This is a genomic window from Agarivorans sp. Toyoura001 (genome assembly GCF_005405585.1).
Lineage (GTDB): Bacteria > Pseudomonadota > Gammaproteobacteria > Enterobacterales > Celerinatantimonadaceae > Agarivorans.
In genome coordinates, this window is sequence record NZ_BJEQ01000003.1 from 115,343 (window position 1) to 173,013 (window position 57,671).

Genomic DNA, 57,671 nt, shown 5'->3' on the forward strand with positions numbered 1-57,671 from the left:
TTTCGGTAGCTAGGCCGCGGTCTTTACAGGCACTGACAAAATGTTCGTAAAGATGTTTAGCTTGCTCTGGCGTAGCCCCTTTAGAAAACCCGGGGCGCAAGCCTTTATCGGTATCGGCCACTAAAGTAAATTGCGACACTACCAATAAGCTTCCCCCAGCTTGCTGCACATTCAGGTTAGTTTTACCGTTTTCATCGGCAAAAATGCGGTACTTAATAACCTTTTCACAAAGCTTCACCGCTTTGCTTTGATCATCGGTTTGTTCAACGCCTAGCAAAACTAATAAACCAGGACCAATGCTGCCACTTGTTTCACCACTAATTGTGACACTGGCCTGCTGAACCCGTTGAATTAAAGCAATCATAACGACTCCTCTATGTTGCTATCTATTGCTTGTGCTTGTTGTTGCTGTTGCTGTTGTGAAAACTCGCCAAGAGCGGCGGTGATCTCTGCGCCTATCAATACCACTACCCAACTCACATAAACCCATACAAATAGTATAGGTATACTTGCTAAGGCACCGTAGATCACTTGGTAAGAAGGAAATGAAGCCACATATAAGGCAAAACCACGCTTGCCCAACTCAAATAGCAAGGCGGCGACAACCGCACCGGTTAAACCGTGTTTAAAACGAATTGATTGGTTAGGCACCAATAAGTACAACAAGCAAAACGCGCCAATGGAAAACAACAAAGGCACCATACGTAACAGTTGATTCCATATTCCCAACAATGTTTCATCAGCAAACAACTGCATAGAGAAAATATATGAACTTAAAGCTAAGCTGCCCCCCATTAACAAGGGACCTAAAGTAAGAATCATCCAATACATAGGAAATGCGCTGCTCCAGCGTCGTTTCACTTTTACTCGCCAAATCATGTTCAAACTTTTGTCGATGGTAGAAATCAACATCAGCGCTACCACCGCCAATGCAGCTATTCCCACCGCGGTCATTTTTGAAGCGTTCTCCACAAAACCGCGTAGATTCTCTTTAACCACCTCGCCAGAAGCCGGCACAAAGTTGCTGAAGACAAAATCTTCAATATGAATTTGAAATCCAGCAAACACCGGAAAAGCACTGATAATTGAAAAAGTCACCGCCACCAAAGGCACCAACGACAGCAACGTGACATAAGCAAGTGAGCCGGCAATCATCGTGAGTTTTTCTTGTTTGATACGCTGAATCAGAAAATGGCTAAAGCTTTTTGCGGTGGCAAAATAACCTTGCCAATCAAGCGTTTTTAAACGGCCACTCATGATTAATTTCACTCCTTTGTTTTTTATGGCTAAAGAATGACTCAGATATGCGCTCAACTCAAGTTTAACAAGGGCTTAAGCCTCTTATTTAACAAAAAAAAGCTAAACAAAAGCTGATGTTTTTTTGAACTGAATCACATAAAGTGCTAGACTCCCGCCCCATTTCGTTTTGTTCTTTTTTGGATCCTAAGAACCATGTTTGAATTTCCTAAATTTCGGGGAGCTACGGTTAAAAACGACCTACTCTCTGGTTTAACTGTAGCGCTTGCGCTTGTTCCCGAAGCAGTAGCCTTCGCTTTTGTTGCTGGTGTAGAACCTTTAGTCGGTTTATACGCGGCCTTTATGGTGGGTTTAATTACCGCTGTAATTGGTGGTCGCCCGGGGATGATTTCTGGTGCCACTGGTGCACTTGCGGTAGTAATGGTCGCACTAGTCGCAGACCACGGGGTACAGTATTTATTTGCCACCGTGGTATTAATGGGGATCCTGCAAGTGCTTGCGGGGGTATTCCATCTCGGTAAGTTTATTCGCATGGTACCCCACCCGGTAATGCTAGGCTTTGTTAATGGCTTAGCCATTGTGATTTTCTTAGCGCAATTAGGGCAGTTTCAAGTGCCTAATGCCTTTGGTGAAATGGAATGGATGCAAGGTAGCCAACTATGGATTATGTTAGGCCTAGTGGCGATTACTATGGCAGTAATCCACTTTTTACCGAAGCTTACCAGCGCAGTACCTGCTTCTCTAGTCGCCATTGTGGGGGTAACGGTATCAGTGCATGTGCTTAACTTAGATACCCGCACCGTAGTAGATTTTGTACGCAGTATGACTGGCGATGCTAATGCGACAATTGCCGGTGGTCTGCCGAGCTTCTCTATTCCAAGCGTGCCTTTCAACTTAGAAACCTTAAAAATCATCTTCCCTTATGCTCTAGTATTGGCGGCAATTGGTTTGATTGAGTCTCTACTCACCTTAACGGTAGTTGATGAGATGACAGGCACCCGTGGTCACGGTAACAAAGAATGTATTGGCCAAGGCGTTGCAAACGTTACAACCGGTTTCTTTGGTGGCATGGGCGGTTGTGCCATGATTGGCCAGAGTATGATTAACATTCGCTCAGGCGGCCGTGGCCGTTTATCAGGCATCAGCGCTGCATTAGCCTTGCTTGGCTTTATTTTGTTTGGCTCATCTTTAATCGAAATGATCCCATTAGCAGCACTGGTTGGTGTGATGTTTATGGTAGTACTAGGTACCTTTGAATGGGCCAGTTTACGCATGATTAACAAGGTGCCAAAAGCAGATTTCTTTGTGATTGTATTGGTATCGGTTGTTACGGTATTCACTGACTTGGCAGTAGCCGTAGTGATTGGTGTAATTGTGTCGGCTTTGGTATTTGCTTGGAACCACGCAAAACACATCTACGTGACCACGTCTAGCGATGATGAAGACCACAAGGTGTATCAACTAGATGGTCCATTGTTCTTTGGTTCTGCGGCTAACTTCTTAGATTTATTTAGCCCAGCCAACGACCCAAAAGATGTAGTGATTGATTTTGCTAAATCGAGAGTGAGTGATCACTCTGCGATTGAAGCCATTGATACCTTGGCTGAGCGTTACGAAAAAGCCGGTAAAACTCTACACCTTAAGCACCTTAGCCCTGAATGTCGCAAGCTACTAACTAAAGCAGGCAGCGCGGTTGAAGTGAACTTGATTGAAGATCCTAGCTACAAAGTTGCCAGCGATACGTTAGACAACTAAGCGCGTTAACCTCATCAAGATAAAGCCGTTAACTCCGAGTGAGTTAACGGCTTTTTTTTTGCTCGCATGCTAGATTAAATAGAGGTTGTGCGGCGTTAGGGGCCACAGTGATAGATTCATTTTTGTCTGACTTAGGTTTGCTCATTTATGTATTGCTGATTATTGCAGTGGCCCTACAAGTGATGTTAAAACGCCGTCCAGTAGGCGTAACCCTTACCTGGCTGCTACTGATTTTTGCAATACCTTTACTGGGCATTATTTGCTACCAGCTATTTGGTGAGCGCTATTTGGGCCGCTTGCGCGCTAGGCGAGCGCGAGTAATGGAAACCAAGTACAAACAAAGTGTACACCAGTTTAAGCGTTCTCCTCACGCTGTAGAGCGCTCCTGTTCAGAACAAGCAGAACCCCTAAACAAACTAACCCGGCGTTTGCTTGGCTTGCCAATATTGGGAGGGAATTTATTACAAAACCTTGAAGATTCCCTCTCTACGCTAAGCCAGCTAACCCAAGATATACACCAAGCAAAAACCACCATCTACCTTGAGTTTTACATTGTACAACTCGGTGGATTAGTCGACCCATTGTTAGACGCTTTGGCGCTTGCTGCCCAACGAAAAGTAAGTGTGTACTTACTGGCTGACTCAGTAGGATCAAGAGAGTTTTTAAGCTCTGAGAAAAGACCCCAACTAGAACATGCTGGCGTAAATGTGATTGAAGCATTACACGCCAACCCCATTCGAATGCTACTACAACGCATAGATTTAAGGCTGCATCGAAAAATTGCTGCCATTGACCAACACGTGGCGTATACCGGCTCTATGAATCTCGTAGACCCACGCTTTTTTAATCAGCAGCGCGGCCTTGGCCAATGGGTTGATTTGATGTTGAGGGTGGAAGGTCCCGCTGCAGTAAACCTACAAGCGGTGGTCGCTTACGATATTGAAATGGAAACTGGCTTGGCACTTATCGAGCAATTAGATTTAGTCTCTCCTGCCGCTTCTGCTGGTCAGCAGCTCATGCAGATTATGCCTTCAGGACCAGGCATCTTTGGCGACCATGTTATTCAGTTACTGCTCTCGTCTTTATACTTAGCCAAGCAACAAATTGTATTAACCAGCCCTTACTTTGTGCCTGATGAAAGCCTGCAAATGGCCTTAGTGACTGCCGCTAATCGCGGGGTAGAAGTTAACCTAATTTTACCCGCAAGAAATGATTCCTTTTTGGTACGGTACGCCAGCCATTCCTTTTATCAGCAACTATTAGATGCTGGCGTTAATATCTTCAAATTCAATGGCGGTTTATTACACACCAAAAGCCTGCTAATCGATCAGCAAGTTGCTTTGGTGGGCACCGTAAATTTAGACATGCGCAGTTTATGGCTTAACTTTGAAGTGACATCGATTATTGATGACAAAGATTACGCCAAAGATTTATATAGAATCATGCAACACTACTTACAACAAAGCAGTAAAGTTGATGCTATTGCCTGGCGAAAACGTCCCGTTTATCGACGGTTGATGGAAAATATTATCCATATTTTTAGTCCTTTGCTGTAGCAATCAAACGACCTAAGACCTAGCAAGGCACGTTATTCACCACTGCATAGTTATTCAAGCCCTTTACTCTGAAAGGAAGTAATCATGCTAGGTAAGGGTAGAATACTGCAATCCAAGAACTAGCTAACAATCCTTAAACGTCGCGCCTCCAACTATTATCCAGCGCAATACATTTATAGTATGAATAAGGCTTTCAGCACCTATAAACTGAGCTACCGCACATTTCAATCACAAAAACATCTAAATAAAGTGACTAAATAGCCATTTGGGCATGTAATCAATTCCCCCATAATCATACATTTTCGCTCGTTATGCTTGGCGATTTATAGGATATATCTAGGTTTTCATGTGAGTCATCAACAACCCAGTTCCATTGCTCCGCGTAAGTTGCAACTAAGCGCCTCCTCTGTAAAGCAATTAGCACTTCAGCACCAAGGCGAAGAACTCGCACAACGCTACCAACGTTTTTTTCAAGCGAGTATCGCGAGTAACGATTCTGAAGTGAAGAAGGTCTATCAATTACGCCATCGCGTGTATTGTGAAGAGTTTAAATTTGAACCCAGTAATAAGCTGCAGCAGGAAAAAGACAACTACGATAGCTACTCACAGTATTGCCGAGTGCAACATTTAACCAGCGGGCTTGATGCCGGTTGCTTAAGAATGGTGCACCCAAAAGGTCAACAGAGTCTGCCTATTTTGGATGCCTGCGGTTCGGCCATTACTCATCAAGCATTGCACCCAGATAATTTTGCCAGAGAAAGTATTTGCGAAGTGTCGCGCGTGGCTTTAGATACTCAATTTCGTCGTAGGAAAATTGATAACAAAAGTGGTAATCGGCCTTCAGGCATGACGTTAGCGGAATTTAGCCAAAAAGAGCTGAGAACCTTTCCCTACATCACCATGAGTTTATATTTAGCAGCATCGATTGTTGCTGAACAAAGTGGCATTAAACACGCTTACGTGATGGTTGAACCCAAACTCGCCCGAAGCTTGTCCTTGTTTGGCATTAAGATGACGCGCATTAGCCCAAATATTGATTACCACGGTATTAGAGCGGCTTACCACATCACTCTTGAGCGCTTTCAAGAGCAACTCCCCTTGTTATATCAACCTTTGTTTGAGCTGATTAAACAAAGCGTTAACCCTAAAATAGGCTTACTCGCCAACTCCCCCGCTTAACAAAAATTTTTACAAAAACTAAAAAAGGCAGCCTAAGCTGCCTTTTTCAATCACCTTATAAACGCTTGCTTATGGTGCCTTAGGTGGGCGACCCGCACGCTTACGTTCGTTTTCGGTAAGCAAACGCTTACGAATACGAATGCTTTCAGGCGTCACTTCTACTAACTCGTCATCATCAATAAACTCAAGCGCTTGCTCAAGAGTCATAAGAATCGGTGGCGTTAGTACTTGTGCTTCATCAGTACCTGAAGAACGAACGTTAGTTAGCTGCTTACCTTTCAGACAGTTTACTGTTAAATCGTTATCACGGCTGTGAATACCCACGATTTGACCTTCGTATACTTCGTCGGCATGTTGAGTAAATAAACGACCACGGTCTTGTAGGTTATACAACGAGTAAGTCAGTGCTTTACCGGTAGCATTTGAGATCAATACGCCGTTTTGACGCTGACCAATCGTACCGCCCTTATGTGGACCGTAACGTTCAAAAGTATGGTAAATCAGACCTGAACCTGAAGTTAGCGTCATGAATTCAGTTTGGAAACCCATTAAACCACGGCTTGGCATCAAGAAGTCCATGCGAACACGGCCTTTGCCATCTGGTGCCATATCAGTAAGGTCACCCTTACGTAAGCCCATTTGCTCCATAACACTACCCTGATGCGCTTCTTCAACATCAATGGTTACTGTTTCGTACGGTTCTTCAAGTTTGCCATCTACCGTACGCAGAATTACTTCTGGGCGTGATACCGCAAGCTCAAAACCTTCACGACGCATGTTTTCGATAAGGATACCTAAGTGAAGCTCGCCACGGCCAGATACGCGGAATTTATCCGGATCGTCCATTTCTTCAACACGTAAAGCAACGTTATGAACCATTTCTTTTTGCAAACGCTCAAGAATGTTTCGAGAAGTAACAAATTTACCTTCTTTACCAGCAAACGGAGAGTTGTTTACCTGGAAAGTCATGTTAACCGTAGGTTCATCAACACTCAGTGGCGTTAAGGCTTCAACGTTGTTGGTATCACAAATGGTGTCAGAGATTTTAAGCTCGCCAAGACCCGTAATAGCAATAATGTTACCGGCTTCTGCTTTCTGTGTTTCTTGACGCTCTAGGCCCAAGTAACTTAGCACAAGGCCAACTTTACCATTGCGGGTTTTACCGTCAGCGCCCACTACAGTCACTTGTTGGTTAGGCACAACACTACCGCGAGTAATACGGCCTACACCGATAACACCAACATAAGAGTTGTAATCTAACTGAGAAATTTGCATCTGGAAATCGCCACTTGGGTCAGCAGCTGGAGGAGCAACATTTTCAACAATTGCTTGGAACAATGGTTCCATGTTGTCTGATGGCTCATCTAAGTCCATGGTTGCCCAGCCGTTAATCGCTGATGCATAAACCACTTTAAAGTCTAACTGATCGTCAGTTGCACCAAGGTTATCGAATAAATCAAATACTTGATCCATAACCCAATCAGGGCGAGCACCTGGTTTATCAATCTTGTTAATGACTAAGATTGGCTTAAGGCCTTGAGCAAACGCTTTTTGTGTTACAAAGCGTGTTTGCGGCATTGGGCCTTCTTGGGCATCAACAAGTAGCAACACTGAGTCAGCCATAGACATAACACGCTCTACTTCTCCACCGAAGTCGGCGTGCCCAGGAGTATCAACAATGTTGATATGGTAGTCGTTCCATTCAATAGCAGTATTTTTTGCAAGAATGGTAATACCACGCTCTTTCTCAATGTCGTTAGAGTCCATGACTCGCTCTTCAGCATCACCACGAGTAGTTAGCGTACCGGATTGCTGCAATAACTTGTCAACTAGGGTCGTTTTCCCGTGGTCAACGTGAGCAATAATGGCGATGTTTCTTAACTTATCTAGCACGGCTCTCAGCCCTTTTATAATGAGGTAAAAGTAAAAAGTGCGCTATTGTACATATAAACGACAACTTCTCATAGTTTTAAGTTGATCACGGTTTTTCTCCTACCCACTTAGGGTATGATAAGTGCGGCTAGAAACTTAACGCACCAAAATGGACAAGAACAGCACCACAAAAGTGCACCGCATTGCACTAAATTGATGCCCCTTCCCATAACAACCATATATATCAATATCTTATGTGTTGGCACAGTTTTAGCTTCAAGCAACACAACAGCGTTAATTCGTTATAAATACTATTAAATCGATTGAACCATCAATTTTGATGACACCGGAGGTTAAAAACATGTCTGCAGAAGTTTTAGCTTTGCTTAAAGAGCAAGAGGTTAAATTTGTTGACTTACGCTTTACCGATACTAAAGGTAAAGAGCAACACGTATCTATTCCATCTCACCAGGTTGACGAAGATTTCTTCACCGACGGCAAAATGTTTGATGGTTCTTCTATTTCAGGCTGGAAAGGCATTAACGAATCAGACATGGTATTAATGCCTGATCCTGCTACTGCAGTACTAGACCCGTTCACAGAAGAAAACACTCTAAACCTTCGTTGTGACATTCTTGAGCCAGCAACTATGCAAGGTTACGACCGTGACCCACGCTCTGTAGCTAAGCGCGCTGAAGAATACATGCGTTCTACCGGTATTGCAGATTCTGCATACTTCGGTCCTGAGCCAGAGTTCTTCTTGTTTGATGACGTTAAGTACAAAACTGACATGTCAGGTTCTATGTACAAAATTGATGCTGATGAAGCGTCTTGGAACTCAGACAAGCATTTTGAAGACGGTAACACTGGTCACCGTCCTGGCGTTAAAGGCGGTTACTTCCCAGTAGCACCAGTTGATTCTTCACAAGACCTACGCTCAGCAATGTGTTTAGTACTTGAAGAAATGGGTCAAACTGTTGAAGCGCACCACCACGAAGTAGCAACAGCAGGTCAGAACGAAATCGCCACTTTATTCAACTCAATCGTTGAAAAAGCTGATGAAACTCAAGTTCTTAAGTATGTTGTTCACAACGTAGCTCACGCTTACGGTAAAACAGCGACTTTCATGCCTAAGCCAGTTGTTGGTGATAACGGTAGCGGTATGCACGTTCACCAATCAATTTGGAAAGACGGCGAAAACTTGTTTGCTGGTGACCTATATGGTGGCCTATCTGAAACTGCATTGTTCTACATTGGCGGTATCATCAAACATGCTAAAGCGATTAACGCTTTTGCTAACGCATCTACCAACTCTTACAAGCGTTTGGTACCAGGTTTTGAAGCGCCAGTTATGCTAGCTTACTCAGCACGTAACCGTTCTGCTTCTATCCGTATTCCAGTAGTACCTTCGCCTAAAGCTCGTCGTATCGAAGTACGTTTCCCTGACCCAACAGCTAACCCATACTTAGCATTCTCTGCAATGTTGATGGCTGGCCTTGACGGGATCAAAAACAAAATCCACCCTGGCGATGCTATGGACAAGGATTTATACGACTTACCTGCAGAAGAAGCAGCTGAAATTCCACAAGTGGCAACCTCACTTGAAAATGCACTAGCTTGCCTAGATGCAGACCGTGAATTCTTAACTGCTGGCGGCGTATTCAGCAACGATTACATCGATTCTTACATCGCATTGAAATCAGCTGACGTTGAGCGCATCAACATGACAACTCACCCAGTTGAGTTCGAATTGTACTACAGCGTATAAACAAAACGTTACACAGCTTAAAAAACCCGCTTTAAAGCGGGTTTTTTTATTGCTTTTCAATAGGTTTTTGCCCACCGTTAGCAGGTTGAATGGAGGAATTATCAATGAGCAAATGGTTTGCTATCATTTTTTTTATCAGTTTCGGACTAGTAAGTGTTCAAGCCGCCGACACTATTTACCAATGGGTAGATGAGAATGGCATCACCCACTTTTCAGATCGCCCCCAAGTTGGCGCTACCGAACTACAGGTAGACGTCGCTCCGCCAGCCACCGATGGCCCCTTGGCAACTCCGCGTCCCCCCCTGAAAAAGAAACAAAAACCAATTAAGTATCAAGTACAAATTACCAGCCCAAGTCATGAACAAACCATTCGCGACAACGAAGGCAAAATTTCGATTACAGCAACCACTACGCCACTGCCGTTAAATAGCATGGGCTACAAGTTGGTGCTTGATGGTGTACCCCAAGGGCAAATCACTAAAATGGGGAGCTTTAACCTCACCAATATTGATCGTGGTGCCCATACTATTCATGTGCAGTTGGTTGATGAATCGGGCAAGGAAATTGCATCGTCTAAACCCATTACCGTATTTTTGCACCGCGCTAACGCATTTGGCGCTGGAGCAGCTGCAGCAGGGGGAGGCTAACTAGCAACTCTCTGCCTTTTGAGGTTAAACTCAGTGCAGAAGCACCAACTTGGTGCGCCCATTCAGGAGAGAGTAGTGTTAGAGATCTCTGGCTTAGAACGTTTAGTATTGGAAAATCAAGTTACCGCCATTGTGCTGCTTGATGCTGAGTTAAAAATTCAATATGTAAACGCTTCTGCCGAACAGTTACTCGGGCAAAGTGCCAAGCGGCTTATTGACGAGCCGCTTGCCATGCAGGTTAAACACAGTTCTCTAGACCTAAGCAAGCTTGGCAGTGTATGTAGCTCAGGGCAGAGCTTTACCGATAACGAAGTGACCTTAGTATTTGATAGCCACCATGCTTTAGTCGAGCTCTCGGCCACGCGCATTAATAGTCAACAATACAACTTGTTGATGTTAGAAATGCGCGCCATTGGTCAACAGAAGAAAATTTCCCAAGAGTTATACCAACACGCCCAGCAACAAGCCGCAAAAGAATTAGTTCGCGGCTTAGCTCATGAAATCAAAAACCCATTAGGCGGACTGCGCGGCGCTGCACAGTTGCTTGAGAAAGAGCTAGTGAATCCAGAACTCAAAGAATTCACCGGCATTATTATTGAGCAAGCCGATCGGCTGCGAAAACTGGTCGATCGCTTGTTAGGGCCACAGCGCCCAGGCTTACATGAGCTACACAACGTGCACTCGGTACTCGAAAAAGTCCGCCAGTTGGTCAAACTTGATTTGCCTTCAGGGATAAGCGTTGAGCGAGACTACGATCCAAGCATTCCAGATTTTGAAATGGATCACGAGCAACTCTTACAAGCCTTTCTCAATATTGTACAAAACGCTGTGCAAGCACTGGGCGAAAGTGGTGGCAAGATAGACATAGTTACCCGCACCGCCCATCAAGCGACCATTGCCGGGCAGCGTTTTAAGCTGGCCGCAGAAATCAAAATTATAGATAACGGCCCGGGGATACCTACTGAGCTACTCGATACTCTGTTTTACCCAATGGTAACCGGGCGTGAAGGCGGTACAGGTTTAGGTTTATCAATCGCGCAGAATTTAATAAATCAGCATAAAGGGAAGATTGAATGCGCCAGCTGGCCCGGACATACCGAGTTCACCATTCACCTTCCACTACGACGTTAAGGATGTACTAACATGGCAGCAACTATATGGGTCGTTGACGACGACAGCTCTATTCGGTGGGTGTTAGAAAAAGCGTTAAAAACGGCAGGCTATGATTGCCTAAGCTTTGCTGACGGCGAAATGATGCTGCAGCAATTAGACTATGAACAACCTGACGTAGTCATTTCAGATATTCGTATGCCAGGCATGGACGGATTGAGCCTATTGGAGAAAATCCAAAGCCACTTCCCAGAAATGCCAGTGATTATCATGACCGCCCATTCGGATTTGGATAGCGCGGTAAATGCCTACCAACGTGGTGCATTTGAATACTTGCCAAAACCCTTTGATATTGACGAAGCGGTTTCGTTAACCGAGCGTGCGGTGACGGTTTCCAGAGAACAAAAAGGCAGCAAAGCAAATAACAAACCTAGCTCTCCAGCGCCCGAAATTATTGGTGAAGCACCCGCTATGCAAGAGGTATTTCGAGCGATTGGTCGTTTATCGCGTTCCAGTATCTCAGTGCTTATTAATGGCCAATCGGGTACTGGTAAAGAACTTGTTGCGCATGCCCTGCATAAACATAGCCCACGCGCCAGCGGCAGCTTTATTGCGCTTAACATGGCAGCCATTCCAAAGGACTTGATTGAATCTGAGTTGTTTGGCCACGAGAAAGGTGCATTTACCGGCGCCAACAATATTCGCCACGGTCGCTTTGAACAAGCTAACGGCGGAACCCTATTTCTTGATGAAATTGGTGACATGCCCTTAGACATTCAAACCCGTTTATTACGGGTATTAGCAGACGGGCAGTTTTACCGCGTTGGCGGTCATTCTCCAGTACAGGTGGATGTAAGAATCATTGCAGCTACTCACCAGAACTTAGAGAAAAAAGTGGCTGAAGGTGATTTCCGAGAAGATTTATTTCACCGCTTAAACGTGATTCGTATTCATTTACCTTCATTGTGTGAGCGCCGTGAAGACATTCCCGCATTAGGCAAACACTTTTTAGAAATTGCCGCCAAAGAGCTGAATGTAGAAAGTAAACTGCTACACAAAGACACTCAGCGCTTTATGATGCAACTGGCTTGGCCAGGTAATGTAAGGCAGCTAGAAAACGTTTGTCGCTGGTTAACCGTAATGGCTAGTGGTCAGGAAGTATTACCAGCAGACTTACCGCCAGAGTTAAGCCAACCAGTTATTACCGAGCAAGGGGAAAGTGCCGATACTAACTGGCGCTCACTACTTAAAAGTTGGGTGTCTCAGCAATTGGTATCTGGGCAAATAGATATATTAGGTGAAGCCATGCCAGACTTTGAACGCATTATGCTTACCACAGCACTTGAGCATACTCATGGCCACAAGCAAGAAGCCGCTCGATTATTAGGCTGGGGCCGAAACACCCTAACTCGCAAGTTAAAAGAGCTAGATGTAGAAGCTTAAGTAGCAGCATGCCGAATAAAGCTTAACCGCCTTGGTTAAGCTTTACTCAAAAATAAGCGAATAGAAAAAATCATAAGTGACTTTGCCACCACTTAGGCAACGATTGTGGCTTGCCCTACCGTAAAGCCATTTTCAGCTAAAAACTCAAAACCTTCTGCTGCTGATGAAAAATTGCGATTAATATGATCTTCTGGCTGCTGCCCTATCATCCTTTGCAGTTGATAGTCTTTTAAAGTGTTTTTTTTGTAGATACGTACCGAATGAGTCATATTTCGCATTATCGCCCATTCCAGCATCTCATGGATTAATGGTTCAACTTCTGGAACGGCCAAGGTCCATTCATCAAAGTAAACGAAGTGAGCCCAATTGTCATGGCACAAGCCATTAGCGTAGGATTTATAGTCCTTAATAAATGCCTCAGCAGTCTTCACGTCCCAAGAGCCAATAATACTGATAATCATCACTTGTTGGTCTGTTCGTAAAGTATAAAAGTTATCTATTATCACTTTAGTTTTCTACCTGCTCAATCGAAGCTTCTTCGATTATAGGCAACTTATCTCTATTTAGAGCTATTTCCTAAAGTTCAGAACACTAAAACTTATAACTCAACTAGAGGTGCGCTTTTGTAAGAACAAGACTTTTGCGGGCACACTTCCCGTTTTCCTGCTGCAGTTTTCTTCAGTACTAATAACTTCCAACCACAATCAGGGCAAGGCTTAGCGATGGGCTGATCATTTACTGCATATGAACATTTGGGATAGGCGTTACAGGCATAAAAGGTTTTACCAAAACGTGATTGGCGAGAAGCTAACTTACCTTTGTTGCAAGAGGGACAAGTAATCTCGGGGGCGCTTTCTGCTTGCGGTTGTGCTGACTCAATGTGCTGACAACTTGGAAACGCGCTACAACCAATAAACATACCGTAACGCCCTTGGCGTAGCATCAGCTCCTCACCACATTTAGGGCATTCAGTTCCAGGCAGTATTTTCTCTAGCGAATGATCTTGTTGGTGCAACGCTCGACTGTAGTCACAACTTGGATATTGGCTACACCCTAGGAAGGGGCCCGATTTGCTATTGCGATGTTGCAGCTCGCCACCACATTTGGGGCAAACATCGTATTCTTTTTCTAAGGCGTGTTCGTGTGCGGAAAATAATTTAGGGTCAATCTTAGACATGCTTACACCTCGTTGAACTTTGCTAAGCATAACAAAATAGCGCCAATAGGCTATTGATTCGACGCAAGCAAAGCTCTATCGAGATGATAAGTTGGCGTAACACCGCTTGGCAGCGGTGTACTTAAGCCCTAATGCAGTGGACCATCACCCAAATCGAATAATAGTTCTTCCATTTGTTGATAAGCCGATTCACTACCTGGAACATTAAACAGCACCATTAAAATGATCCATTTTAAATCTTCCAGTTCAAGTTCTGGCCCATCTAGCTCCATCACTCGGTCAATTACCATTTCACGTGTTTCTGCATTGAGTACTTTCATTTGTTCAAGGAACAACAAAAAGCCTCGGCAAGACACGTCTAATTTAGCAATTTCAGGTGTGGTATACACCCTTAATGAGGGAATCTCAGAAGGATTTAAATAAGGCTGCTTATCGCTATCTTGCAGGGCTGCAAGTTGCTCCAACCAATCCAATGCCTTATAGATTTCTTCTTTATGAAACCCTGCGCGACTGAGCTCTTCTGTGAGCTCATCGTGATCCATCAACAGCTCTACATCACTATGAATGTAAGTTTCGAATAGATACATGAGGATATCAAACATAGTTAGTTCCTCCTCAGCTTGACGTAACCACCTGGCACAACGGCCACAACACCCAATATCTCAAGCTCAGTTAACTGAGCGAGTACAGCATCAACAGGTTGTTGAGTGCTTAAGACGAGTTCATCAATTGACGTCGTCTCATAAGATACGTTATCCAACAATTGACGATAAGGCAAATCTTGTTCCTGCATATTTTGCTCCACCGCGGGTAAAGCCAAGGAGCTTTGACCGCCAAATCCGTCTAGCTCTTCCATTATATCGACCGGAGAAGTGACCAATTTAGCTCCTTGCTGAATCAAATGGTGGCAGCCTGCGTGTAAAGGGTCGTCTATTGAACCCGGTACCGCGAACACATCGCGGCCCTGCTCCGCCGCGTAATTAGCCGTTAACAGCGAACCACTCGGCAAGCCAGCTTGCACCACCAACACGGCTTGGCTTAAACCGCTAATAATTCGATTACGACGAGGGAAGTGATTGGCTTTAGCCGCTGTACCAGGCCAAAACTCGCTCACTATAGCGCCTTGCTGCACAATCTCGTGAGCTAGCTGCTGGTGTCGCTTAGGGTAAACCCTGTCTAGTCCTGTAGCCACCACGGCAATGGTAGCGTCTGCCCTAGCCAATAGCGCACCTTTATGCGCGGCAGCATCAATGCCTAAGGCCATTCCACTGGTAATAGTTAATCCTTGCTGAGCCAACTGCTGGGCAAAATCTTTTGCATGATTAAGCCCCGATATACCTGCATGACGGCTTCCCACCATCGCCAATTGAGGTTTAGCTAAAAGCGCTGGATTACCACGCACAAACAGTAAAAGCGGTGGGCGCTGAATATTGCGTAAACACTCTGGATATAAGGCATCAAAACAGCCAATAAGGTGGCAATCGCTTTGTTCTAACCACGCTAGCGCTAAGTTAATACGAGCTTGATTGGGTTGACGGAGGGCAGAAATTTGTTGCGGGCTAAATTGCCAAGCTTGTAACTGAGTTTCATCAGCACTCAGCAGTTGGTCAACGGAGCAATGAGATAAAGCTGCTTGCAGGCGCTGCACCGAAAACCTCGGCACACCTGCAAGCAGTAGATATTGAACTACCGATAAACTCGGTAGCAACTATAGGTTCTCCACCAAATAATTAGGACGAAGAATCACTTTGCTATCAGTAATAATGGCATAACTTAGTTTTTCATAAGACTTAAATACCATCAGCTCGCCGACTTTTTCGTTTGGTAAGCTAACGCGCTGATCGTCATTATTAAATACTCGGTCAAAATGATTGGCCGTATCTTCATAAGATTTACGCTTCACCTTATCAATCATTACCTTACCCGGTTGAGCCACGGCAAACATATCGCCCGGCGCCACGTTGTCACGAGTCCCTTTGTTAATAATCACTACGTCGTAGCGACTCATTACAGAGGTATCGGTTGCCGCAGAAATAATATAACCACTCTCTTCTATCTGCTTGTTGTTAGGAACAAAGTAAGCAGGTAGGCGATCTTGGTCAGGCAGCTCCAACATGATGTCGCCTTGGTTAATCTCTTTTAGTACTTGAGTGACTTTAAACTGAGTAATGTTATCTTCATGTTTGCGTTCAGATACACCAATACCGATAAAGGTAAGAATCTGGCCTAACTCTTCTTTCGTTTCCGGATCGCGGTATTTGTTACCAATACGGTAAATACCGTAATACTGACCAGGCTTAGTTTCTCCACGCGCATACATGGCACGGCCAATAGCAATACGTGATTGCGCATCATTGTCGCCGAGTACGTAAGGAGCACCTTTCAAGGTATCTTCATCAACAATATGATCATGTGTCAAAAAGGCACTAATTGAAGCCAGTGGTACCGTTGGAATCGGTGGGGCTTTTTCTTCGATACGCGCTTTTGGCGTAACTTTAACAATGCGTTTGCGCACTAAACGTGGCTCGCCATTTTCATATACCAGCGATAAACGATCACCAGGATAGATTAAATGCGGGTTTTCTACCTGCGGGTTAAATTGCCATAAACGTGGCCACAACCAAGGAGAGTGTAGATACAAAGCAGAAATGTCCCACAAAGTATCACCTTTTTTTACAACGTAAACTTCGGGAAAATCCTCCTTTAATTTTAAAGTGTCAGCAATTGCGCCTCCAACTAACAACAACAAAGAGGCCCAAAGCCAAACTAATTTTTTCCCTTTCATAGTGTCTCCCAGCGACATCCCTATATCCAAAGCTGTTTTTTAGTCACATAAATGACTAGAATTACCACCAATCTACCAAAACCTAATTAAAGACAGAAGCTATGGCTGTACTCGAAGTATTGTGTTTTCCAGACGAGCGTTTGCGTACTATAGCGCAACCCGTTAATAATATTGATGATAATCTTAGAACTATAATCGAAAACATGTTTGAAACCATGTATCTAGAGGAAGGAGTTGGCCTAGCTGCGACACAGGTCAACATTCATCAGCAAATTGTTGTAATCGACGTCTCTGAGGAGCGAGATCAACGACTTGCGCTAATAAACCCAGAAATTATTGAAGCCGACGGCGACGCGCTTAACGAAGAGGGATGTTTGTCTGTTCCTGAGTATCGCGCGCAAGTGCCTAGAGCCGAAAAAATCAAAGTGAAATCTTTGGATGTCGACGGCAATGAGCAAATTTTTGAAGCGGAAGGTTTACTGGCGATTTGTGTACAGCACGAACTCGACCACCTAAAAGGTAAGTTGTTTATCGATTATTTGTCGCCGCTTAAACGCCAGCGGGTAAAAACTAAGCTAGAAAAACTTGCTCGCCGCAAGTAAGCCTTAACCAATTTGTGGAAAACAGCATGACGCCATTGCGGATCATCTTTGCTGGCACGCCTGATTTTGCAGCGCGCCACCTTTCAGCCCTTATCAATAGTCAACATCAAGTGATTGCGGCTTACACGCAGCCCGATCGCCCTGCAGGCCGAGGCAAGAAGCTGCAAGCCAGCCCGGTTAAGCAACTCGCCGAGCAACACAATATTGAAGTATTCCAACCAGAAAACTTCAAAAGTGAAGACGCTCAGCAACAATTAGCAGCACTGAACGCCGATTTAATGGTGGTAGTGGCTTATGGCTTATTGTTACCGCAAGTCATCCTTGATACGCCCCGTTTGGGATGCATCAACGTACACGGCTCGTTACTGCCACGCTGGCGCGGGGCTGCGCCAATCCAGCGCGCAATTTGGGCTGGCGATAGCCACTCAGGTGTCACCATTATGCAAATGGACATTGGCTTAGACACTGGCGACATGTTGCTATTAGAGCAAATAGAGATAGCGAGCGATGAAACCAGCGCCTCACTGTACGATAGGCTCGCTGAAGTAGGCCCACAATCTCTCATCAAAGCTGTAGATGGCATCGCCGAAGGCGAACTGACTGCAACACCACAAGATGATGCTCATGCTAACTACGCTAAAAAGCTGAGCAAAGCTGAAGCCTGTATTGATTGGCAACAAGATGCTGAGTTTATCGAACGTTGCATTCGAGCATTTAATCCATGGCCTGTGAGTTATTTCACCCTAGCTGAACAGAACATTAAAGTATGGCAAGCCAGTGTAGTAGCCGATGCTAGCCAACAGGTGCCGGGTACAATTATTAGCGCCAATAAACACGGCATTACCGTAGCCACCGGCAAAGACGCCTTGTGTTTAGAACAGATCCAGCTCCCAGGTAAAAAAGCGCTCTCTGCCGCTGACGTATTAAATTCGCGCAAAGAGTGGTTTGAAGTAGGTACTCAATTGGAGAGTGCAAATGGCTGAGCAGCCACAAGTAAAACAAATTAATGCCCGTGCCGCTGCGGCTAACATTCTATTTCAAGTGGTTGACCAAGGTCAGTCACTGAGTCAAATGTTGCCACGCGTACTGCCACAAGTAGTCGCTCGTGATCACGCCTTAGTGAAAGAGCTATGTTTTGGCGTATTACGTTGGTTGCCGCGCTTTGAATCGGTGCTGCAACAGCTCATGGACAAGCCCTTAAAAGGCAAAATTCGCAACGGCCATTTCTTATTAATGGTGGGTTTGTACCAACTGTTTTATATGCGCGTGCCTGCCCATGCAGCGGTATCAGAAACCGTATCTGCTACCGGCCAACTAAAGCTGCATAGTTTAAAAAAACTGGTGAATGGTGTTTTGCGCAACGCAGAACGTCAACGTGAGCAGTTAGAGCCACAACTTACTGCCAACGACAGCTTACAATATTGCCACCCAAGCTGGATAAGCAAACGCTTAAAAGCGGCTTATCCAAACCGCTGGCAAGACATATTAGACGCCAATAACCAACACGCGCCAATGTGGATTAGGGTAAACGCCTTACAAGGCCAACGTGATGACTACCAGGCTCAGCTCAGCGAGTTAGAAATAGCCAGCCAATCCTCTGATTTAGCTAAACAGGCACTATGTTTAGAAAAAGCGCAAGCCGTATTCAAATTGCCTAACTTTGCAGAAGGCGCCTCTTCAGTTCAAGATGGCGCTGCGCAAATGGCCGCCAGCCTGCTAGACGCACAAGCCGGTGAAAGAGTGCTTGATGCCTGCGCAGCTCCTGGAGGGAAAACTTGCCATATTCTCGAACTACAACCCGAGTTAAGCGAATTGGTGGCAGTAGATACTGAGCAAACGCGCCTCAATAGAGTCACTGAAAACTTACAGCGAATTGGCTTAAAGGCCACTTTGCATTGCGCCGATGCCAGTAAACCTGAAGAGTGGAACAAACAGCCTTTCGATCGCATTTTATTAGACGCACCCTGTTCGGCCACTGGCGTTATTCGCCGCCACCCAGATATTAAGTGGTTGCGCCGAGAAGCCGATATCGCCGAGCTAGTGAAACTACAAAAAGAGATTTTGCAGGCACTGTGGCACCAACTGAAACCCGGCGGCATCATGTTGTACGCCACTTGTTCGGTATTGCCCGATGAAAATAGTCAGCAAATTGCCGCTTTTTTGCAACAAACTGACGATGCAGAGTTAATTCCAATTAACCCTGATGAAACAGCCGAACAACCCGGTTGGCAACTTTTACCCGGCGACAATAACATGGATGGTTTTTATTATGCGCGTTTGCGTAAAAGCCTCAGTTAGGCTTGCCTTTACCCTTTACAACGGTAACACTAAAAAATAGCAATAAACGCTTAAGGTATTGTTAGCAAATGAAAATCATTATTCTTGGAGCGGGCCAAGTAGGCGGCACGCTAGCGGAAAACTTAGTGGGTGAGAAATCAGACATTACCCTGGTAGACACCAATCAAGACCGCCTTCGTGAGCTGCAAGATAAGTTTGATTTACAGGTAGTATTTGGCCATGCCGCCCACCCTAGCGTGTTGCGCGAAGCAGGGGCTCACGATGCTGACATGTTAGTGGCAGTCACCAACAGTGACGAAACCAACATGGCAGCCTGCCAAATAGCATATACCCTGTTCAATACCCCAAACAAAGTCGCACGGATCCGCTCAGAAGAATTGCTCGCGGAAAAAGACGCGCTATTCTGCAACGAAGCGGTACCTTTGGATCACCTCATTGCGCCTGAACAGCTGGTAACCGATTACATCAGCCGCTTAATTGACTACCCTGGCGCTTTGCAAGTGATGCAATTTGCTCGTGGCCGAGTAGGTTTAGTGGCGATTAAAGCCTATTACGGCGGCCCGTTAGTGGGTAATGCCTTATCGGTATTGCGTGACCACATGCCCGATATCGAAACCCGTGTGGCGGCTATTTTTCGTCAAGGTCGAGCTATTCGCCCTCAGGGCACCACGGTGATCGAAGCCGATGATGAAGTGTTTTTTGTTGCCGCCAGTGACCACATTCGTAAGGTGATGGCCGAACTGCAGAAACTTGAGAAGCCCTATCGCCGTTTAATGATTGTAGGCGGAGGAAACATTGGTGCAGCGCTCGCGAAGCGCCTAGAAAGCCAATACAGCGTTAAACTGATTGAACGAAACCAACGCCGCGCCGAACAACTGGCTGAAATGCTCAACAATACTATTGTGTTTTGCGGTGACGCTTCAGACCAAGAGTTACTGAGCGAAGAAAATATTGAGCAAGTTGACGTATTTATTGCGGTAACCAACGACGATGAAGCCAACATTATGTCGGCCATGCTCGCTAAGCGCATGGGCGCTAAAAAAGTAATGGTACTGATTCAACGAGGCGCTTATGTTGAATTAGTACAAGGCGGCACCATCGACATCGCCATTTCTCCGCAGCAAGCCACCATTTCAGCGCTACTCACTCATGTACGACGCGCCGATATCGTTAACGTGTATTCGCTACGACGCGGCGCAGCAGAAGCGATTGAAGCGATTGCCCATGGCGATAGCAACACGTCGAAAGTGGTCGGTCGCAGCGTAGGTGAGCTAAAACTCCCTCCAGGCACCACCATTGGCGCGGTAATGCGGGGGAACGAAGTCATTATTGCCCACGACCATACTGTTATTGAACAAGACGATCACGTGGTGATGTTTTTAGTGGATAAGAAATTTATTCCTGAAGTAGAACGTTTATTCCAACCTAGCCCATTCTTCCTGTAGGCTAAATTTCACTTGATGATTACCCCCGATCTTCGGCCCATCATGTTTGTTACAGGCATTGTGCTGTCTAAACTCAGCCTACTCATGTTAGCCCCGCTTGCTTTAGGCATGGCTTACGACGAGTCCGGTTACGTTGAATTCTTTTACACCATCATAGTGACCCAAACCGTGGCCTTTGCCCTTATTCGCTGGGGGAAAAAGCCATCTTTTAAACTGTCAGTTCGTGGCATGTTTTTGCTTACCACCACCGTATGGCTAGTGGCCTGTGTATTTGGGGCACTGCCGCTGTATCGTATCGACCACATCAGCTTTACCGACGCCTTTTTTGAAACCATGTCTGGCCTCACCACTACGGGCTCAACGGTACTAGCGGGTTTGGATGAGATGCCCAAAAGCGCGCTGCTATGGCGCTCTATGCTGCAATGGTTAGGCGGTATCGGCTTTATTGTTTTAAGCGTAGCCATTTTGCCATTTTTAAATGTTGGCGGTATGCGTTTATTCCAAACCGAATCCTCCGATTGGTCTGACAAAAATACCCCTAAAACTAAAAATGTGGCCAGCAATATTCTTAAAGTTTATCTGCTGTTATCGATGCTATGCGCGCTGGCTTACCACTTAACCGGCATGGATTGGTTTGAAGCCATTAACCATGCCATGACCACCATATCCACCGGCGGCTACTCCACTTCAGACGAATCAATGGCGCACTTTAGCAATGCCAGCCACTGGGTGGGCAGCGCCTTTATGTTATTAGGTGGTTTGCCATTTCTACTATTGGTGCAAACACTTCGCCATAAAGATATACACTATATTTGGCGCGACGCGCAGGTAAGAGGCTTTATCATCCTCATCGCAGTAGTGGGCGGAATGATGAGCTTATGGCTGTGGTTACACGGCACATTTTCGCTGCTGGATGCATTGCGCATCAGTATCTTTAATATTATTTCTATCGTCACGACCACTGGCTATGGCTTAACTGATTTTAGTCATTGGGGTAACTTTACGACCGTACTGTTTATCTTTTTGATGCTGGTGGGAGCGTGTTCTGGTTCAACCTCTGGCGGGATTAAGATTTTCCGTTTTCAGCTGGCCAGCGGCTTGTTCTCACGCCAGTTAAAGCAGTTGGTACATCCTAATGGTATATACCCTCATCGCTACAACGGCCGATTAGTTAGCGAGCAACATGTACGCTCACTGGTAGCGTTTATTTTCGCCTTTTTCTTCACCTTAATTCTACTCGCCAGTGGTTTAGCCTTGCTGGGTTTAGACCCCATTACTGCGCTGTCTGGCGCAATGACCGCTTTAGCCAATGTAGGGCCAGGATTAGGAAGAGTGATCGGCCCCGACCATAACTTCCATTTGCTGCCTGATTCGGCCAAATGGTTGTTGTCATTGGGGATGTTATTAGGCCGCTTAGAAGTACTCACCGTACTGGTGCTATTTTTGCCCGCTTACTGGCGCTATCGTTAGGCTTGGCGACGACCTCGCAAGAGATAAGGGTTCGCCCACCACCAAATCCCTAGGTAGACAAAGTACAGCCCAATAATAATCATTTTGTGCTGATTACTGCCGGTATCCACTGTTTCAAAATCAACGCCAGCGATACGGCAATACAACAAGGTAATCACTACAATGCTGTAGATGGTGGAAAAGCGCCACAAAGTGAGCAATAAAGAACGCAGCGCCCCAAGTAACATAAATCAGCCCAGCCTATGCAAACATGCCAAGAGGCGAACGGCTAAAAGCCACGGCCAATAATTGAGCAAATACCGCTATTGCCGCTAAGCCCGCCACTAAACGTATCAACTGATTTGGCGCGCGCTTAAGAGCAAATATACCCAGCACAATATATACCACCAGCAACACTACTTTTGCGCTCAGCCAATCTTGAGCAATAGGATATTGCTGCAACATAACACACAATAAAATAGCAGCCACTAACAAGCAGGTATCAATGATGTGTGGGGTAATTTTCAGCCATTTTTTATTAAGCATGGGTGATTTGAGAAGCGCTAAAATCCAACGAAAAATAAAGCCGAGAATACTGAGCATAGCCAAGGTCATATGCAGGTGTTTTGCCATTGGGTAGTACTCGAGCATTTCATATCCTTATTTTAGTAAACAATTATCACAGCGCTCAGTGTATTAACTTGGCTTTAATACCACAAACTTTTTTCATCAGTAACAATTCAATAACTAAAGCTAGGTGCCTGATTATAAAAACAATAACAGGGCATACCTCACATTAACCTTTCCGTTTTGCCGATTTCGCCACCAATTCATCACAAATAACGTGATCTAGCTCTCTTGGGCGATCTGCTAAACTATGGGAGAGTGTTGCTACTTTATTATCTTTTCATTAACAAATGCCGGAGTCGGTCATGTCAGAAGCGCCAAATATGCTACCTGCCATCGATATTTTGATGTGCCACACTGGGGCCTCATTTTTAGATGCCTGCCAAGAGTTGGGTGTAGACCCAAACGAAATGTCCGAGTTTGATCCAATAGATTCAGAAGATAAATAAAAAATCGGCAGCCTCGGCTGCCGATTTTGTTTAAACCTTTACTAACAAGCCTCAGTTTCCCCCCCTAATAACAAAAAACATAAGCCCATAAAGCCCACCTAAAACAAATAGTTAAATCGCTTTGTAAAGATTGTGAATTTGCAGCAGCAGCGCTAGCTTTCGGCTTGCGATTGTAGTTACAATTGATATCTTTAATGCCTATTTATAGGTAGATTTATTAAGCATCAAAGCTGTTAACTTATCACCCAGCGAGTAACGGAATGTCGCAGTTATACCGAGTAAGCTTTATTAGTAATGGAAAAACCTACGAGTTGTACGCTAGGCAGGTTAATCAAGGCACCCTGATGGGTTTTGTTGAACTTGCAGATTTTGTGTTTGATGCGCGCGCTCAACTGATCGTTGACCCTGCGGTAGAGAAGTTGAAAACAGAGTTTTCTGGAGTATCGAAAACATTTGTGCCTATGCACAATATACTGCGCATTGATGAAGTCGATAAACTAGGGCTTGCCAAAATTCATGAAGATGCCACCATTACTCCTTTCCCCTCAAATCTGTATACCCCTAAACAATGAGCAGCGATTCAATCATTGATTGGTTCAAACTAAAAGCCCAATTTGGTCACCAAGACCTACTAAAACATTGGCTGACAGATTTTATCGCCGGTAGCGATCAAGAATTAGCACAACTTCAACTAGCAGTCAGTAATCAGCAATGTCCGGACGGATTGTTATTGCAGCTGCAAGGGATGGCGGCGCTAGTGGCTAGCCCAAGTTTAAACCGCTGCGTTCAACAATTGAAGCACAGCGAACAACTAGCAGTAGATTTAGAGAACACTTTGCATTGCTATCAGCAGCTAGTGAGCGAAATCACTCACTACCTACACCAACACTAGGGTTTTTTCAGCCAATCGCCCGACGGTGATTGCACATAAGCGCCACTGTTACTGCGCTCAATGGCTTTTTTACCTGCCAAGGTTGCCACTTGTTGCTCTGTTAAGCCGTTCTCTTTAGCTATCTGCTTGTATTTAGCCAAGCGCTTTTGGTTAATACTCTCCACCAAGCTTGTCACTTCACTGCTGTGGCTTACTATACCTAATAAGCCATTGCTTTGCTCGCCTACCCAGCCTTTGGTTTTGGCGTCATCTAAATCGATTGCCGCTACAGAAAAGCTTAAGCTCAACAGTAAGGCTAATATCCAGCTATTCCATTTCATCATGCTCTCCTAAAACAGTCCGCTATCGTCACTAAATAAATCATCAAGTTGCTTATCTACACGCACTCGTATCTCATGATCAATTTTTACATTGAGGTTAACCGTAATTGGTTTATCTACCGCCACTTCAACTTTAGGAGTACAGGCCGCAAGGCCAAGTACCATAGTTAAGGTGATGGCGCTGCTAACGAAGATGTGTCGTCTATCCATTGCTGCAGTTGTCCTGACAGTTGTTCGCCAATACGTAAACTACGTAATAGCTGATAAATGTTTTCTTGGTGGCCGTAATTTAAGGTTACCAAGCGCGGGCTGACTTGTTGATTACGCCCAATAAGCTTTACCTGCATATCCAGTTGCCCATCTTCGGCAAAATCTACCTCGGCTGCAAGTGTTTCATAATCAAAGTCTTCTAATAAGCTTAACGCAAAATCAAGAGAAGCATGCTGCGCCTTAACCGCCACTAAAGATTGATGAGTTAGCGAAATATGACCGCTCGGTTCTACTACCGCCAGCTCACCATCAGTAATCGCGATGCCTTGCTCACCAAAGCGCATCGGTAAACGACCCGATACCGAGCCATGCATACTTAAACCCAGCTCAGGATACAACTTAACTAACTGCTCTAACTGAATTTTATCTAATTTTAGTAAGGCCGTATTTGGTAACGCTAAAGGCACTTCTTCAAGCTGAGCTTGCCCACCTAATACACTGAAAGAAATATCCTGCAATAGCAGGCTTTGCCATTGAGTTATGGGCGAAAACGTAGGTTGCTGCCAGTGCAGGGCAAGCTCTGTTAGGGGAATACCAATATCCCATTGCGCCAGCGAAAGCTTACCTTGATGCTGCCAGCCCTGCTGAGGTTGATAGCTAAACGCACTGGTTATGCTGGCATCATCAAAACGCAACTCTCCCCACAGTGCATTAATTGTCGTGGCATCAATCTGCCCTGTTAGCTGTTGCGTTTGCCAAGTAAAATCCACGGTAGCGGCAGCGGATAACAAACTTGCAGGCTCTGGCAAATCAATAAAGGCTTGTTGCAGGGGAAGGAGGTTATCGCTGCTTAAGCGACCTTTAACAGCCTGTTCAGGGCTTAGATGCCAGCTGCCGGAGCCTTCGGCCAGCCAATCATCAACACTCACCCGCCAAGAGTCGTTGGTTAATTGCCAGTTTGCCGCAGGCAAATTGATGTCGGCAATACTTAAGGGCGAACTTGCTAACCTTAAGTTCCAATTGTTCCATTGGCTTAGCTTGGCGGTAAAAGAGGCATCGATCTCTGGCAAGTTAAGCGCGCCTTTAAGTTTCAGATCCTGCCCCACTAAACCACTTAGCGAAAAATCGAGATTATGTAGTCGCGAATCAGCTAACCAACGTTGTTGGCTAAGCGTGGCTAAACGCGCTAAAAGCGTTTTGCCTAACATGCCGCTAAAAGAGATATGGCTGCTTTTAGGCAGTATCAGTAAACTAAACTGGCTGGTCGAATTGGGGCCTTGCTCTTGATAGTTAAGCTGCCATTGCTGGCCTTGCTGTTTTAACCCAAGCTTGCCCTGAGTAATTAACTGCTGGTAAGCGCTAAGCTGCAAATTTTTCACTTCAACCTGGCTAGCACTCAATGCTTGAGGAAGCGCCAACAATTGTTCAAACATTTGCTGGCTGGCAGCCTGTAACTTTGCGGGGGCAATAGCCTCAGAGCTAGCGTCTGGCTCGGTATCTAGCAAGCAAGACACATCTAGGTGTACGCTCTCTATACTCACAGATAGTGGGATGGCAGTAATACTCAACCCTTCGGTATGCACAGCCGGGCATCCGCCCCACTCACCTTGAGCCATCGCAGCAAGCAGCTGAGTATTCGCCGAACACACGCTACTAAAAACACACGCCATAAAAACGCATATATTCAAGCTAAGAGTTTGAATAAAACAAGGGCTCTTCAAGGCTGAATGACGGGCCTTTCCACGCAAGCGAATACTTCCATTTTGGCTTAAGGGTATGTTTGAATACTAAGCGTTTTTGCCTTGAATAACGAGCAAACAACTTGCTCAACAATTATTTGAGCTTGACGAATCAGCTAAAAGCGACAAAAACTTAAGACTATTAATCAGTTTAATTAGCCGCCGCATTCTTTTTCTTATCAAGGAGCTACGTATATGGGTGTAACAGTAACGCGAGGAACACGCTAATGCCATGGTGGTGGTTTTTGGTCATGACCATCATCATCGGCATGGTGGTTTTTCAACTATGGCGTAACGTACAGCAGCGCCGCTGGGATTCGCAACAACCCTTACACAGTTTGTGGGTAACAGTGTCTAGGCGTGATGAAATTCCGATAACCCGTCCCGGTAAAGAAAATGAAGATTTACACACTCGCTACCGCTATTTTCTTGAATTCACACCCCTTGAGGGAGGTGAATCGCGCCGCTTTCAAGTTAAGCGTAAGCAGTTTAATCAGCTCACCCAAGATCTTGAAGGCGAACTCACCATTCAAGGTAGCCGCTTAGTGAGCTTTGAAGCGGGCCAAGCGAGCGCGCAAGATAGCGAAGGGCAATAAGGCCACCAGCAGACCCGCGGCTATAAACATCGCACCCAATGCATGGTAGGCCGCTAACTGTTCGCCCAAAAAACTCACACTAAGCACCGCGCCAAATAACGGCATTAAATGAATATACTGACCAGCAAGATTAGCCCCAACAATTTTTACTCCGTAGTTCCAGGCTAAATAAGCCAGTAAAGAAGGGAAAATGGCGACATAGGCCAAGGCAGCCATAGCATCAGAACTGAGGTTAAACGCGGCTTGTGGCAGGTTTAGCCAATAGAATGGGCTAAGCACTAACGAGCCCACCACTAAGGTACAACCTAGGAATGCTGCACCACCTAGATCGGCGGGCTTAAAACGCAAACCTATTGAATACAGTGCCCATACTAACGATGACAACACGATCCATGCGTCACCTTGATTAATGCTTAGGCTGGCGAGTTGCTGCCATTGGCCTTTTACTAACAAGGCCAATACCCCAACAAACGACAAACCAATCCCCAACAATTGCCGAGCAGAAATTTTTTGTTTTAGCGCTAGCCAGCTCACCAGCAGAATGAATATGGGAATCATTGAATTAATAATGAGGGCGTTGGTAGCCGTAGTGCTTTGCAAACCGATATACACGCAAGAGTTGAAACCTGCCACACCCAAACACGCTAAGGTGCTAATACGCAGCCAATTAGCTTTAATTACTGCTCGCTGGCGCCACATACTGGAATACAACAAAGGCATGGCAATCAACATTGCTAAGGTCCAGCGCCAGTAAGATAAAGACATGGCCGGCACTTGGTCTGAAATATAACGGCCTGTAACAAAATTTCCGGCCCAGAATAGCGGCGGTAAAACCAGTAAACCATAGGCCAACAGCTTTCCTTTCATGAAACCTTCCTTTCTCACTCTAGACCTCAAGCACTTAGGGCTGTTAGGGTATAGCATCAGCCAGTGATTTGCAGTACTATCCGCCATCGCGCTGATAGCGTTTTCTACTACAACATTAATTCATGGATAACGATCAATGAGTCTACTCGAGGCTATTAATGCAGGATTGCATGTAACAGCAATTATTTTGCTGGCTGGTGCGCTGTACTCTGAAGCCTTTCTGTTTCGCCGTGGAATGAACGAAGACGACGTTAAAAAGCTGCTGTTAGCCGATGCCACCCACGCATTTTCTACCGTGCTCATTTTTATTACTGGCGCGCTAAGATTATTTATTTTCCATAGCACCAGCCAAACTTACCTAGACAATCCATTCTTTGCCTTAAAAATGCTGCTGTTTTTTGTGGTAGTGCTGTTATCTCTTTACCCTTCATCTACCTTTTACCGTTGGCGCCGAGCCTTAAAGCAAGGTAAACCGTCAATGATCAGCTACCGCCAACACTCGTCGGTCATTTGGCTAATTCGTTTAGAGCTAGGGGTGTTATTGTTAATCCCAATGTTGGTAACGTTAGCGCGTGCAGGGTTTGGTAACTAAACACCGTTTTACCTCTTAAATGAGCAATTAAGATCTAAAGTTACCTTTAGGCTGTTTTTGTTGTCGTGCCTGTTGTATAGATAAGCACAGCGAACAACACTTAGCGTTTGAGGTTTACGATATGCCTACTCCATCTTTCCGACTCAGCCAAGAGCATGAGCTCGACACGGTGTATCCAGAGAAAATTGCTCCTTATTGGCAAAAGCATGCTCAGCCAGCCAGCTTTACTGGGGTGAATGGCTTAAATATTCACTATGTAAAAGTCACTGCAGAGACACCAATCCAGCAGGCAATAGTGGTATCTCCAGGGCGTACCGAAGCCTACCTAAAATACGATGAACTGGCCTACGACTTGGCTCAGCAAGGCTATGACGTATTTATTATCGACCACCGTGGCCAAGGGCTATCAGACAGAGAGTCGGCTCGCCAACAACCTGGTGATGTGGCGCAGTTTCAATATTATGTAGACGACCTGGCTCAGCTTATTGAACAACAAGTGCTTAGCCAAACCTACTCACACCGTTTTATATTGGCCCACTCTATGGGTGGCGCGATTGCCGCCCATTACTTACAGCAGCACCCCGGTATATTTAACGCGGCGGCGCTATCTGCGCCTATGTTTGGTATAAACCTAGGATTAGTGCCCAAATTTATTGCCACCTCTCTTGCTGCAACAATGAGTCGATTAGAGCACTCATTACAACGCGGTCCTTATTATGCGGTAGGTCAATCTAACTATAAACACTGTGGTTTTAACAACAATCATCTTACCCACAGTGAAGCGCGTTTTAAGCAAATGCAGCAGGTTTATCTTAACTACCCACAAATACAACTTGGCGGCCCAACAAACCGTTGGCTTCACCAAAGTTTTACCGCTATGCAGCAGATAATAGAACACGCCAAGAGCATTAATCTTCCACTATTATTACTACAAGCTGAGCAGGATTCTATAGTTACCGCAGCTGCCCAACGGGCCTTTTTTAAGGCGATGACCAGCTCGAATGATCAGGGGCAATTTGAGATTATTGCAGGTTCACGACACGAAATACTGTTTGAGCGCGATACTCTTCGTAACCCAGCGTTAAACAACATTCTCGCGTTTTTTGCTCAGCGTTCTAACTAGCCGTAACCCGCTTTAGTGGTTTACCAAGGAGCTAATATGTATCAACTTATCGCCACTGATTTAGATGGCACGCTGTTAAACGGCGAACATCAAATATCTGAACATACAATGCAAACGGTTACCCGCTTGTACCAGCAAAACGTGAAGTTTTTAATTGCTACTGGCCGCCATTATATTGATGTAAGACCGATCGCCGATCAATTTGATTTCCCTATGTATTTAATCACCTCAAACGGTGCACGAGTACATAACAAACAAGGAGAAGTGCTGTATCGAGCCGATTTAAACTCTGAGCAAATCCAGGGCATTTTAGATATTTCAGCAAAGTATCCACTACACCGAAATATTTACCATGAAGACAATTGGTACGTTGAACAAGAAAACGAATATGTGCGCTCGTTTAACCAACACTCCGGCTTCAATTATCAGGTCACGCATTTTGACGATTTAGAGCATCAGCATATCTGTAAGCTATTTTTTGTTGCCGACCATGAAATATTGCTTGAGCTGGAAAAAGAACTGGTGGCGAAATTTGGCGATGCACTAAACATCACCTTTTCCCTTACCGATTGCCTCGAAGTAATGACCGCTAAAGCTAACAAGGGCGAGGCCCTAAATGCAGTGTTACAACAAAAATCTATCTCTGCTGAAAATTGCATTGCCTTTGGCGATGGCTTAAATGACAAGGAAATGCTGGCTTTGGTAGGAAAAGGTGTGATCATGGCCAACGCGCATGACCGTTTAAAGTTGACTTTACCTCATTTAGAACAAACACTTAGCAACAAAGAAAATGGAGTAGCTGAGTTTCTTATCGGCACTTTCAAGTTGTAGCGGTATTTATAAGGGAAAGGTAATGAGGTTTGTTAAGGTACTTGGCATTGCAACAGTAAGTTGTATCAGTTTATTTGCGTGTTCTCAAACGCCACCTCCCGCCCCACCCAAAAAGGTTGAGCCAGTTAAAGTAGCGATTAAACTCAACCCCGCCACTCAACTTACCGGCCAGCTTCAGCTCAACAAACAAGGGGCTATATTTACCCCCTGCCAAGGCAGCAGCCAGTACTGGGTAGACTTTTCTTCAGCAGATAAACAACTGCTAGAACGCTTTGCCGACAACAGCCAACTACACGTAGAAATGATGGGCCGCTTCGATAACGTAAGCAAGCAAGCCCCGCAGGCTGACTATATTGCTAAAATTGTTCCTGAAAGCTGGCAGTACCTAGCGTCTGAAGGCCCAGGTTGCGAGTTTAGTGTTTCCGAGCTTAGCGCTTGGGGTAACGAACCTAGCTGGCGAATAGATGTAGAAGAAAACAAAATTCTGCTCAGCACGATGTCTGGCGCAGCCAACCAAGCAATTACTCGCAGTGGTATAGATAAAGGCGTTCATTTTTGGCAAGCCGGTGCTGACCTTTACCTTAGCGTAACCAAGCAGCAGTGCATGGATACCATGGCCGACAGCGTGTATTCCTATACCGCAGAGCTCACCTACAAAGGTAAAGTATACCAAGGTTGTGCCCGCCGCCCCTTCGAGCAGCATGTAGACTTACTCGCCGGTTATTATCAAGTAAAACTGCCCACTGCATCGGGATCTGGCCGAGTGGTAGATTTAACCCTGAATGGTGATTTTAGCGCCCAGCTACAAAACACCTATTTAGAACAAGACAAAAGCTTTGTTGAAAAAGGCTATTGGTACCCACTAAACCAAACTAGCCTGGAATTTACCGTTAGCCAAAGCCGTAATCAGCAAGTTAAAAGCGATATGATTTTTGATTGGGACGGACGCCTACTGCGTTTACGCAACCCAGAGTCTCAGCAACAAGGTAGCGCCGGCCTTAATATGATGAAAATGAACGGCCCAGCCATGGCGCATAACAGTAAAACTAAAAAGACTTACCATCAACGCAGCTTTGAGCCCGCCACCTTAAAGGCCAGCAGCGAATACGACCCTGAGGTAGAGGCAGCATTAAAGCAGTACTTCAAGTTGCATCGCACCGAGCTAAATGGCACCAAGTACCAATGGTGGAAGTTTGATTTAAACGGCGATGGTAAAGACGAAATCATTAGCTATGTAGACTGGTGTGGTAGCGGCGGTTGTAGTTTATTAATATTTGAAGCCAAAGATAACAATCACCGTTTCTTAAGCAAAACAACGTTAGTGCATACGCCGTTCTTTCTGGCCACATCAAGCAATGCCCGCTGGCAAGATTTATTAATACAAGTATCGGGCGGCGGCGCCACACCAGGGCTGCGTTTATTACGTTTTGATGGCCTAAGCTACCCACTAAACCCTAGCGTTCAACCAGAGGCTCCTTCGCCAGCCCCTTTGAGCGGTATTACCTTTCAAGCTGAAGCCTTTAGCTCTGGCGCAGGGCGAGCGCTTAACTAGCCACAGACATTGCTAGCTCAATCTCAACGCTAGCGTTACAATGCCCCTGATTTTTCAGGGGCAAGTTATGACACAGCAATTCGACGTAATCATTATTGGCGCAGGCGCCGCAGGTTTAATGTGTGCTGCTACTGCAGGCTATCGCGGCCGTTCGGTATTAGTCATTGATAATGCTAAAAAAGCCGGTCGAAAAATACTGATTAGTGGCGGTGGCCGTTGTAACTTTACCAATCAACACGTAGCGCCAGACAACTTCCTGTGTGAAAACCCTCATTTCGTTAAATCGGCATTAGCCCGCTACCCCTCTAGCAACTTCATCGAACTAGTAGAGCGCCATGGCATTGAATACCACGAGCGAGACCACGGCCAACTATTCTGCAATGACAACGCGAAAGAGATTGTAGACATGCTGCTTACCGAGTGTGATTGGGCAGGTGTAACCATCAGCCTACGCAGCGAAGTTAAGTACATTAAACAGTTAGCTGAACAACAGTTTGAAGTGAGCGCTGGCGGACAAACATACCAGTGCAGCTCCTTAGTCATCGCCACTGGCGGGCTTTCTATGCCAAAGCTTGGCGCTACGCCTTTTGGTTATAAAGTGGCTGAACAGTTTGGCTTAAAAGTGCTCCCTACTCGCGCAGGTTTAGTGCCATTTACTTGGCATGCCGAGCAAAAAGAACGCTTTGAAGCACTCTCGGGCATTGCTGTTCCTAGCTGTATAACCGCCGCCAACGGCAAGCAATTTATCGAAGCCCTATTGTTCACTCATCGTGGCCTCTCTGGCCCAGCCATTTTACAAATATCTAACTACTGGCAACCCGGCGAAGCCATTGGCATTGATTTACTCCCTAAACAAAATGCCGCAGCCTTGCTCGAACAAGTATTACTGCAACACCCTAAACAAAGCCTTAAAAACACCTTAAGCCAATGGTTACCCAAACGCTTAGTAGAAGCCCTGTTTGAAGAAGCCATGCTAGCCAAAGCACTAAACCAACTTGGCCACGGCGAACGCGACAACATTGCTGCTAAACTCAACAATTGGCAAATCACCATGAACGGCACCGAAGGCTACCGAACAGCCGAAGTAACATTGGGTGGCGTAGATACCAACGAACTTAGCTCTAAAACCATGGAAGCAAACAAGGTAATAGGTTTGTACTTCATAGGCGAAGTAATGGACGTAAGTGGTTGGTTAGGCGGGTTTAATTTTCAGTGGGCGTGGGCTAGTGGTGTTGCTTGTGGGTTGGATTGTTGAACGAAAATTTGTAAGTGCTAATTGGAAATAGTGAGAATTGCTGTTTGGCAAGCGCTACCTAGCAATTCTCATGTTGATTTAAACAATAAGACTCGTTCAAGTGACTCTAAATCTATTTGTTTATTCGATTACAACATCCGCTGTATAGATATTTATCACCAACGGAAAACATCACGTCATATTCATACACAAAATCGGACATATCATCAGAACATTGATGTGTTTTCGCCAATGTAATGCTTACAGCCTCCCCATTAAGCCCAGAACCTTGTATGACCCAACGGTTATTATGATTAACCGAAGCAATCACTTTACCTAGTGTAAACGAAGTAGTCTGATCATCAATATCGCTGTAAACAATAGTCTCACCTTTAACACTTAAGCCCCAAAAGGGTTCTGCACCTAAACACTCCAAACTTTCAATTGAAAGATTGTCTTTTGCAACTGCGTTGAAAGCGAAAAAAGTAAGCAATATAAAAGCGCTTGAAAAATTATTAGACATTAAGCTCTCTCACGAAATGTATCGTATGGGTTCTCTAACACTAAAAAATGCCCAAAACTCATCCATCGGCCCTATTTTCTTAAGATTAGAAGCAATGCCTTTGCAAGCGAAACGATCTACTTTTCAAAATACACCAAACCATTTTTCGATGCAGTCTGAAAGACTGCAACATTGATAGGCAAGCTACAATAAACCTCTTGAATATGAACCAAATAATCAGTGTCGGTATTTGGAAAAAGTATGATCACGCCCAGCGTGAACATACTCGATTAAATAAAAGAAATCTTGGCGGCGAGATCACTAATCCATGACTTGTAGTTTAGAGGTAAACTCTTGATACTGTTCTTTAGCTGTTACCATAGCCTGCTCAGCCTTCTTTTTCTCTTCCATCGAAGTGCTCTCAGTTAGCGCTTGGTAGCGTAGCTCTGCAATTTGGTAATGCTGAAGTAACAGAGTACCCGTCACAGTATCAACCCAATTGATAAATCCAAGGTTTTGAATATCCCAACCAGTATTATCCACTTGCTCAGTCAATTCTTTTGGGCTTTTTTCTGTGAGTTTTCTAAAGCTACTCAAAGCATCAGCAACATATTCAATACTAGCTTGGCTTTCTTCCAATGAAAAACGGGAGCTATAATCTTCTGGCTCTATATTCTCGCTAGCAAACGCGAGCAATGGAAACAATACTGTCAGCAATAACACTGATTTAAACTTCATAGTCGAATTCCTACCAACGGGCTTTATAGCCACGCACATCATAATGAACGAAAGTGTTATACAACCCTAAGCCGCCATCAGCCATTTTCTTACTAGCTATTAGCTCTAACACTTTCGCATGAACCTCTTTTGGAGCCATACCAGACACCGCAATATCTGCAGCTTTTGCTTGAACATGAAGACTATTTTTTGTCCCGCCAACTTTTCGGTTATGTTCTGGTGTTCTATAAGCGCTATTTATTTTTATTGGTTTGCCTAACTCTTTTCTTAACACATCTAGCTGCCCAGCTAGTGTTTTAATGCTAGGCCTTAACTCAGTGGGGACTGGTGTCTTGTCATTATCGTGGCAAGCAAACTCTTTCCAAGCAAAATAGGTCGAAGCTTTACCTGCAGCTGGAGTAGTAACCACTGGTTTAATATTACCTAACGTAGTGTTTAGCTTCTTATGACTTCGCCCATTAGCATCTATCTTTCCATCGGGGCGAACCATGCCAACCACTTTCTTTTGAAAGGCTTTGATTGCAGCTACAGTTTTTGAATTTTCTGGTTTAGTACCCAGTTTGCCATCTACAACTAATTTTTTAGTTAGTGGTATTTGCCCTAATATTTGATTCAAAGCAGTCTGTACCGCTTTTACGTCATTAGGTTTGTTTGCACCACCCAGGCCTACTGATTGAGTGATTTGTAACTTAGCCATTGTTGTTCCTTGTACAAAGCTATATTTAAAATATTTTTATTACGACTTCTCGCTAACTACAACCATAATGCTATCTGTACGCAAAGAGGGGCTTAAAGTGACTCTGCCCTCGTTTATTCTGTTCCTGATACAACGGAAATTGAACGAACGCTTTGAGCTTTGCTGACTGGCAACAGTAGAGAAGGTGGTAACGACAACTAAATCTATAGAGAGCCGTAAACCAATTATTATATTTATAAGACTAAATCTTGAGTTCCAACTTGAATTGAACCATTTACTACTTTTACTCCAAGTCCTAATTCAGGCTCCCATGAACAAGTATAAATAATACCCAAATACATATTTGATTCAGGTGCCTGGGGAAGAAACACAGTTTTAAGATCGATAATGCTAATCATTTCATCTGTTGAGTTTATTTCGGGAGCTAACTCATCTCGGGCATCAATACCAAATTTTGTTCGGTACTCTTGATATGACTCTTTGTAGTGAGCAAAAATTTTGTCATTAACTTCAGACATCAGCGCGGTTGGGTCGAGCAGCAAATGTCTAAAAGACCGCTTTTGCAATTCTGTTATTTCTTCACCTTCGTAACATTCAATTACAAGTTCAGCTTCCCTAACTTCAGAAAAAAAAGGTAACGAAACAGCACCAATCCAAGAGTCATCGTATTCTAAACATCCAAATAGCTCATCGTTTACATTCATTATTCACTCCGCTGTTTTCCTCGCTCTAACTCTCCAATACCACCCATATGGCCGAATTTACCATTTAGGTCAGTATGAACCAATTCCATGGTTGTTAAATCTTCAACCTCATGCCAAGTATATTTGCTTTCCCTTCTCCAGTTTCTCACCTCGGCTGGTGAGACACCTTTCTTCTCAGCAAGAGCCTTATCAGCTCGCCTAAAGTTCTTATCTCTAGATGTAGTCATATCAATTTCGACAGTTCCAGACGAAAAAGGATTAAAATTTGGGTAAGCGTTCTTATAAGCTACGCCTTTGTTATCTGTCAGAGCGTTAACTTCTGGGTCTATATGATTGAAAGTAGACTCACCCCTTTCACCAGTCCACGTTCCATTTACTGGAGTTTGTTTCAATCTTTCTGAATACGTACTTCCACCTTCAAATACAACATCGGGTATTTCTTTGTCACTTGTCTCAGATGGCCTGCCCTGCGATTTCCACTCGTCAATACTACCATCACCGCCATTAGCCAACCAAGTACGATGTCCCAACTCATCTTGTGCGGCTTGTTTTTGAATGAAGCCATCAACGTCGTCTGAACCAGCACCTACGTCAGCTGAATAAAACAACAATGCCCAAGGAGATTTTGGTATTAAAGCTGCTACTAGTGAGCGATTAGCGACTGCGTATACGGCTTGGTTTGCGGCTTGTCGGCCAACGTATTGCCCTAATACTTGGGAGCCAGATGATGCTAGTGGTTGTGCCGCTGGTGCTAATAACGGTAAGCCAGCTAACAACGGTGTTCCATCTTCTTTACATAAGCCCAGAGGATCTACCCAATTAGTCGGGCTTGGTGTGTATTGGTAAAGGTTTAAGCCACCGAGCAGTTCAATTGGGTCTTGTTGTATATACCGCCCTTGCTGCGGGCAGTAGTAGCGATGAAAGTTGTAATGCAAGCCGCTTTCATCATCAAAATACTGGCCCTGAAAACGCAGCGGGTTGTCTATTTTGCTGATGCTGAGTTGTTCAATCGCGCCATAGGCTTGGTAATGGGCTTGCCACATTATGTTGCCTTGCTCGTCGCTTAAACGAATTGGCGTACCGATATGGTCTAAGTGGTAGTGGTAAATCTGGCCCTGTTTAATCATCGCCAGTGGGCGATGGCTATTTGGCTCGTATACGTACCAAGTGAACTGGCCTTGGCTGTGTTCACCGATGAGTGTTTGGCCTTCCCACAAATAATCTACTTTGCCTGCGGCGGTGGTTTTGCTGGCGCGGCGACCTAAAGCATCGTATTGATAAAGGGTGTTGCTGCCTGCTTGGTTGATGCTTACCAATTGATTTAAGCCATTAAATACTCGCTGTTGGCGAGCGTTGGCTTGGCTGGCGCTAACTTGGTTGCCGTAGCGGTCGTAGCGATAACTGCGCTCATTAACGCTAATCAGTTTATCGCCCACCCGCTCTGCTTGTTTTGGGTTAGCAAAGCTATCAAACTCAAACTGTTGGTTGTGTTCACTTAAGCTGTTGGCTTTAGTCAGCTGGCTCAGTGCATCGTAGGCGTAATTTTTACTGCCTAACTCGCTGTCGTTTACACCGATAAGTTGGTCACCCGCATCAAAGCGATAGTCACGCGCTATGTTGGCCGTTTCGCCTTGGCCTGTGTCTGTTATCCATTGCTGCTTAAGCAAGCGGCCTTGTGGGTCGTATTCGTTATGTAGATGATGGCTATTGCTTAAATGGCGTCCCGCTTCTTTGCCCGCATCGGTAAAGTGGCGCTGCATAATGGCTTGCTGGTTAAACTTAAGCTCGGTTAATCGGCCTTGTTCATCGTAGTGGTAACTCAGCGTGCCACCGTCGGGTAAGGTGGTATGGCTACGTAAGCCTTGCGTATTCAACTGATGCAAGGTTTGCCAGTTATCTTGCCAGTGTTCTTGTAATTGCCCATTAGCAAAATAGCTAAAACGGCTCTTTCGAGCAGCGTTATTGGCAGACGCTGTACGGCCGTTAATATCATAGGCAAAACTATTGATGAGGCTAATGCCGTCGCTACCAGTGCTGCGCTGCTCTATCACTTGGCCGATGGCATTGCGCTTTAATTGAACCAGGCGCTGGCTGTTTTCAGCGACTTGGGTAAGTTGGCCAACCAAATTGTATTGGTAAGCTTGTTCACGCCCATCAAAACCAATGGTTTTGCTAATCCGTTCGCAGCTGTCATATTCCAGTTGGTAAGTTTGGCCGTCACTACGTTCAATGCTGGTAAGGTTACGCTCTTTGTCATAACTAAATGCCAACCACGAGCCGTCAGCGTTTATCTGTTTACTGGGCTGCGATAAACCCTCGTATTCAAAGCTGGTGCTGCGACCCAAGGGGTCGGTAACGCGGCTAACGCGCCCTGCATCATCATAAGTATACTTGCGCTGTTGCTTATTTTCTGGTGAATCTTGATGATAACCCACGACGCTAATCACATTGCCTTGTGCATCGCGTTCGAACTGGCTTACCCAGCCGCTTACATCAACCTGGCCATTACATTCACCAATCGCGTTATAGCTATAACGTGTTAACGCTTCGCCTTCTTGCTTGGCACTGAGTAAACCTTGCTCGTTCCACCAGTACGTTTGCGTGACTTGGTTGCTGGCCGACTTATTCACTAAGCGGCTTTGCGCATCGTAACGATACTGCGTGACTACACCCTGTACGTCAGTTTCCTGAGTTAATAAGCCAAGGCTATTAAATTCACGCTTAAGGTTTGAACCGTCGGCGTAGTCTATCTGAGAGATAAAACCCAAACGGTTATAGTGGTAACGAGTAAGGCTTTTGTTGGGATGTTGCTCTGCGTCCAACTGGCCTACGCTGTTGTAATGAAAACGACGAGTGGCACCGTTTGGGTCTACCTCAGCCACTTTTCGCTGCAGCTCATCATATTCATATTGCCAGCTTGCGCCGTCGGGTGCGGTTTTCTTAAGAATTTGCCCCTGAAGATTATGCAAGTAACTCCAGCAGTGATTAAAACTGTCGAAACTGCGGCTAATACCCTGCTCAAGCTCATATTCAAAGCGATAGTGATAATGCTCGTTATCGCCCCACTGCTCTATACATCGAGCATGCTGGTTTGAGCCATCCCAACGAAAATAATGTGAAAAGCCTGAAGCGCGAGTACGTTGAATTAACAAGCCTTGCTGGTAACGGTATTGCTCTTGTTGGTTTAAACGATTGGTGGCGCTAACTAACTGATTGTCATCATCATAAGTGTAACTGGCGTAAATCTGCGCATCCGTTGCTTTACTGCTACGCGCTTCCACCAATCGGCCTTCTAAGTCGTAACGTAAGAACAATTGCTGGCTGTGATTCACCTCAACACTGGTTAAGCGCTGTGCCGCTGAATAACGCAAGCGGTAGGTGGTATCTACACCCTCAGACATTTTGCTTAATAACCAATGCTGCTGATCTTTGGTAAATCGCAGCAATTTGCCGTCACTGCCGCTAATAGTGATTTCGTCAGTTTTATGCTGCAGCACCACGCCAGATTTTAGCTGGCTACTTTTGCCGCCAGGAGCAACATAAGGGAAAAATTGCTGATGACCCAAGGCATCAGTAAATAGCCAGCCGGCTTGTTCACCGGTTTGCTCTTCTAGAGAATAATGAAAGTTATGGCGCCAACCTACTCCCATCCCCTCGTTAATATGAGACAAGCTTGAACGATAACAACGCTGCCAACGCAGAGCGACATGACCGCTTAAACAAACATCTTCTAGCTCCAGTACTTCCTCGCCGCTGCTCATTACTACTGGGTCGCCACAGGTTTGCGTATCCAGGTGGTCTACCGCTTGCTCTACCGCGTCGTCACTGTGTTTATCTTTGCCGTTACTTTGGGTCTTCGAGCGCCCTCCCGAAGCTTTGGGTTCATTCAGGACGGATGAACTTCGGGAGGGTCTCGAAGAGGGGTTATGGCTAGGCAGTTGCTGCTCTTTTTGAGCATAAAACCACACCTCGCCATTAAGCAATGCACTAATCAATTGTTGGTGTCGGTCACCGTTTTTTTGATTAGACACTAAATTATATAATCGTTGTAATCCTTTACCGTTCGCATCAGCTACGCCGCCAAAGTTAGCTAAAAAGCTATCGGCTGCATTTGAGTCGTTAAAAGCCGGAGCGATTGAAGAGCGCTTAGTGCCAGAGAAAAACTCATAGGCGTAGCCGTCTATCCCTTTAACTACTTGTTTTTGGGTTCCATCCATACTGCTGCTCTACACCACTAAGCGACCCAAGCCAGCATCATTGCGCTGCGGTAGGTCTTATCAGAAATATCTAATTGAAAACTCACACCAGCATGCTTCTTTCGCTGGTAATGCATAAATAAGTGACACAAATTGTACAAGCCGCTACATACACCCAAATCGCCAACGCGGGCATCGGCAAAAATAACTTGGCTACGCGAACCGACGCAGTCTTGAAACTGCTGATAAGCATTTAGCCATGCATCCATTAATTCAGTATTTAATGCACTGGGTAAATAACATTGCGTTAAGCTTTCGCCGCACTGTTGCCGATAGCGTTGAATAAGTGCGCTGACCGTGGCTTCAACACTCTTGTCGGGCGTTTGTACCTCGTAGCTCGCCCATGGGATCGTAAATCCTTTTTTAGCCGGTTGTAGGCTAGCTGCAATAAAACACTGGCTAGCCACACTCGGCGACTCACTCTCGGCAGCATTTGCTTGCAAGCGTTCGTCTTGGTGATACGCGACCAGCTGAATCGTGCTAATTGTTTGTTGCTCGAACAGCTTCAAAGCTTGCCGAAGCGCCAACTGCATTGCGCTTCTCCCATAAGGAAACAAATACACTTTAGTGGCTTGCTCCAAGGCTGGCGCTAACGCTAACAGCGCTTGATAAGCCTCACCTTTGGCTTCTTCTAACGGAGCCTCTGGCAGCAGAAGAAATACCGCGTCCGCGCTAAAATCAAGGTTTTCAATGCGCTTAACGACATCTTTAGAAAAACTAAAATGACGTAAGCAGTGCTCATCACTCACCCGCAGTTGTGGCTCAAGCACTTGTTCGCTTAGCCCCAAAATATCGTCAAGTTGATGGTGTTTTCCGAGCAATAGCGCATCGATATTAAGCTGTAGGTTCACCGCTTAACCTATTAACACAGTAGGATTACCCACAACAATTTTGCCACCATGTGAGGTGGAATCACCTAAACGAGCCACGGCTTTGCCGCCCACCGTTACCGATGAAGAGCCTGCTGAAATAGTATCCGGCGGACCAATACACACCAGTTTGTCACCAACACAAGCCACTGGCATACCGCCAGCGGTCACCGTGCCATTTCCACCCACTACTGGGCCGCCCACATGTGGCACCTTATTCTGAACTTTAGGACACACGTGAAATGACCCAAGCATTGCTACTGGCTTACCCATTACCGTTCCTAATTAAGTGAAATAGCTGGCGCTTTTAGCGCGATAGACGTGCCATTGATAGAAATAGAGGTACCTTTGATATCGATACTGCCACCGCTAGAAAGCGTTATAGACGCGCCACCTGCTTTAATAGTGATATTGCTACCAGCCACTAAATCGATGTTTTTGCCTACATCAATCACTAGGTTTTTACCCACTTTTTCAGACTGGTTCTCAGCCACTTCTACGCTAAGGTCTTTACCAATTTTTTCCGACTGGTTTTGCTTAATCTCGGTTTGCAGATCCTTCTCGGCCTGCATATACAACAACTCTTTCCCGGTATCGTCGTCAAAACGAATTTCGTTAAAGTTACTGTCTCCGCCGCCTTTGGTAGAACGCGTTTTGATTCCAGATTGAGATTTTTTGCTCGGTAAACCGTACGGCGGCATCTGATCGCCGTTATACAAAGCACCGGTAATTACTGGCTGATCCGGGTCGCCTTCTAAAAAGCTCACCAATACTTCTTGACCTACTCTAGGTAAGAAAAACGCGCCGTAGCGGCTACCCGCCCAACTTTGCGAAACACGGATCCAACAAGAGCTGTTACCGTCTGATTTACCTTCGCGATCCCAATGGAACAACACCTTAATGCGACCATATTTATCAACATGGATTTCTTCGCCGGGGTCTCCCGTTACCAAAGCCGTTTGGGCGCCATGAATCACCGGCCGGGCAGTGGCTTGGGAAGGTCTAAACAACACATCTGAGGGAATACAAGAAAACTGATTGTGCAATACTTGGCCACTATTTTTAGCTGCACCAGTTTGACTAGCAATGGCGACACTCAATGATAATTGAGTAATCAAGTAAGTTTTATTCACTTGAGCCGGATCTTCATGCGACTTAAAGCTAAAATATTGGCCAGCGGTAAAGGTGGCGCAGGTACTACCGCCGCTGCAAATAAGCGCATCGCGCTGCATTGCTTCTAACGCAACGTTAGCCGATGTTTGTAACTGTGGATTAAACTCTGAGCCAGCATAATATTCAAATACTTCAGCGCTTTTCTGCTGCTTGGCTAAGGCGGTATTTTGATGCTCACCCTTAGGTTTAGCACTAGGTTTTACAAAATCAAACCCCCCTTTACTTACCCGACCTGGCGTAATATTAAGGTTACCGCTCCAAGAAAATACATGAGACTCCGACAACGATCCCGTGGTGAAGGCCACTTTGCTTTCATCGGCTTCACGATAGGCACTTAAAGCATCAGCCAATACCACGCTATGATTTGCCTTGGTATGTTCGATGAAGTAGAAAATACCCACTTCTTCTAACAAACGGTGAATGAAGGCAAAATCACTTTCGTTGTATTGCACCTTAAAGCCTAAGGTTGGATAGCTAGTTTTAAGCTCACTTTTAACTTGCACACCGTGTTCTGCCAATACCTTTTTAACGATTTCGTCAGCACTTAAGTTCTGAAAAATTCGGCAGTTGGTGCGTTGCTTTAAAAAATGTAAATGAGAGACAATTTGTAGCTGATAATCTTGAAATTTCTCACCATCAGCTTCACTGGGCACACGGCTCCCTAAAGAGGTCACACTTGCCACAACGCCATTAAAAAAACGGGTAACAGTCGATTTACCTTTTAGATAATCTAAATTAATGGTAACCGGCTTTCCAATAACGTCTTCTTCAGCAATTACTTGCCCATTTGTATAACAAGAAACATTAATTAAGAAAGGCGCAGAAATACCTTCCTGAATATCAAACTGAGTAAGATGAAGAACATCTTTACCCAAAGGAGTTTCTATTTGGATGATATTCTTACTTTGACTTGCCTTTTCCATATGCTTCATGTTCACACTATTTAAACAAAAAAAGCGGGATGGCAAGCCACCCCGCAGAAAGCCAATTACATTTGTTGGCCTTTAACACCGCTGTAACCGTAAACAAGCGGAGCTTGAACGTTACCTTGGTCATCAGTAGGAGTAACTGTCATCATCATTTCTGTGTAAGAAATAGTGATGTTTTCTACTGGACGGTCATCTTGAATTGATACTGAGTAGCTAGAAACCATAGCGTCAGTTAGTTCAATTTTCATGATTTCTTCGATTTTCTCGCCTTGCTTAGTAATATGGAAAACCGCTGGTTTACCTTTACCAATAGTGGCTTCTTTGAAAAGATCAGGAGAAGCTTTATCTTGCAGTTTTGAAATAGTGATATCACAAAGACGTGTAGAGCTAGCTTCACGATCTTGAGCAGTACCAGTGTGAGAAGAAATCTCACGAGCAACAGACCAATCTACTGCTAGTAGAGTAATCATGTCTTTGTACTGTTCAGCTGTCGCTTCACCTTTGATATCGCCGTACTTCAAATAAGTATTCGCTTGCATGCTAATTTCCTTTAGCTAATTAAATAAAATTCACCCTAATGGGTTAGTTTTCAAATGCGTCGATTTTAAAAACGCGCAAATTCTTTATTACAGTCATCAAATTTTAATAAAAGTGATAAACACATAAACAAATAAAATGACAACCATAAACATGGTAAGAGCCACATTATAGATATTTAGATCAATAGAAGAAACACTAATTACAACATTTCAACAGAATAAGTGTCATCTACCATATCAACGCTTATTTTCTGTATATCTTTACGCTGAGATATTGTTTCCAACACCACATTCGAAATTATTGGTAACAATTCATTCTGGATATTATTTTGGATTGCCCGAGCCCCCACATCTGCGTTTTGCGATTGGGCATTTAAATGCTCAACCACGTCCTCTGAAAAACTCAATTCAGCTTGGTAATTACGTGCAAAACGCTGCTCTACTCGACTTAGCTGTAGGCGAACGATTTGGTTGAGGGTATCGCGATTAAGCGGTACAAAAGGGATCAGGTTTAGGCGGCCAATAAAGGCAGGCTTAAACACGGCGAGCAAATCATCACTTAAGGCTTGCTTTAAACCTTCAATGTCAGGGGCTGTTTCTTCATCTTCAAACAAGGCAGTGGTGGTTTCGGTTCCCACATTTGAGGTCATAATGATGATGGTGTTTTTGAAGTCGATGTCTCGACCTTCGCCATCTTTGATGGTGCCTTTATCAAACACTTGATAAAACACGTCTTGCACACCTGGGTGGGCTTTTTCCATTTCATCAAGTAGTACTACACTGTATGGCTTGCGGCGCACGGCTTCAGTCAGTACTCCACCTTCGCCATAACCTACGTATCCCGGAGGTGAGCCCACTAAAAGAGATACTTTGTGCTCTTCTTTAAACTCCGACATGTTAATAACCGTTAAGTTATCTTCGCTGCCATACACTTGTTCGGCTAAGGTAAGCGCCGTTTCGGTTTTACCAGTACCACTTGGACCGGTAAGTAAAAACACACCATTAGGTTTACGCTCATCACTTAACTGCGCACGCGCAGTTTGCACCACTTTGCTAATCAGCTCTAAGGCGTGATCTTGGCCAACAATTCGCTCGCCCATTTTTTGCGGTAGGCTAAGAATGGTTTCCACTTCGTCCGACTGCATGCGCCCTAGAGGAATTCCCGTCCAATCGGCAATCACTTCAGCCACTAATACTTCGTCTACCTCTAGAAAAACCATTGGCTGAGCCACTTCAGCTAAGTTCGCTTTCAGCTCAATGAGTTGCTCACGGGTATCATCTTCTTGCTGTTCTTCAGTATTTAGAATGACATCAGAATGTTGCTTGGCTTGCAGCACCATGCCTTGTTCGTCACGCCAAGTGCTTTCGGCTTGCTCAAAGGCGGTATTGGTGTCCACTAATTCTGCATTTAGCTGGCTTAATAACTCTTGGTGCTCTGAGCCGGTTAATTGCTCACGTTCAAGCTGCTCAATTTGCGCAGTAAGTTGCTGCTGCTTACGTTGTAAACGCTCTACTTGAGCTGGTGTAGAAGCTTGGCTCATTGCTACACGCGCACAAGCGGTATCTAACAATGCCACTGCTTTATCAGGCAGTTGACGACCGTTAATGTAACGACTTGATAAACGCACCGCGGCTTGCAAGGCTTGGTCGCTAATTGCTACGCGATGGTGCTTTTCCATTACCGGCAATAAACCACGCAACATAACAATCGCTTTGTCTTCGCTAGGCTCTTCTACTTTTACCACTTGGAAACGGCGGGTTAAGGCAGCATCTTTTTCGAAGTACTTTTTGTACTCTGCCCATGTAGTCGCAGCAATGGTACGCAGCTCGCCACGCGCTAGCGCTGGCTTAAGAATATTGGCAGCATCGTTTTGACCTGCCTGCCCGCCACTACCAATTAATGTGTGGGCTTCATCGATAAATACCACAATCGGTGTAGCAGAACTTTTTACTTCGCTAATCACCGCTTTTAGTCGATTTTCGAATTCGCCTTTCATGCCTGCGCCTGCTTGTAACAGGGCTAAATCAAGCACGTGAATTTTCACATTTTGTAGCGATTCTGGCACATCGTTATCGGCGATACGCTGGGCTAAACCCTCTACAACGGCTGTTTTACCTACGCCCGCTTCACCAGTAAGGATTGGGTTGTTTTGGCGACGACGAGTAAGAATATCAATCATCTGACGGATTTCTTCGTCACGGCCTAAAATTGGGTCTAACTTGCCAGAACGTGCTTGCTCGGTTAGGTCGATAGTAAATTGATCAAGGTTTGGCGTTTTGCCTGAACCGCTAGCTTTGTTGGCAGGTGCCGCTTCAGCATTTTGGCTTAAGGTTGGCCAAACCTGCGCTAACTGGGCTGGATCTACACTTTCTAAATGCTTTAGAAAATGCATGGTATTGAAGCTAAGCGTATCGTCATTCAATAAAGCATGAATGATATGAATAGGGGCAATGTTGCCGCTGTCATATTCAATGGTGGCCGCCATCCAAGCCGCACTTAACAAGCTAACAATTTGCGGTGACAAGCCCGGAGTTTGCTGATTACCCGTTTTAGCACGCTCTAAATTGCGATTTAAATCGCTAGTAAGGCCATCCAAATCTACGCCGAAGTGCTCTGCCACCAGCATTAGATCTTCGGTTTGGCCTTCACACATGGCCAATAACCAATGTTGGATTTCTACACTAAAATGGCTACGGCTATTAGAGAGAGCAGCAGCCGCTTCTAAACTTTGTTTAGCTGCTGGTGATAGCTTCTCTACCATTGATTTTAAAGTCATTGTCGACATCTATACTTCCTATAATCCTTTAAACAAAATCGTTTACGCGATGGGGATTTTGGTTTGTTCGTCCATACGCTTACTATTAATGGTTAGCGCGCTACCTTGGCCTAAGCCCAAGCCGCTTTTACCTAAACGCGAACTAGGCATATCGCGATAACGAGCCATTAAGCTCCAACGCGGTCGCACATGTGCAGGTAGGTATTCGGCTACTGTTTTTTGTAATAGTGTTAATGTTTTACTGCCCGGCAATAACTGCTGAGCCCGCAACTGGTTGGCGGCATGAATTTCAATCTCAAGGGCAGAACCTACATCCCATACCTTGCTACCCAAGGTGGCGCTGCGTCCAAGTTGGGCATGTTGCCCCTCAGGATTTACACGGCTAGCTAAACTGCTTTGTTCTTCTTCGGTAAGCGCCAACCACTGGCCTAAGCGCTCATTTATCACTACCTTGCAGCCAGACAGCGCCTCTACAATTTGTTTTAAACCTTGAGCACTACGAATTGACTGCGCAAACAAACCGCCCAAAAACTGTTGGGTGTGATCAGAGGTGCCAGCCAAAGAATGCAAGGCCATCGAAATTGGGTCTTTCTTATCGGTTTGTAGCTGACGCTGGTACTGCAGTGGAAATTGGTACTTTTCCCAGGCGCGGTGATACAGCGAAATCAATCGATGATGAAAAATGTCTAAGAAATCACGCATTGATTCATCTTTTTGCTTACAGCGATCCATCACCCATTCGCTGTAATGCCTTGGCATTACGCCACTTGGCCCAGTTAAACCAAAGAAATTAACGTATACCTCGTAAGGCTGCTCAGCAGTATGAGGTACATCTACGCGCTCTAAAGCTTTACCAGGAAAACCTAAGTTTTGCGGCACCTTAAAGCGCAACGCTTCATGCTTTGGCAAGGTGTCTGAGCCAACACCACTATGCTGCGCGCCGCGACTCGCTTGAATCGCCACTACACTATGGTGGAAATCTTGCTCGCTACCGCTGTTTAAGGTATCAAATAGCTTCATATCAGTGCTTAAGCCGCCTTGTATAAACTGCGTTGAAAGCTAGCACTTTGCTGCTGATTACAGTGCTCATATCAGCTCCTTGTCACCGGCCATTGCTGGCCAGCGGTGCAATACATTGCTATCACCTAGCAATTTAATCGACAGACGAGTAAAGCTATTAATCGTGGTGTACTGCGCAAAGAAGTGCGCCAATACATTGCCAAAGAAAAACAGGTTAATTCCAGACAGATCTTGATTAACAAATTCCAGAATAATGTCTGAACCATGGCAAAAGCCTACTCGGCCATTTTGCACAACCCGTGCAGTGGCGCGTTCAATATTCACTTTCGCGATGGCTTCAATCAGCACTTTGGTTTGTGGAGATTGTTTAAAATCATAGAGTTGCAGTAACTCTTGCAACAGTTTTACCGCATTAGGTTGGCTAAAGTGATTCAGCGTTAAATGGCTAGCCAATTGCCAACGAGATGCATCAAACATTGCTGGGCGGATGGGCTCACTAAACGGCAGTAAACAACGTACATTTTTTAGTGAGTCAGCACGACTCGGAACTAAAATTGAAGGTTGACCACCACCAAACGGTAAACGCGCCGGTAAATTACGGTTGCTGCATAAGGCTTTGGCCGATACTAGCCATTGGTCGTGCTCATCTATATCTAGCGGCTTAGCGTTACCATCAACCACTGCTAAGTAACTTTCTACGCCTGGCTCATCATGTCCGCCCGCCCATTTATTAAGCTCACGGCGCAAGGTCCAAAATAGGTTTCCTGCTTGCGGGTAGTGCGGCAGTTGGCTGCCATAAAACGGCGTAACATCCACACTATTGTCGTGTTGGTCAAAGGCTTCAACCTCTGTCACTCTCACGACTTCAGAGATATCAGCATCACGATAACGCGGCACTAAACGGTGCTCAAAACGTGCAGGGTCTAAGCGTAAGGGCTCCAACTCGTCTTCAAACAAATTAATCACTGGCACACAGCCCAGCATAATGTTGTCGGCGGTTAGTTGTTTGGCCAGAATGTCTGAGTCAGAATCCAGATAGATGTATAAATCCACTTCATGTTGTTCACCAAACCAGCTTGGGTCTAGATCTTGTAGCTCAAAGAACATGAATTTTTCTGGGCAAAGAAAGTGCTCAACCAGTAAGCGATAACCGTTAAAAGTACGTTGGTCATAGGGCACTACTTTTTCATCGTCGCCAAAACCTACCGCACTAATATGCCGTGCTTGTAGGTATTGAGTGGCAGTTAAACTGCCCGGCGCCGCAAACGCCATACCAACACTAGATTGAAATATCAGTTGGTATAGCTGATAACTTAATTGCGACTGGCCATGAATATAAAAACGTAATTTATCGACACCTAAGTCACTAAACGCTACTTCATCAAATTCACAACTCAAACGCAGCTTTATTACCGCAGAAGCGTTCTTTTGAAAGTTAGGTCGCGGCGCTTTAAACGGGGCCCCTTCAAATTTGGCTTGAGTCACTTCAACTGGCCACATTTGGGTGTCGTAACAAGTGTTAAAACGGCAGTTCTTGTATCCCGGAACCTGGGTTTCTAATTCAGTGCCTTTAGGGATCATCAAGCTATAGTCGGTGACGTTTTGCGTACTCATTTTAATCACTGACATCGACGGAATAGGCGCGTGATAATCAGGGTAAAGCTGACCTAACAAGGCTTCGGTTAACTCAGGAAAACTGTCGTCTAACTTCTGCCTAACTTGAGCGGTGAGCAGCGAGACACCTTCTAACAAACGAGAGACATGTGGATCTTCTACATTGTCTTCGCTCATGCGTAAGCGCCCAGCTACTTTTGGGTAACGCTCGGCAAACTCTGCTCCCATATGGCGCAGATACGCTAGCTCTCGATTGTAGTACTTTAATAACTCGTCGCTCATGCTCTACTCAACTATCTTGATGCCAAGACTTAGGGGCTCTACTTCTGAATCAAAGGTCATTTCTTCAGGCTCGGGATCGGCATGGCATAAGGCATGGATCCGTAATCGCATTACCCTATCTAAGGGTTGCTCTTCACTCACTGTGGTCACCGATAAATCGATAAAACGAGGCTCAAATTTGCGAATGGTTTGCTCAACAATTTGGCACAACTTGTCGCGACCATCTTGGCTACTTAAAGGCATTGATGAAAAATCAGGTAAGCCATAGCTAAACAAAGAAAGATCCAACTCGCCGTACCATTCAGGCCAGGTATGCCAATGCAATTTAGCGTTCAACAAGGCTTCCAAATCCCGACGAATACTGCGTCGATATGCCTGACGACCATAATTGGAATACACGTTGGTTGAGTTAATATCCTCATCCAAGGTATTGCTCAATCGATCAAGCAATGAGAGTTGTAAGGCCGGTTGAACTGCGCTCATTATTCGGCGGTCTCAACTTGTTTGGTTTCAGTAAATGATTCCAGCTGCGATAGGGTTAGTGCGTCATCATTAACCAGCCACAGCTTTTGGCCACGGCCTTGGTAAAACTCACTCTCTAGCATTGGCTGCCAATCGGTCTCACGACCTAGTTTCTCAGCATCAGTTTCGCTGGCTAGGTAGGTCATTGGGATAAATACTTCGCCGGTTGGGCCATCTTTAATGTCGATTTCTGCACGACGCCAAATGTGCTCAAACAAGTTATTGGCAGGCAATAGTTTTAACCACGTCACTTCAGAGAACGGCACCAAGTAATACAAACCATTAGAACCAAAGGCTTCCAGGTAACCCGCTAAGCTGTCATCAATATCACGCAACTCGTCGCAGCTTTTTTCATTGATATCTAGTGGCGCGTTCTCGCGCAGGGCTTCCAATTGCTGAGCCGTTCTTTCAAGCTCTGGCTTATCTTGATTCAACAAGGCTAAACGCAGCTCTACCAAAGGAGTAAGGCTTTGTTTTGCACCACTGGTTAAGGTGGCGGTATCGCCGCCATTGGCAAAATCTACTCGAGATTGTGCAGCGTGCACGATTTGACGCATATTAAGCGCGCCTGGTACACATTCTGGGTGCTGCTTTACCAGCAAATCTAACTGCTGATCTGCTCGCTCTAGCTGACCGTCGATACATAACAATTCAATAAAGCTGCTGCGCGCTTCTAAATCTTTAGGTTTAACCTTTAAATGCGCGATGGTAGCGGCAATCGCTTCGCTTAATTGTCCTACTTGAATCAACTGCTTAATTTGTTGTTGCATCTGTTTATCCTGCTTGTTTATAGCTTGGAGATAACTCGGTTATCAGGCGAATACTTGAGATCATTTGGTCTAGCTGAAAGTGCGGACGTAAATGAATAATCGAGTAGTAATGGCCCGGCTTGCCGGATTGTTCCTTCACTTGAATATTGGCTTCGTTTAAGGGGTAGCGCGCTCTAATTTCATCAGAGGCTTCATCGGATGCGGTGGTGTAACTGCGCAACCAAGATTGTAAGTCGCGTTCTATCGAATCGGCATTTTCAAAAGAGCCCACCCGATCACGCCCCATCACTTTTAAATAATGAGCAAAACGTGAAACACACATAACGTATTGCAGCATTGACGATAAACGCGCATTCACCGTTACCGACAAGCTGTCGTAATGTTTCGGTAAATTTACTGAGGCATTGCTATACAACACCAAATGTTCGGTATGCGGCACGGTAGAGACCGGAATAAAACCACTGTCAGATAACTGTTTTTCTAAACGGTCGCCGACTTGTAAATTTACCGAGGGTTTGGCTGAGCGAATATGCCGAGACAACTTAAAACGCGAACTAGGCAAATCAAACAGCAAACCATGTTTGTATTGGCCTGGTTGCAAGCCACGTATTTGGCTAAACCAACCGGATTCTTTAAACGCGCGCAAAGCGACAGTGGCAACGCCATAAGCTGCATTGCCCCACAAGTAATCACCTTCGGCATCGTTTACTTGCTCTACAAACATGAAACCTTCTTGGCGGCGACCATCTTGCTGGTAAGGTTCGCGCATTAAAATATTGGGTGCGGTAATGCCCAAAAAGCGTGAGTCTTCTTGGCTGCGTAATTTGCGCCAGTTAAGGTATTCAGCTTGAGAAAACTGCGCACTGATATCGCTGACCGACGCCAATTCACTAAAGAAATCCACCCCAAACATTGAGGGTGCTGCCCCCGTGACAAAGGGTGCAAAAGCTGCCGCAGAGGCATGACTAATTGCGCGGAGCGCTTCAATGTCATTGGTGGGCATGCCCGGCTTGGCTTTATGGCTGATGGCGTAATCACCCACGATCATGCCGAAAGGCTCACCTCCCGGCATATTGAATTCATTGGTATAGATAAGTTTGAACAGTTCACTTTGGTCAAACTCAATCGCGCGCGATACGTCTCTACACAACTCACGCCAGTTAATGCTGATCAGCTTAACCTTGGTCACTAAGCTATGATCTTGAGTGCCCGCATTGTCGGTGAGGTACTTAACCCCGCGCCAACTTGCTTCTAATTGCTGAAAGCGATCATGATGAATAATTGCGTTAACTTGGTCGTTTAAGCGTTCATCAATATCGCGAATGGCGCGCAGCAATATCGGCCTTAAGGTTTCTGCTGTCCAAGCGGTGTTGTATTGCTGGTTATCACGTTCTAACCATATACGTAGCGCTAAGTAGGCGTCTTCTGCCGCTAGAAACTTATCTACCACTTGGCTCTGGGCACACCAATCCACATCAACATGTTGAGTATCAGTCTCAACTTGATGCAGGTTTTGGCTGTCCACAAAACTCAGTGGTGGTAAAGTTTGAGTCATCGTCATAAGAAATTAGCGGGCCTTGCGACCCGCCATCTATTTAGCCACCAATTTCTGGAATTTTTGCAACTAAGCGCAATGAAGTAGTTAGCTCTTCCATTTGTAACCATGGGCGTAACCACGCAACCGCGTTGTACGAACCAGGGGCACCAGGAATTTCTTTCACCTGCACTTTTGCATCAGCCAGTGGGTACTTAGCACGAATCTCTTGGCCACCACCCTCAGAAGCATTAACAAAGGTTAATATCCAACGGTTTAACCAAGTCTCTACGTCTTCAGCTTCCATAAAGCTACCAATCTTGTCGCGCGCCATTACTTTTAGGTAATGAGCAAAACGAGAAGTGGCCATCATATAAGGTAGGCGAGACGAGATGGCTGCATTAGCCGTCGCATCTGGGTTGTCATACTTCTTAGGTTTCTGACAAGTTTGCGAACCAAAGAACACTGCGTAGTCAGTATTTTTGTAGTGACAAAGCGGCAAGAAGCCTAGTTTGCTTAGTTCAGCTTCGCGACGATCGGTAATACCAATTTCGGTAGGACACTTAAGATCTGGGTCACCATCGTCAGACACAAACAAATGCGATGGTAAGTTTTCAACTTTACCGCCACCTTCTGCCCCACGAATTGCCGTACAGAAACCGTATTTAGCAAAGGCTTCTGTCATACGTACACCTAGTACGTAAGAAGCATTCATCCAACAGTATTCGTCATGCTCAGTGGTTTTAGACATGCCAGTTTTAGGATCAACTTGGAATTCTTCGTAGTTGAACTCTTCAATTGGCGTGGTTGATTCACCATAAGGTAAACGCGCCAATACACGAGGCATTGCTAAGGTAACAAAACGTGAATCTTCACTTTCACGGAACGAACGCCATTTAGTGTACTCAAGAGATTCAAACACTTTCTCTAAGTCACGCGGCTTGGTTAGCTCTGTCCAGTTATCAAAACCAAACAATGCTGGTGAAGACGCAGATAAGAACGGTGCAAAACCAGCAGCAGCTACATTAGACATTAAGCTTAGTGACTCAATATCTTCTGGGTGATTTGTAAATTCGTAATCACCTACCAATGCGCCGTAAGGTTCGCCACCTGGGGTGCCAAACTCAGACTCATAAACCTTTTTAAAGATTTGGCTCTGGTCAAACTCAACCGCTTTACTTAAGTCTTTGTGCAATTCTTTCTTGCTCATGCTTAGTACGCGAATTTTAAGCGTTTGGCTGGTTTCTGAATTCATTACCAAGTAGTTAAGCCCACGCCAAGAACCTTCCAATTTTTGGAAGCTTTCATGGTGCATAACTTCAGCTAGCTGTGTAGAAATCAGTTCATCGATACCGGCAATAGCTTCTCTAAAAGTCACCGTAAGGTTTTTATTCCAGCTTACAGTTCCTTTAAGTGCTTCATCGGCTAGCGTGCGGATCAGCTCTGCTGAACGCGAGCTATCCGTTTGCTTAGTTGCGCCGATAGCTTGCTCCAAGATTGAACCTTGGGCTTCCTCAACACTTGGGTCTAGGGCAGTTTGGCTTTCTACGCTCATTCTGTGCCCTCCGCACTAGGCTCTTTATCTAACTCGCCTTTTAGCTTCTGCAGAGAATCAGTATTGTTTAATACTTCTTCCAAGATGTTCTCTAGGTCTTCCGAGCGGTCAACCTTAGTCATCAAATCGCGTAACTTGTTACGGGTATCCATTAACTTACGTAATGGTTCAACTTGGTTTACTACCGCAGCAGGGTCGAAATCTTTCATCGAGCTAAATTCAAGCGACACTGACATTTGTGAGTCATCATCGGCTAGCTTGTTATCAACACGAAACTCAAGCTTTGGATTCATGCGCTTAAGCACATCATCAAAGTTGTCACGGTCGATTTGAATAAAACGACGATCTTTTAATGGTTTTAGTGCAGCGGTGTTATCGCCTGCAAAATCACCCATTACGCCTACTACAAAAGGCAATTCCTTTTTAACTGCAGCACCTTCAGTTTCTACATCATAAGTGATGTGAACTCTCGGTTTGCGTACCCGAGACAACTTGCCGTGGATACTGTCCATATCAATCTCCTTGTTATTGATTAACACGTAGAGCGCTAAGCACCACGTTAGTCCTGTGATTCCGATGAAATACCAGTTAATCGGAAGTAACCCGTACGAGCATCGTTGTCGGAAATCAACTCTTGCAATAGATCTGGCAAGTTCATTCCACTCCAACGCACCACCTGTTCAATGGCATAAGCCATTGGCGAGTGAGGCTCGGTTTCTTTAAAAAATTCGGCAATTTTGCCTAGTTGCTGAATCGCGTCTGCACGATTCCTTAATTGATTACTTGGCCCGGCAACCGCTTCCGCGTCGCTTGGCTGTTCATCAGATTCTTCTAATATTTCTTCGATAGATGCCTGTGCTTCTGCAGCCGACAATTTATCTGCCGCTAAATAACGCACAGCTTCTATACAATCGGTTAAACGCTTTATAATGTGCGAGCTAGGTTGGGGTTCGCCAACCGCTTCATCCATAGCGGCTGATAGCTTTTTGTAAGCTTCGCTGGCCAGTTCAATGTCTTGCAGCAATTCAACAAAAAACGCACCCGAAGTGGCTTTTACCGTATTGGTAATATCTTCTAAGCGCACCGCACCGGAGTTATGACGTTGAGTTCGCTTCTTCTCTTCTAAGCGCTCCACTTCACTGGCTTGCTCAAACTCCCATAAAGAGTAGGGCTGTACGTCAATTAAATCGGTCAGCGGCACACAGGCGATGGGCATTAATAAAGTGCCTTCGCCGTCGTAGCCATTTAGTCCCACAAGTGGAGCCACTCGGGTCACAACACCGTCTTCGTCGGGGCTTGGATATAAATTGTCCCAGTGGTTTTCAATCAATGTTCGAGCTATATCAAAGCCTTGGCGCAGGCCTTTAAAACCTTTACGGCGCACTAGGCCTTCGATAAGCCAAGCCGCCAGCTCTAGATCTTTGCAGTTTTCTACTAATACCTCAGGAACTTGATTAACGATCGGGTCCCATTCGTTAGCAAAGCTCAGTAGCGGTTCGTTATCCACCAACGCATTACGCTCGGCAGCACGCGCAGTGTTGCGCACATCTTTAAGCGTGAAATAAGTAGACATAGGCGAGGCGTCTAAACGCGGATCTTCGCCACAAGGTTGTTCATCTGAAAGCGGCTGAGCCAGTTGTTCAAAATCGATATCGGTCAATTCTAGAAACATGCTGTTAAGTCCTTACCGCTGTGCGACGATTAAAAAATACCGGCACCGTGTCGTCACAGTGTTCGTCTTCGGTATCTGCGTCACTTTGGCTTACTTTTACCAATACACAGGTCACGTTATCGCTAGCGCCTTTCACTAAAGCTGAATGCATCAGCGCTAAACCAATATCAGAGACACTTTTTGCCTGCATGCACATTGCTAAATCGCTATCGTTCAGCTCTTTAGTCAGTCCGTCGGAACACAATAAAAACTGGTCACCCGGTAGCAACTGCCCTGAGTTTTGGTCAACAGTCAGTTCATCACTCACACCAATGGCGCGGGTAATCACGTTAGACAGGGGATGGTCTTCCGCTTCTGATTCGGCAATTAAGCCTTGCTCTACCATGTCCATCACTTGGCTATGGTCACGGGTTTTACGCTGTAAATGGTTGTGACGCATGAGGTAAATACGGCTATCGCCCACCCATAAGCAGTGATAAAAACCATCGCGTACATGCAGTAACACGGCAGTGCTACCAGCGGTTTTTCCATCTAAGTTTTGCTGCGAATAATTTATAATTTGTTGGTTGGCTTGTAGAAATGCTTTGCGTAAGCAGTCAATGCTTAAGCTCGCCGCAGGGGTTTGCTCTACGCACTGCTTCACCGCATCAATCACCATTTGGCTGGCAACATCACCTGCTGCATGACCGCCCATACCGTCGGCGACGACCCAAACACCTTCTTCTCGCATGTCCAGCACAGCATCTTCGTTATAAGGTCTTACCTTGCCCGGATGGGTTTGGGCAAAACTCACAAAAAAGCCATCCATTAAGCTTGAACTAGCTACCATCCCCATTGCTCCCATTGGCCATCTAACATGGCTGAAAATTGACTGACAAGAGGTAAGCTTTCGGTCACCAAACTACATTCTGGAACAAACTCTGAACCGGCTGTCCACCATATGCAGTAACGCTCTAAGCGCTTGCGTAATTGCTGATGTAATAGGTGCTCGGGGTTAATAAACTGCTCGCTCTCCAACACTAACTGCTGGCTTTGCTTAGCATGATTAACTAAACGATTAGCGGGTTTGATAGCATCTAACCAATCAACGTCTGCCACACTTTCTGCCCAGCGAACTACGTCAGTATCATCGTCTAATAGCTTCAGTACTTTTTGTTCACTTAGTTCACTCCACTCACGTTGCTGCCAAGCGTTCACTGGCGGCTGACTAATAGGTTTAGCCATGGTGAAGTAAAAATGCCGGCCCACTTGATCTACGCTTGGCATCAACGTGCCAGCCATGGCCGACTCGCCACATACACCTGGCGATAGAGCAAAATGCCAAATCGGGCTGGTGAGGTAACGGTCTAACCATTGTTCACCTAACTGCTCTCGGCTCACTGCGATAACAGCTTGTAGCCACTCGCTCCAGCCAGCGACAAAATCGCTAGGTAGATGACTCTGAATAAAGTCCCCGCGAGCCGGGACCTTACCAAAGTAACCAAATCCGTTTATAGCGTTACTGGGCATGAGAACCTCGCTAAATCTCTAGACCAGAATGGGTGCATCGCAGTAGTTGGTATCAACTCTAATTGCACTTTATTACCTTTAAATTCAATGTCTAAAACGTTGTCTTTACGGCTTTCTGGACGCTGCATAGCTAAACCATCTAGCATTCTGAACAAGCCCCAATGACCTGGGTAAGTTTCAGAAATAGAGTGGCCAGATTTAGGTGGTACAAAGGCTAAGCGAGTACTACGGCTTGAGTCAGTTGGCCAAATAAAGTGCGAGGTTCGCTGCGGGCCATGGCGATACACCAATTCTTGCTCGCCTAACTCAACCCGGAAGTTATTAATGTGGCCATCTAAGTAAAGTGGCTTCAAGCCAAACTCAACCCTTGGTGTTTGCGAGCCAGGCTCAAAAAATACGTCGCGAATACGGCGTGCTTGTTGGAATACTTTTAGTGACGCAGGGTCTATGCCTACCGAACGCTCCAGTTTCCAATTACGTTTACTGGTATCAACCGATGATTTTAAGTAGCGCTCAAAGAAGGTATCCATGGTGCCGCCGTAGCCAAAGAAGCGACCAAAGTCTTTTAGACGAACCTCTTCACCCGCTTTACTATTAAATGGGTATTTGCCACGAATCGCTGCGCGGTATTCTT

At 45.3% G+C, this 57,671-nt stretch carries 56 protein-coding genes (2 of these 56 running past the window's edge); 21 read left to right on the forward strand and 35 right to left on the reverse strand.

Annotation, left to right across the window (positions count from 1 at the left end):
• Window positions 1-364: the 5' portion of a D-aminoacyl-tRNA deacylase gene (gene dtd, locus FFR00_RS05785; protein ID WP_137672436.1), read on the reverse strand. The gene continues 74 nt to the left of window position 1, outside the view; 364 of the gene's 438 nt are visible here — the first part of the coding sequence; it begins with the start codon at window positions 362-364; its stop codon lies off the left edge, out of view.
• Window positions 361-1,257: a virulence factor BrkB family protein gene (locus FFR00_RS05790; protein WP_137672437.1), complete on the reverse strand. Its 897-nt coding sequence runs from the start codon at window positions 1,255-1,257 to the stop codon at window positions 361-363. Before FFR00_RS05790 ends, dtd begins: the two co-directional genes overlap by 4 nt.
• Window positions 1,258-1,452: 195 nt before the next feature.
• Between FFR00_RS05790 and FFR00_RS05795 the strand changes: the two genes are divergently transcribed.
• The 3 genes from FFR00_RS05795 (at window position 1,453) to FFR00_RS05805 (ending at window position 5,747) form a co-directional block, all read left to right on the forward strand.
• A complete protein-coding gene (locus tag FFR00_RS05795; RefSeq protein WP_137672438.1) occupies window positions 1,453-3,012 on the forward strand; it encodes a SulP family inorganic anion transporter in 1,560 nt (519 codons plus the stop codon).
• 107 nt (window positions 3,013-3,119) lie between these two features.
• Window positions 3,120-4,568, forward strand: a complete 1,449-nt coding sequence (cls, locus tag FFR00_RS05800) for a cardiolipin synthase (protein ID WP_137672439.1) — start codon at window positions 3,120-3,122, stop codon at window positions 4,566-4,568.
• A gap of 348 nt (window positions 4,569-4,916) precedes the next feature.
• Window positions 4,917-5,747, forward strand: a complete 831-nt coding sequence (locus tag FFR00_RS05805; RefSeq protein WP_161985099.1) for a PEP-CTERM/exosortase system-associated acyltransferase — start codon at window positions 4,917-4,919, stop codon at window positions 5,745-5,747.
• Window positions 5,748-5,816: 69 nt separating this feature from the next.
• Here the strand turns inward: FFR00_RS05805 and typA are convergent, their stop codons facing one another.
• Complete coding sequence (gene typA / locus FFR00_RS05810) at window positions 5,817-7,640, reverse strand: translational GTPase TypA (protein ID WP_137672441.1); 1,824 nt, start codon at window positions 7,638-7,640, stop codon at window positions 5,817-5,819.
• 340 nt (window positions 7,641-7,980) lie between these two features.
• Here typA and glnA point away from each other — a divergent pair, with 340 nt between their 5' ends.
• From glnA to glnG, 4 genes are all read left to right on the forward strand, one after another.
• Window positions 7,981-9,387 (forward strand): glutamate--ammonia ligase, encoded by a 1,407-nt coding sequence (gene glnA / locus FFR00_RS05815; RefSeq protein WP_137672442.1) that lies wholly within the window; start codon window positions 7,981-7,983, stop codon window positions 9,385-9,387.
• A 104-nt stretch (window positions 9,388-9,491) separates the two neighbouring features.
• Window positions 9,492-10,034 carry a DUF4124 domain-containing protein gene (locus tag FFR00_RS05820; RefSeq protein WP_161985100.1) on the forward strand — a complete coding sequence of 181 codons (543 nt, stop codon included), beginning with the start codon at window positions 9,492-9,494 and terminating at the stop codon, window positions 10,032-10,034.
• Window positions 10,035-10,109: 75 nt separating this feature from the next.
• Complete coding sequence (gene glnL / locus FFR00_RS05825) at window positions 10,110-11,165, forward strand: nitrogen regulation protein NR(II) (protein WP_137672610.1); 1,056 nt, start codon at window positions 10,110-10,112, stop codon at window positions 11,163-11,165.
• A gap of 12 nt (window positions 11,166-11,177) precedes the next feature.
• On the forward strand, window positions 11,178-12,587 hold the full coding sequence (gene glnG / locus FFR00_RS05830) for a nitrogen regulation protein NR(I) (RefSeq protein WP_137672444.1): 1,410 nt from the start codon (window positions 11,178-11,180) through the stop codon (window positions 12,585-12,587).
• Window positions 12,588-12,679: 92 nt separating this feature from the next.
• Here glnG and FFR00_RS05835 read toward each other — a convergent pair whose 3' ends face one another.
• The 5 genes from FFR00_RS05835 to FFR00_RS05855 all read right to left on the reverse strand — a co-directional run bounded on the left by FFR00_RS05835 (window position 12,680) and on the right by FFR00_RS05855 (window position 16,549).
• The gene (locus FFR00_RS05835; protein ID WP_137672445.1) at window positions 12,680-13,093 is read right to left on the reverse strand and encodes a hypothetical protein; all 414 of its coding nucleotides are present in this window, start codon (window positions 13,091-13,093) and stop codon (window positions 12,680-12,682) included.
• A gap of 92 nt (window positions 13,094-13,185) precedes the next feature.
• Entirely contained in the window at window positions 13,186-13,764 is a 579-nt protein-coding gene (locus FFR00_RS05840; protein WP_137672446.1) for a type I DNA topoisomerase, read from the reverse strand.
• 128 nt (window positions 13,765-13,892) lie between these two features.
• Window positions 13,893-14,366, reverse strand: a complete 474-nt coding sequence (locus FFR00_RS05845) for a DUF494 family protein (protein WP_137672447.1) — start codon at window positions 14,364-14,366, stop codon at window positions 13,893-13,895.
• A gap of 2 nt (window positions 14,367-14,368) precedes the next feature.
• Entirely contained in the window at window positions 14,369-15,472 is a 1,104-nt protein-coding gene (gene dprA / locus FFR00_RS05850) for a DNA-processing protein DprA (RefSeq protein WP_137672448.1), read from the reverse strand.
• Entirely contained in the window at window positions 15,473-16,549 is a 1,077-nt protein-coding gene (locus FFR00_RS05855; protein ID WP_161985101.1) for a LysM peptidoglycan-binding domain-containing protein, read from the reverse strand.
• A 101-nt stretch (window positions 16,550-16,650) separates the two neighbouring features.
• Here FFR00_RS05855 and def point away from each other — a divergent pair, with 101 nt between their 5' ends.
• The 5 genes from def (at window position 16,651) to FFR00_RS05880 (ending at window position 22,364) form a co-directional block, all read left to right on the forward strand.
• Window positions 16,651-17,151 carry a peptide deformylase gene (gene def, locus FFR00_RS05860; protein WP_137672450.1) on the forward strand — a complete coding sequence of 167 codons (501 nt, stop codon included), beginning with the start codon at window positions 16,651-16,653 and terminating at the stop codon, window positions 17,149-17,151.
• Window positions 17,152-17,177: 26 nt separating this feature from the next.
• Entirely contained in the window at window positions 17,178-18,134 is a 957-nt protein-coding gene (gene fmt, locus FFR00_RS05865) for a methionyl-tRNA formyltransferase (RefSeq protein WP_137672451.1), read from the forward strand.
• Complete coding sequence (gene rsmB, locus FFR00_RS05870; RefSeq protein WP_137672452.1) at window positions 18,127-19,449, forward strand: 16S rRNA (cytosine(967)-C(5))-methyltransferase RsmB; 1,323 nt, start codon at window positions 18,127-18,129, stop codon at window positions 19,447-19,449. Before fmt ends, rsmB begins: the two co-directional genes overlap by 8 nt.
• A 68-nt stretch (window positions 19,450-19,517) precedes the next feature.
• Window positions 19,518-20,894 carry a Trk system potassium transporter TrkA gene (gene trkA / locus FFR00_RS05875; protein ID WP_137672453.1) on the forward strand — a complete coding sequence of 459 codons (1,377 nt, stop codon included), beginning with the start codon at window positions 19,518-19,520 and terminating at the stop codon, window positions 20,892-20,894.
• A 15-nt stretch (window positions 20,895-20,909) separates the two neighbouring features.
• Complete coding sequence (locus tag FFR00_RS05880) at window positions 20,910-22,364, forward strand: TrkH family potassium uptake protein (protein WP_137672611.1); 1,455 nt, start codon at window positions 20,910-20,912, stop codon at window positions 22,362-22,364.
• On the opposite strand, the gene FFR00_RS05885 is transcribed toward FFR00_RS05880, so the two are convergent.
• Complete coding sequence (locus FFR00_RS05885; protein ID WP_137672454.1) at window positions 22,361-22,591, reverse strand: hypothetical protein; 231 nt, start codon at window positions 22,589-22,591, stop codon at window positions 22,361-22,363. The two genes, FFR00_RS05880 and FFR00_RS05885, sit on opposite strands and share 4 nt — an antisense overlap.
• Before the next feature lie 13 nt (window positions 22,592-22,604).
• Complete coding sequence (locus FFR00_RS05890) at window positions 22,605-22,994, reverse strand: SirB2 family protein (protein WP_137672455.1); 390 nt, start codon at window positions 22,992-22,994, stop codon at window positions 22,605-22,607.
• 281 nt (window positions 22,995-23,275) lie between these two features.
• On the opposite strand from FFR00_RS05890, the gene FFR00_RS21760 reads away from it, so the two are divergent.
• The 3 genes from FFR00_RS21760 (at window position 23,276) to FFR00_RS05900 (ending at window position 24,311) form a co-directional block, all read left to right on the forward strand.
• Complete coding sequence (locus FFR00_RS21760) at window positions 23,276-23,419, forward strand: hypothetical protein (protein WP_174235929.1); 144 nt, start codon at window positions 23,276-23,278, stop codon at window positions 23,417-23,419.
• Window positions 23,420-23,679: 260 nt separating this feature from the next.
• On the forward strand, window positions 23,680-23,991 hold the full coding sequence (locus FFR00_RS05895) for a DUF1820 family protein (RefSeq protein WP_137672456.1): 312 nt from the start codon (window positions 23,680-23,682) through the stop codon (window positions 23,989-23,991).
• A complete protein-coding gene (locus FFR00_RS05900) occupies window positions 23,988-24,311 on the forward strand; it encodes a hypothetical protein (RefSeq protein WP_137672457.1) in 324 nt (107 codons plus the stop codon). The genes FFR00_RS05895 and FFR00_RS05900 overlap by 4 nt, the downstream gene beginning before the upstream one ends.
• Here the strand turns inward: FFR00_RS05900 and FFR00_RS05905 are convergent.
• From FFR00_RS05905 to FFR00_RS05915, 3 genes are read right to left on the reverse strand one after another with little or no spacing between them, the layout of a single operon-like run.
• A complete protein-coding gene (locus tag FFR00_RS05905) occupies window positions 24,308-24,634 on the reverse strand; it encodes a YdbL family protein (RefSeq protein WP_235836168.1) in 327 nt (108 codons plus the stop codon). The genes FFR00_RS05900 and FFR00_RS05905 overlap by 4 nt on opposite strands.
• 6 nt (window positions 24,635-24,640) lie before the next feature.
• On the reverse strand, window positions 24,641-24,796 hold the full coding sequence (locus FFR00_RS05910) for a YnbE family lipoprotein (RefSeq protein ID WP_174235933.1): 156 nt from the start codon (window positions 24,794-24,796) through the stop codon (window positions 24,641-24,643).
• Between the two features lie 2 nt (window positions 24,797-24,798).
• Entirely contained in the window at window positions 24,799-26,511 is a 1,713-nt protein-coding gene (locus FFR00_RS05915) for a YdbH domain-containing protein (protein ID WP_137672459.1), read from the reverse strand.
• A gap of 296 nt (window positions 26,512-26,807) precedes the next feature.
• Here FFR00_RS05915 and FFR00_RS05920 point away from each other — a divergent pair, with 296 nt between their 5' ends.
• Window positions 26,808-27,176, forward strand: coding sequence for a DUF2500 family protein (locus FFR00_RS05920; RefSeq protein WP_137672460.1), 369 nt, complete (start codon window positions 26,808-26,810; stop codon window positions 27,174-27,176).
• On the opposite strand, the gene FFR00_RS05925 is transcribed toward FFR00_RS05920, so the two are convergent.
• Window positions 27,123-28,043 (reverse strand): DMT family transporter, encoded by a 921-nt coding sequence (locus tag FFR00_RS05925; protein WP_161985102.1) that lies wholly within the window; start codon window positions 28,041-28,043, stop codon window positions 27,123-27,125. The genes FFR00_RS05920 and FFR00_RS05925 overlap by 54 nt on opposite strands.
• A gap of 136 nt (window positions 28,044-28,179) precedes the next feature.
• On the opposite strand from FFR00_RS05925, the gene FFR00_RS05930 reads away from it, so the two are divergent.
• The 5 genes from FFR00_RS05930 to FFR00_RS05950 all read left to right on the forward strand — a co-directional run bounded on the left by FFR00_RS05930 (window position 28,180) and on the right by FFR00_RS05950 (window position 33,396).
• Complete coding sequence (locus FFR00_RS05930) at window positions 28,180-28,635, forward strand: DUF2214 family protein (protein WP_137672462.1); 456 nt, start codon at window positions 28,180-28,182, stop codon at window positions 28,633-28,635.
• 121 nt (window positions 28,636-28,756) lie between these two features.
• Entirely contained in the window at window positions 28,757-29,758 is a 1,002-nt protein-coding gene (locus FFR00_RS05935; RefSeq protein ID WP_137672463.1) for an alpha/beta fold hydrolase, read from the forward strand.
• A gap of 36 nt (window positions 29,759-29,794) precedes the next feature.
• Complete coding sequence (locus tag FFR00_RS05940; protein ID WP_137672464.1) at window positions 29,795-30,589, forward strand: Cof-type HAD-IIB family hydrolase; 795 nt, start codon at window positions 29,795-29,797, stop codon at window positions 30,587-30,589.
• Between the two features lie 22 nt (window positions 30,590-30,611).
• Window positions 30,612-32,141 (forward strand): copper resistance protein NlpE N-terminal domain-containing protein, encoded by a 1,530-nt coding sequence (locus FFR00_RS05945; RefSeq protein WP_137672465.1) that lies wholly within the window; start codon window positions 30,612-30,614, stop codon window positions 32,139-32,141.
• Window positions 32,142-32,208: 67 nt separating this feature from the next.
• The gene (locus FFR00_RS05950; protein WP_137672466.1) at window positions 32,209-33,396 is read left to right on the forward strand and encodes an NAD(P)/FAD-dependent oxidoreductase; all 1,188 of its coding nucleotides are present in this window, start codon (window positions 32,209-32,211) and stop codon (window positions 33,394-33,396) included.
• Window positions 33,397-33,508: 112 nt separating this feature from the next.
• On the opposite strand, the gene FFR00_RS05955 is transcribed toward FFR00_RS05950, so the two are convergent.
• From FFR00_RS05955 to tssM, 21 genes are all read right to left on the reverse strand, one after another.
• On the reverse strand, window positions 33,509-33,898 hold the full coding sequence (locus FFR00_RS05955) for a hypothetical protein (RefSeq protein WP_137672467.1): 390 nt from the start codon (window positions 33,896-33,898) through the stop codon (window positions 33,509-33,511).
• Window positions 33,899-34,198: 300 nt separating this feature from the next.
• On the reverse strand, window positions 34,199-34,615 hold the full coding sequence (locus tag FFR00_RS05960; protein WP_137672468.1) for a hypothetical protein: 417 nt from the start codon (window positions 34,613-34,615) through the stop codon (window positions 34,199-34,201).
• A 10-nt stretch (window positions 34,616-34,625) separates the two neighbouring features.
• On the reverse strand, window positions 34,626-35,312 hold the full coding sequence (locus FFR00_RS05965) for a D-Ala-D-Ala carboxypeptidase family metallohydrolase (protein ID WP_137672469.1): 687 nt from the start codon (window positions 35,310-35,312) through the stop codon (window positions 34,626-34,628).
• Between the two features lie 233 nt (window positions 35,313-35,545).
• Window positions 35,546-36,016 carry a hypothetical protein gene (locus FFR00_RS05970; RefSeq protein WP_137672470.1) on the reverse strand — a complete coding sequence of 157 codons (471 nt, stop codon included), beginning with the start codon at window positions 36,014-36,016 and terminating at the stop codon, window positions 35,546-35,548.
• Window positions 36,016-40,233, reverse strand: coding sequence for an RHS repeat-associated core domain-containing protein (locus tag FFR00_RS05975; RefSeq protein WP_137672471.1), 4,218 nt, complete (start codon window positions 40,231-40,233; stop codon window positions 36,016-36,018). The genes FFR00_RS05970 and FFR00_RS05975 overlap by 1 nt, the downstream gene beginning before the upstream one ends.
• 17 nt (window positions 40,234-40,250) lie before the next feature.
• Window positions 40,251-41,123 carry a hypothetical protein gene (locus tag FFR00_RS05980; RefSeq protein ID WP_137672472.1) on the reverse strand — a complete coding sequence of 291 codons (873 nt, stop codon included), beginning with the start codon at window positions 41,121-41,123 and terminating at the stop codon, window positions 40,251-40,253.
• Between the two features lie 3 nt (window positions 41,124-41,126).
• Window positions 41,127-41,414 carry a PAAR domain-containing protein gene (locus FFR00_RS05985; protein ID WP_137672473.1) on the reverse strand — a complete coding sequence of 96 codons (288 nt, stop codon included), beginning with the start codon at window positions 41,412-41,414 and terminating at the stop codon, window positions 41,127-41,129.
• 8 nt (window positions 41,415-41,422) lie between these two features.
• Window positions 41,423-43,237: a type VI secretion system Vgr family protein gene (locus FFR00_RS05990; protein WP_137672474.1), complete on the reverse strand. Its 1,815-nt coding sequence runs from the start codon at window positions 43,235-43,237 to the stop codon at window positions 41,423-41,425.
• 65 nt (window positions 43,238-43,302) lie between these two features.
• Window positions 43,303-43,782 (reverse strand): type VI secretion system tube protein Hcp, encoded by a 480-nt coding sequence (locus FFR00_RS05995; protein ID WP_137672475.1) that lies wholly within the window; start codon window positions 43,780-43,782, stop codon window positions 43,303-43,305.
• 200 nt (window positions 43,783-43,982) lie between these two features.
• Window positions 43,983-46,568, reverse strand: a complete 2,586-nt coding sequence (gene tssH / locus FFR00_RS06000; RefSeq protein WP_137672476.1) for a type VI secretion system ATPase TssH — start codon at window positions 46,566-46,568, stop codon at window positions 43,983-43,985.
• 33 nt (window positions 46,569-46,601) lie between these two features.
• Window positions 46,602-47,579: a type VI secretion system baseplate subunit TssG gene (gene tssG, locus FFR00_RS06005; protein ID WP_137672477.1), complete on the reverse strand. Its 978-nt coding sequence runs from the start codon at window positions 47,577-47,579 to the stop codon at window positions 46,602-46,604.
• Between the two features lie 66 nt (window positions 47,580-47,645).
• Window positions 47,646-49,475, reverse strand: a complete 1,830-nt coding sequence (tssF, locus tag FFR00_RS06010; protein ID WP_137672478.1) for a type VI secretion system baseplate subunit TssF — start codon at window positions 49,473-49,475, stop codon at window positions 47,646-47,648.
• A gap of 3 nt (window positions 49,476-49,478) precedes the next feature.
• Window positions 49,479-49,958 (reverse strand): type VI secretion system baseplate subunit TssE, encoded by a 480-nt coding sequence (gene tssE, locus FFR00_RS06015; protein ID WP_137672479.1) that lies wholly within the window; start codon window positions 49,956-49,958, stop codon window positions 49,479-49,481.
• Window positions 49,958-50,767, reverse strand: a complete 810-nt coding sequence (locus FFR00_RS06020) for a type VI secretion system accessory protein TagJ (RefSeq protein ID WP_137672480.1) — start codon at window positions 50,765-50,767, stop codon at window positions 49,958-49,960. Before FFR00_RS06020 ends, tssE begins: the two co-directional genes overlap by 1 nt.
• 4 nt (window positions 50,768-50,771) lie before the next feature.
• A complete protein-coding gene (gene tssC / locus FFR00_RS06025) occupies window positions 50,772-52,328 on the reverse strand; it encodes a type VI secretion system contractile sheath large subunit (RefSeq protein WP_137672481.1) in 1,557 nt (518 codons plus the stop codon).
• Window positions 52,329-52,362: 34 nt separating this feature from the next.
• A complete protein-coding gene (tssC, locus tag FFR00_RS06030; RefSeq protein WP_137672482.1) occupies window positions 52,363-53,856 on the reverse strand; it encodes a type VI secretion system contractile sheath large subunit in 1,494 nt (497 codons plus the stop codon).
• Window positions 53,853-54,368: a type VI secretion system contractile sheath small subunit gene (tssB, locus tag FFR00_RS06035; protein WP_137672483.1), complete on the reverse strand. Its 516-nt coding sequence runs from the start codon at window positions 54,366-54,368 to the stop codon at window positions 53,853-53,855. Before tssB ends, tssC (FFR00_RS06030) begins: the two co-directional genes overlap by 4 nt.
• Before the next feature lie 47 nt (window positions 54,369-54,415).
• Window positions 54,416-55,528, reverse strand: a complete 1,113-nt coding sequence (gene tssA, locus FFR00_RS06040; RefSeq protein ID WP_137672484.1) for a type VI secretion system protein TssA — start codon at window positions 55,526-55,528, stop codon at window positions 54,416-54,418.
• A gap of 4 nt (window positions 55,529-55,532) precedes the next feature.
• Window positions 55,533-56,357 (reverse strand): PP2C family serine/threonine-protein phosphatase, encoded by an 825-nt coding sequence (locus tag FFR00_RS06045; protein ID WP_235836169.1) that lies wholly within the window; start codon window positions 56,355-56,357, stop codon window positions 55,533-55,535.
• Window positions 56,351-57,037 carry a type VI secretion system-associated protein TagF gene (gene tagF, locus FFR00_RS06050; RefSeq protein ID WP_137672485.1) on the reverse strand — a complete coding sequence of 229 codons (687 nt, stop codon included), beginning with the start codon at window positions 57,035-57,037 and terminating at the stop codon, window positions 56,351-56,353. Before tagF ends, FFR00_RS06045 begins: the two co-directional genes overlap by 7 nt.
• Window positions 57,019-57,671, reverse strand: partial view of a type VI secretion system membrane subunit TssM gene (tssM, locus tag FFR00_RS06055; protein ID WP_137672486.1) — the 3' portion only. The gene runs 2,887 nt beyond the window's last position; 653 of the gene's 3,540 nt are visible here — the last part of the coding sequence; its start codon lies beyond the right edge, outside the window; it ends in the stop codon at window positions 57,019-57,021. The genes tagF and tssM overlap by 19 nt, the downstream gene beginning before the upstream one ends.

What these genes read in the sequence shown, in the direction of transcription:
- FFR00_RS05790 (WP_137672437.1), bottom strand. Translation starts at nt 1,257, where the DNA reads ATGAGTGGCCGTTTAAAAACGCTTGATTGGCAAGGTTATTTTGCCACC.
- FFR00_RS05795 (WP_137672438.1), top strand. Translation starts at nt 1,453, where the DNA reads ATGTTTGAATTTCCTAAATTTCGGGGAGCTACGGTTAAAAACGACCTA.
- glnA (WP_137672442.1), top strand. Translation starts at nt 7,981, where the DNA reads ATGTCTGCAGAAGTTTTAGCTTTGCTTAAAGAGCAAGAGGTTAAATTT.
- FFR00_RS05820 (WP_161985100.1), top strand. Translation starts at nt 9,492, where the DNA reads ATGAGCAAATGGTTTGCTATCATTTTTTTTATCAGTTTCGGACTAGTA.
- glnG (WP_137672444.1), top strand. Translation starts at nt 11,178, where the DNA reads ATGGCAGCAACTATATGGGTCGTTGACGACGACAGCTCTATTCGGTGG.
- FFR00_RS05840 (WP_137672446.1), bottom strand. Translation starts at nt 13,764, where the DNA reads ATGTCTAAGATTGACCCTAAATTATTTTCCGCACACGAACACGCCTTA.
- FFR00_RS05845 (WP_137672447.1), bottom strand. Translation starts at nt 14,366, where the DNA reads ATGTTTGATATCCTCATGTATCTATTCGAAACTTACATTCATAGTGAT.
- FFR00_RS05855 (WP_161985101.1), bottom strand. Translation starts at nt 16,549, where the DNA reads ATGAAAGGGAAAAAATTAGTTTGGCTTTGGGCCTCTTTGTTGTTGTTA.
- def (WP_137672450.1), top strand. Translation starts at nt 16,651, where the DNA reads ATGGCTGTACTCGAAGTATTGTGTTTTCCAGACGAGCGTTTGCGTACT.
- fmt (WP_137672451.1), top strand. Translation starts at nt 17,178, where the DNA reads ATGACGCCATTGCGGATCATCTTTGCTGGCACGCCTGATTTTGCAGCG.
- rsmB (WP_137672452.1), top strand. Translation starts at nt 18,127, where the DNA reads ATGGCTGAGCAGCCACAAGTAAAACAAATTAATGCCCGTGCCGCTGCG.
- trkA (WP_137672453.1), top strand. Translation starts at nt 19,518, where the DNA reads ATGAAAATCATTATTCTTGGAGCGGGCCAAGTAGGCGGCACGCTAGCG.
- FFR00_RS05880 (WP_137672611.1), top strand. Translation starts at nt 20,910, where the DNA reads ATGATTACCCCCGATCTTCGGCCCATCATGTTTGTTACAGGCATTGTG.
- FFR00_RS05885 (WP_137672454.1), bottom strand. Translation starts at nt 22,591, where the DNA reads ATGTTACTTGGGGCGCTGCGTTCTTTATTGCTCACTTTGTGGCGCTTT.
- FFR00_RS05890 (WP_137672455.1), bottom strand. Translation starts at nt 22,994, where the DNA reads ATGCTCGAGTACTACCCAATGGCAAAACACCTGCATATGACCTTGGCT.
- FFR00_RS21760 (WP_174235929.1), top strand. Translation starts at nt 23,276, where the DNA reads ATGTCAGAAGCGCCAAATATGCTACCTGCCATCGATATTTTGATGTGC.
- FFR00_RS05895 (WP_137672456.1), top strand. Translation starts at nt 23,680, where the DNA reads ATGTCGCAGTTATACCGAGTAAGCTTTATTAGTAATGGAAAAACCTAC.
- FFR00_RS05900 (WP_137672457.1), top strand. Translation starts at nt 23,988, where the DNA reads ATGAGCAGCGATTCAATCATTGATTGGTTCAAACTAAAAGCCCAATTT.
- FFR00_RS05905 (WP_235836168.1), bottom strand. Translation starts at nt 24,634, where the DNA reads ATGATGAAATGGAATAGCTGGATATTAGCCTTACTGTTGAGCTTAAGC.
- FFR00_RS05910 (WP_174235933.1), bottom strand. Translation starts at nt 24,796, where the DNA reads ATGGTACTTGGCCTTGCGGCCTGTACTCCTAAAGTTGAAGTGGCGGTA.
- FFR00_RS05915 (WP_137672459.1), bottom strand. Translation starts at nt 26,511, where the DNA reads ATGGCGTGTGTTTTTAGTAGCGTGTGTTCGGCGAATACTCAGCTGCTT.
- FFR00_RS05920 (WP_137672460.1), top strand. Translation starts at nt 26,808, where the DNA reads ATGCCATGGTGGTGGTTTTTGGTCATGACCATCATCATCGGCATGGTG.
- FFR00_RS05925 (WP_161985102.1), bottom strand. Translation starts at nt 28,043, where the DNA reads ATGAAAGGAAAGCTGTTGGCCTATGGTTTACTGGTTTTACCGCCGCTA.
- FFR00_RS05930 (WP_137672462.1), top strand. Translation starts at nt 28,180, where the DNA reads ATGAGTCTACTCGAGGCTATTAATGCAGGATTGCATGTAACAGCAATT.
- FFR00_RS05935 (WP_137672463.1), top strand. Translation starts at nt 28,757, where the DNA reads ATGCCTACTCCATCTTTCCGACTCAGCCAAGAGCATGAGCTCGACACG.
- FFR00_RS05940 (WP_137672464.1), top strand. Translation starts at nt 29,795, where the DNA reads ATGTATCAACTTATCGCCACTGATTTAGATGGCACGCTGTTAAACGGC.
- FFR00_RS05945 (WP_137672465.1), top strand. Translation starts at nt 30,612, where the DNA reads ATGAGGTTTGTTAAGGTACTTGGCATTGCAACAGTAAGTTGTATCAGT.
- FFR00_RS05950 (WP_137672466.1), top strand. Translation starts at nt 32,209, where the DNA reads ATGACACAGCAATTCGACGTAATCATTATTGGCGCAGGCGCCGCAGGT.
- FFR00_RS05955 (WP_137672467.1), bottom strand. Translation starts at nt 33,898, where the DNA reads ATGTCTAATAATTTTTCAAGCGCTTTTATATTGCTTACTTTTTTCGCT.
- FFR00_RS05960 (WP_137672468.1), bottom strand. Translation starts at nt 34,615, where the DNA reads ATGAAGTTTAAATCAGTGTTATTGCTGACAGTATTGTTTCCATTGCTC.
- FFR00_RS05965 (WP_137672469.1), bottom strand. Translation starts at nt 35,312, where the DNA reads ATGGCTAAGTTACAAATCACTCAATCAGTAGGCCTGGGTGGTGCAAAC.
- FFR00_RS05970 (WP_137672470.1), bottom strand. Translation starts at nt 36,016, where the DNA reads ATGAATGTAAACGATGAGCTATTTGGATGTTTAGAATACGATGACTCT.
- FFR00_RS05975 (WP_137672471.1), bottom strand. Translation starts at nt 40,233, where the DNA reads ATGGATGGAACCCAAAAACAAGTAGTTAAAGGGATAGACGGCTACGCC.
- FFR00_RS05985 (WP_137672473.1), bottom strand. Translation starts at nt 41,414, where the DNA reads ATGGGTAAGCCAGTAGCAATGCTTGGGTCATTTCACGTGTGTCCTAAA.
- FFR00_RS05990 (WP_137672474.1), bottom strand. Translation starts at nt 43,237, where the DNA reads ATGGAAAAGGCAAGTCAAAGTAAGAATATCATCCAAATAGAAACTCCT.
- FFR00_RS05995 (WP_137672475.1), bottom strand. Translation starts at nt 43,782, where the DNA reads ATGCAAGCGAATACTTATTTGAAGTACGGCGATATCAAAGGTGAAGCG.
- tssH (WP_137672476.1), bottom strand. Translation starts at nt 46,568, where the DNA reads ATGTCGACAATGACTTTAAAATCAATGGTAGAGAAGCTATCACCAGCA.
- tssG (WP_137672477.1), bottom strand. Translation starts at nt 47,579, where the DNA reads ATGAAGCTATTTGATACCTTAAACAGCGGTAGCGAGCAAGATTTCCAC.
- tssF (WP_137672478.1), bottom strand. Translation starts at nt 49,475, where the DNA reads ATGAGCGACGAGTTATTAAAGTACTACAATCGAGAGCTAGCGTATCTG.
- tssE (WP_137672479.1), bottom strand. Translation starts at nt 49,958, where the DNA reads ATGAGCGCAGTTCAACCGGCCTTACAACTCTCATTGCTTGATCGATTG.
- FFR00_RS06020 (WP_137672480.1), bottom strand. Translation starts at nt 50,767, where the DNA reads ATGCAACAACAAATTAAGCAGTTGATTCAAGTAGGACAATTAAGCGAA.
- tssC (WP_137672481.1), bottom strand. Translation starts at nt 52,328, where the DNA reads ATGACGATGACTCAAACTTTACCACCACTGAGTTTTGTGGACAGCCAA.
- tssC (WP_137672482.1), bottom strand. Translation starts at nt 53,856, where the DNA reads ATGAGCGTAGAAAGCCAAACTGCCCTAGACCCAAGTGTTGAGGAAGCC.
- tssB (WP_137672483.1), bottom strand. Translation starts at nt 54,368, where the DNA reads ATGGACAGTATCCACGGCAAGTTGTCTCGGGTACGCAAACCGAGAGTT.
- tssA (WP_137672484.1), bottom strand. Translation starts at nt 55,528, where the DNA reads ATGTTTCTAGAATTGACCGATATCGATTTTGAACAACTGGCTCAGCCG.
- FFR00_RS06045 (WP_235836169.1), bottom strand. Translation starts at nt 56,357, where the DNA reads ATGGTAGCTAGTTCAAGCTTAATGGATGGCTTTTTTGTGAGTTTTGCC.
- tagF (WP_137672485.1), bottom strand. Translation starts at nt 57,037, where the DNA reads ATGCCCAGTAACGCTATAAACGGATTTGGTTACTTTGGTAAGGTCCCG.